Origin of the sequence: Thiofilum flexile DSM 14609 (assembly GCF_000380185.1) — a bacterium.
Lineage (GTDB): Bacteria > Pseudomonadota > Gammaproteobacteria > Thiotrichales > Thiotrichaceae > Thiofilum > Thiofilum flexile.
This window is the reverse complement of the sequence record NZ_KB904766.1, coordinates 1-41,895: the sequence shown is the minus strand read 5'-3', so window position 1 is coordinate 41,895 and position 41,895 is coordinate 1. Positions and strand designations below refer to the sequence as shown.

Sequence of the window (41,895 nt, the reverse complement as noted above, 5' to 3'; positions counted from 1 at the left end):
ATGGACAAGTACGCTATGCGGGACACTTCTTTAAGGTATGGGATAGTTATAACCTAGCTCAATACGAGTTTCGTTCAGGCTCTTTCTCCCAAGAGGCACGAGGCCGTTGGTACTTCAATATTGTCGTAGAAGTACCCAATATTGAATTGACTGCTACGGGCGAAGTCGGCATCGATCTAGGTCTAAAAGACACTGCGACCTGTAGCAATGGGGATAAATTAGAGCGTGGTGATTTCTATCGAGAGCTAGAACCTAAACTAGGCAAAGCTCAAAAGGCTAAGCAAAAGAAACGGGTAAAGGCTATCCATGCTCAGATCAAAAATAGGCGCTTAGAGGTTATCCATCAATTTTCCAATAAAGTCGTGAAAGCAAACGGCTTAATCATCATTGGCAACGTGAGCAGCTCTGGCCTCGCTAAAACTAACATGGCNAANTCNGTTTTAGATGCGGGTTGGTTTATGCTCAAAACACAACTGAAATATAAAGCGAGTGCGCGGTCGGGTGTGTTTCTAGAAGTCAATGAAAAGTACACTACCCAGACTTGTTCGTGTTGCGGCTGTATCAGCCCTAATAGTCCGAAAGGTAGAGCGGGTCTTGGAATAAGAGAATGGTCTTGCCCTGAGTGTGGGGTGCTGCATGATAGAGATATTAATGCCGCAAAGAACATTCTTGCGCTCGGACATGAGCGTCTGGCAGCAGGAATCCCCGTCCTTTAGGTCGGGGAGGATGTCAATAGTTTGAATAGATTATTTATTCCGGTGGATGCTTACCTACTGAAAAAAGAATAGCTCTGAGATTCTGCAGGGCAATCCGATTTAATTGCAGCGCTTCTACAGTAGCTCGTCCGGTGGGTGTTAAACCTAAAATCAGCGTGTACTCTTCATTCCAAGCAAAATGCTCTGCCCAATTATGTTTTCTAGGATGGTACAGATCCACCATAGTATTAGTAGGAGGGTCAATAGCTTGAGTTTTATTGTATTTATGCCCATTACACCCAGCACAAGCGAGAGCTAAATTATCTAGTTCAGTTACACCACCTAGAGAGCGTGGATAAATATGTTCAACGCTAAAGGACTGCGGAGAAAACTGAGCTTGACTGAGACAATACTCACAACAACCCTTAGCTCTATCACCTACTAATTGACGGATTTGTTGTGTCACACGTTGATCAGGCATAGTCGGGTGTCCTAATGCCTAAGTTTTGCATCAGTGTGGTAATCGATATTTGGCGTATAAAAGCTAGTTTGGTCAGGGCCTGCATACGTACTACATTGAGCTGTTCTAGTTGGTCGTTTAATTTGAGTAGTTCCTGATGTTCTTCCGGTGTCAGGGTCTCTTCTTGGCGTTTTTGTTCTAGTTGCGTCCAGCGTTTTTGTTCTTGAGCGGGTAAGCCTTGATTAATGTGGGTTAGTAGTTGTACTTCAGTCGTGGGAATACTAGGCGCTTTGAGTTTGGCTCTGAGAGTGAGTACTTTAGCAACAAAGGCCTCTAGGTCATTAGCCGGTAGATTAGCGACACTGTGTAATAGTTGTTCAGTTGAAACCTCAGAGGTAATTTTAACAGTAGGCATAATCACGAACCTCATATGGATAATCGTTTGATTATAACACTCAAATGAGTGAGGGCGGATGTTTTAAAAGGGCGTTAGATAGGTTGAAAGCCCTTAGTAGAAGTGAGAGCTATCTGTTAAAGCATTAACCCTGGTCGTGACTTGACTAGGGCATTGCGCCATAATCGCCGCTTTTTATCCCATGAGGCGATGATATGTGGTTTAAAAATCTCTATCTCTATCGATTACCGGCTGAGTTCACCCTCAATGTGGAGGATTTACCTGATCAATTAGCAGGCCAAGCCTTTCAAGGCTGTGGTAGCGATCAACATGAAAGTACGGGCTGGGTGTCCCCGTTTGGGCGCGAATCTGAACAATTAGCCCTAGTGACTCAGGGCTATGTGCTGGTACGTATGGCGCATCAAGAGCGTATTTTGCCCTCCTCAGTGATTAAAGAAGAACTAGAGGAGCGAGTCCAAGCACTGGAGGAGAAAGATAATCGTAAGGTAGGCACCCGTGAGAAAAAGACCTTACGTGAGCAGATTGAATTTGAATTACTCCCCCGCGCCTTTACCCGTACCCGCCAATTAGATGCATGGATTGATCTGGCGAATGGTTGGATGGTGGTGAATACCTCTAGCCCTAATCAAGCCGAGCGCTTGACGAGTTTATTACGTAATACTATTGGTAGCTTACCCGTGACCTTGTGGTCGGCAGGTAATAAATTGCCCGTGTTAATGACGCAATGGATTAAAGATAATCAAGCACCTGCTCCGTTTTTATTAGGGGATGAGTGTGAGTTACGCGCACCTGGTGAGGCGGGGGCAGTTGCGGTGTTTAAAAAGCACGAACTTAATACCGAAGAGGTAATGAGTAATCTCAATGCGGGTAAGGTCGCGGCAAAACTCATGCTCACTTGGGCGGATAAAATGAGCTTTATTCTCACCGATACCCTGCAAATTAAGCGTGTGAAATTTCTTGATCTACTGACGGAGCGTCTGGACGACAGCAATGCTGAAACCTATGCCGAGCAATTAGATATTGAGTTTGCGCTTATGACGGGTGAGGTGAGTTTATTACTTCAGGATCTCGCGCAATGTTTAGGGAGCGAAACTCTGGCTCCATAGAGTTTCCTCTTCGCTAGTGGCTTGATAATCAGGTTTCCAACGATAAATCTTTAAATTAACCTTCCCATTATCTTGAAACACGATGCCTTCGGATTCTAATAATAAACGTTGATGATGGGCGCTATCCGACGAGAGCTTACCTAGACTCAGGCTACCTTGGGCATTGATCACTCGTTGCCAAGGTAGGTCTGAATCGTGGGGTAAGGCATGTAAAGCATTCCCCACCATTCGCGCATGGCGTGGTAGGCCTATCATGCGTGCAATATCTCCATAGGTCGCTACTTTACCTAGAGGAATATCCTGCACCTGGCGGTAAATTTGTTGATAATAATTAAGCGTTGTTTGAGCATTATGCGGCATATTGGGTATCGATTAACTGGTGAAGGGCTGCATTATAGTATGCTCTAACGCGTGTCATTTACAGCCAAACCGCTACTTACACTTGCCCAAAGTGAGTAGGCTCACCTAAGATAGCCATTCTTGCTATACAATACTTTAGGGGTTAACGGCGTGCGTTTATCGGTTGAAGAGTACCGTCATTGGTCACATAAAAAAGTTACGCTCTTAGGCATGTCAGGCGTGGGGAAAACTCACCTATCAGGTATGTTACGTCAGCATAACTGGTTTCATTATTCGGGGGATTATCGTATTGGGGCGCGTTATTTAGACGAAGCAATTCTCGATATGATTAAAGAGCAGGCCATGCAAGTACCCTTTTTGCGCGATCTGTTACGCAAAGATTGGATTTACATCCGCAATAATATCACCGTCGATGATTTAGGGCCGGTATTAGCCTTTGTGGGAAAACTCGGTAATCCTAGTCTAGGTGGTGTTGCCTTAAACGATTTTGTGCGACGTCAGGCACAATATCGTGAGGCCGAAATTAAGGCTATGCTAGATGTACCGGAGTTTATTCAAAAAGCTCATACCATCTATGGCTACGAGCATTTTGTCAATGATGTGGGGGGGAGTCTTTGCGAATTAGATCAGCCCGGTATTATTGAGTTATTAGCCGAGCACACCCTGATTCTGTATATTCAAGTGACCACTAAAGCTGAAGAGCAAAAGCTGATTGATCGCGCTAAAAGTGATCCTAAACCCTTGTATTATCGCCCCGACTTTTTACAGCAGCAATTGGCTATTTATTTACAAGAGCAAGGTTTGCCCCATGCTGAGGCTCTAGTGCCGGATGATTTTACTCGCTGGGTATTTCCGCGTTTATTCCATTCACGGCTGCCGCGTTATGAAGCGATTGCGCGGGATTATGGCTATACCGTCACCTCCGAAGAAGTGGCTGCGGTCAAAAATGAGGCCGATTTTAATAGATTAATTGAAAGCGCACTTGCGCGTAGTAAGAGTTAAACGATTCCATGCCTGTTGTTGCCCATTCTCAGTTGCCTGCCTTTGAGCGTTTACGTGAAGAAGGCCATGTGGTGCTCGATGAAAGTCGGGCGGCTCATCAAGATATTCGTGAACTGCATATTGGTTTATTGAATATGATGCCAGATGCTGCATTGATGGCAACCGAGCGGCAATTTATTCGTTTAATTAGTGCCTCTAACTTAATTGCTCAGTTTCATGTGCATGTATTTACTTTGCCTAGTATTGTGCGTGGTGAGAAGGCGCGGGCTTATATTGAGCAGTACTATGAAACCTTTGCCGACTTACGCCGCGAGGGTTTGGATGCTCTCATTCTAAGCGGTGCTGCACCAGTCGCTCCGAATCTTAATGAGGAGCCTTATTGGCAGGAGTTAGTGGAAGTCATTGAGTGGGCGAATGAGCATGTCACGACCACCCTATGCTCCTGTTTGGCAACGCATGCAGTAGTCGAGCATTTATATGGTTTAAAACGCCAGCGCTTACCAGAGGGGAAATGTTGGGGCGTATTCTCTCACACCCTAACAGCACCAGAGCATCCTTTGATATCGAATCTTAATACGCAGTTTGATACCCCGCATTCACGTTTTAATGATGTCAGTCGGGCAGCATTTGAGTCAAAAGGCTTAAAAGTATTGGTGGAGAGTCAAAAGGCGGGGGTGCATATTGCAGTCAGTCCTGATTTATTTCGCTGGATTTTTCTGCAAGGCCATCCTGAATACGATCGAGCGAGCCTATTAAAAGAATATAAGCGTGATATTACTCGTTGGCATGCAGGGCAATATAAAGTTTGCCCCCCCATTCCTTATCGCATGTTGGATGAGCGTTTAACTCCACTCTTAAATGATTTTGCACATCGGGTCGCAGACGCTAAAATTAATAATAGCCCTATGCCCGATTTGCCAGAGACGTTGCTTTGGGGAGGTATTCATAATACGTGGGGAGATACCGCCAAAGCTTTGTTTAGCAATTGGATCGGCAAAATGTATCAAGTCACGCATCATGAGCGTAATATTCCTTTTATGGCGGGTATAGACCCTCATGACCCCTTAGGATTGATAGGAAAGTAAGCATAATGCTACGCTGGCTATTAAGAATTACGACCTTAGTACTCTTTAGCATTAGTGCCTATACGGCACTGAGTTATTGGCGGTATGATGAGTATGCTATTGATGCGGCTCGATTATTTAGCCAGCAAATTACTCCTGAAATACTCAGAGAGAAGGTTGATGCGGCGATTGCGGCAAATCGACCGGATGAGGCACGTTTATATTTACAACTCGGTCAAACTTTTGGTGTATCCCTGAATCAATCGCGCTATGATGCTGCTTTGCAAGCCTTAGATTCGCCATTTAATCATGCTACGCGCACTGTGACCGAGTTCACGAATGGCTTTTTAGATGGCTCAGCAGAAACAGAGGCGGGGGTGATCGGGGCTATTGCATCCGATTTTACGGTGATTGGAGATGTGCGTGATTTGTGGGAGCAGTATAGTTTATACACTCAAAATCAGCCTACCAATGACTTAGTAGTGGCCTTAGCTGGTGTCGGTGTTGGGCTAACAGCCGCTACTGTGGTGAGTGTTGGTTCGTCCAGTCCTGTAAAGGCTGGTGTGTCTACCTTAAAAATAGCGACCCGTACCGGACGTTTAACCCCGCGCTTTCAAGCCTATTTGACGCGTCAGGCGAGTAATGTATTTGACACTAGGGCTTTTTTGCACAGTGCTAAACAGGAACAAAATTTTGAAGGGATTACCCGTGCTGTGCGTGATGCTTATCACCCCGCCGCCGTTGAAACCTTATCTGGACTCGCTACACGGGCTAATACCATACGCCAAGCGAGTTCATTACTAGATACTGTTCATTTATTGCAGTATGTTGAGAGTGCGGATGATTTGCGGCGCTTAGAAAAGCTCACCGTCAAATACGGCTCTAAAACTAAAGGTATTATGCTCTTACTAGGTAGGAGTGCCATAGGCACGATACGTGTGCTACGGCGTACTACAGAACTAGTAGTGAGTTTAATGTCTACTTTACTATCGTTTTTAGGTATGTTACTGGTCTGGCGCCGCTAACTTACATGTAATTCTACCGCAGGAATAAAAGGAGGATGGGCTATGCAAGAAGATAAAGATAACCCACGTTATGTCAGTCGTTTAACTCGTGATACTTTAGCACTCGTTTTAGCGGGTGGGCGTGGTTCGCGTCTGTATGAGATGACAGATCGCCGTGCTAAGCCCGCTGTTTATTTTGGTGGAAAATTCCGCATTATTGATTTCCCTCTCTCTAACTGTGTGAACTCCGGTATTCGCCGTATTGGTGTACTTACACAATATAAAGCCCACTCCTTGATTCGTCATATTATGCGCGGTTGGTCAAGCTTCCGTAGTGAGCTAGGTGAGTTCGTCGAAGTATTACCAGCCTCACAACGTACCGATGGTGATTGGTATCAAGGTACTGCCGATGCGATTTATCAAAATCTTGATATTGTTGCCACGCTACGTCCTAAGTATGTATTAGTCTTATCAGGCGATCATATTTACAAAATGGACTATGGGCAAATGCTGGCGTTTCACGTTGAAAAAGGGGCGGATATGACCGTTTCTTGTGTCGGCGTATCGCTCGAAGATGCTAAAGGCTTTGGGGTGATGAATGTCGATGAGAACCATCGTGTTGTAAGCTTTGATGAAAAGCCTGCTGAACCTAAACCAATGCCCGGCTCGGATAGTGTTGCGTTGGCGTCTATGGGTAACTATATTTTCAATACTGACTTCTTATTCGAGCAGTTGCAAAAAGATGCGGAAAATCCTAATTCTAGCCGTGATTTTGGCAAGGATATTATTCCCGGATTATTGGATAGCCATAAAGTCTATGCCTATCCGTTTAAAGATCCTGTCACAGGTGAACAACCTTATTGGCGCGATGTGGGAACGGTGGATGCATTCTGGGAAGCCAATATGGAATTGGTCTCTATCCAGCCCGAATTAAACTTATATGACGAGAGTTGGCCTATTTTGACTCATCATCGTCAGCTACCCTCGGCTAAATTCGTTTTCCATGAGCCAGGACGGGAAGGTAAGGCATTAAGCTCTATCGTATCAGCCGGTTGTGTGATTTCAGGGGCAGATGTACGCAATTCTTTATTGTTCTCGAATGTTAAAGTGCATTCTTATGCACAAGTGCGCGATTCGGTTATTTTACCTGAGGTAGATATTGGACGGCATTGCCGCATTTATCGTGCGATAATTGATCGTGGCTGTGTCATTCCAGAAGGTATGGTGATTGGTGAAAATCACGAGGAAGATGCAAAACGTTTCCGTGTGACCGCTAAAGGGATTACCTTGGTAACGCCCGATATGCTAGGTCAAAAAGGCCCTGCTAGCGTAGGTTAGCATAGGGTTTTTGCTAGAGAGCGTACTTGTACGCTCTCGATGACCGAAAGTGATCTGCTTTACCACAGTCTCTCTTCTGAGGCGTCTATGGCAATTGGAATGGGACAGCGGGAACAGGCGATAACGGACTATTTACGTGCTCTAACCAAACTGAGCTACAGACGTTTTCACATCTGGATGGACTCGAACCACCGACCACGCGATTATGAGTCGAAGTAACCGTCATCTACACCACGCTGATTAACCGGGAACTATCGCAAGCAGCACAGAAAGGTTATACCAAAAATAACGAAGTAACTGCTTACTAGACCACGGAAATATTTTTATACCATAAGTTTAATGTTATTAAAATAATAAATTTCAAACCTATTAATTGTCAGTCTGTCCCTCTAGCACAACGGTCAAGTAATAGATCCCTACGAAAAATATTCCATGCTATTATCAATCTGACGATTTTAACCTAAGGAGGCATCTCATCATGCCTATTATACAGCCACAGGTTTCTAGTACAGATTTATTACACAGTGCCGAGCATCTACCTCTAGAAGAACTAGAGCAATTCGTTGCTAAAGTTATTGCGTTACGCGCCCGCCGAGTGGCAAAAAGCTTAAGTACTCAAGAAAGCAAGTTATTGACTCTAATCAACCACCCTGTTCCTGTGAATCTACAACAGCGCTACGATGAGTTAACTATTAAACAAGGTCGAATAGGTTTAGATCAACAAGAAATATCTGAGCGTATACAAATAATTGAAAAAATTGAGAGTTTTGATGCAGAACGCTTGCAGCATTTAGCGACTTTAGCCCGGTTGCGTCAGATATCCCTGCCTCAGTTAATGCATGACTTAGGTATTCAGCAGCCCGATTATGTCTGAGTATATTGCTAAAGCCTTACGGCTTAAGGTGGCTGAACGAGCCAAAGGTTGTTGTGAGTATTGTTGGAGCCAAGCACTGTATGCGACACAATCCTTTTCAATTGATCATATATTTCCTGTAAGTTTAGGTGGTATAACGGAGGCAGATAATCTGGCGTTATCCTGCCAAGGTTGTAATAGCCATAAGTCTAATAAGCTTGAGGCCTATGATCCTATTACCCAACAAAGTACAGAGCTATATAATCCACGCAAGCATTTATGGAGTGAGCATTTTAGTTGGAGTGATGATTATCTATTGATTATTGGATTAACCCCTGTAGGGCGGGGGGCTGTAGAGGCGTTGCATTTAAACCGTGCTCCATTATTGAATTTACGTCGAGTACTTTATGCAATGGGTGAGCATCCGCCTGTCATTTCTTGATATTTATTAGTGCTGGCTATAGCTTTGAAGTATAGACTCTAAACCCATGCCCAAAACCGCCCACTTGCAATTACCCAATGGTCAGACTGTTGATATCCAATTACAGTTATCTGCCCGTAATCAGTACATACGTCTGAGCTTTAGCGCCCGCAACGTTTTGCGTGTTTCTGGTCCTAGCTATTGCACTCATCAGCAGCTATTGGAGTTTGCCCGCCAACAGGGTGAGCAAATTGTACAATGGTTACAGGTAGCGGAAGCTAGGCAGTTGCAAGACAGTACCTCTGAACTATTGCCGCAGCAACTGGAGTTACAGGCTATCAATAAGACTATACCCGTGGAATATCGAGCTAAAGCGGGCGATCGTCTGACCCTTACTCTTAAGGATGGCGGGCTATTGATAGAAGGCTCTATCGATGATCCGAAGTCATGCCAGACACTGTTACAGCGTTGGCTGCTGAAAATGGCACATCACCATTTGCCACAACAACTGGCTCAAGTGGCGGAGGAAATTGGCCTTCGTTATACCAAAGTGGCAGTTCGCAATCAGCGCGGACGTTGGGGGAGTTGTAACAGTTATCATTACATCAGTCTTAATGCCAAGCTGTTATTTCTACCACCGGAACTAGTGCATTATGTGTTGGTACATGAGCTTTGCCACACAGTACACCCCAATCATTCGCCTGCTTTTTGGGAGCTGGTCAGTCGTTTTGAGCCAAAGCTGAAACAGATACGACAGCAAATGAAACAAACTGCTCAATGGATACCAAGCTGGGTTTGAAGTAGCACCATAATACTTATTTCAATACTTTATTTACTGCACAAATCGTAAGTCGGTGATATCATTTTAATTAAATAAACTCTAGACAAATCAATATATTTTCGTCTTATTAAAAGGCGGCATAGATATATAAGAGCTACCTAATAAAAGAGTAAATAAAATTAGAGGATGTATTATGGCAAAAGTAAAAGTAGAAAAAGGACGAGCAACCATCAATAATTTACCACAAGGTATTGAAGTAATTATTCCGTCTAAAAAAAGATATTTCATGATTGTTTTCTTATCATTTTGGCTTTTTGGATGGTTCTTTGGTGAGCTGGGCGCAATCAAGAATCTCCTAGATTGGGAGGATAAATTACCCAATCTTTTTATGATTGTTTGGCTTTGTGGTTGGACAGTGGGTGGGGCATTTGCCATTGTGACATGGTTCTACAATGTAAAGGGTAAAGAAGTAGTAAGAATTGATGGGCAAGAATTAAAATATGTAAGGGATTTTTTTCTATTTAAACGCTCGAAAGAATATGATGTGATAAATATAAAAGATCTTCGAGTAAACCTTAATAGTTCAAATAATAATGGTATAGAATATTTGGGAATTAGTGGTGGAACTATTGCTTTTGATTATGGGCGTAGCACTCATGTATTTGGTACAGGTTTAGATGAAGCAGAGGCTAAGCATATTATCCAAACAATTAAAAATCGATATAAAAACCTCTAACAAAATACCTCAACTAGTATTCATTAGCCTAGACTAAAGCCTCCCCATAATCCTATTATGAAGGAGGCTTTGAAGCTAATTACACAATTTTCTTCATAGCGGTCATATAGCCGCGTAATTCCTCGCCTACAATCTCAACGGAGTGATTGCGGATGATAGAATTAATTTGTACTAATAATTGGTTATCAACACCATTATCTTTCACACTTAAACCCTTACCAATCACATCAGACTTAATGCCTTTCATGAAAGGAGCGAGTAATGGACGGGCGGCTTGGTCGAATAAATAGCAACCGTATTCCGCCGTGTCAGAGATAACCACATTCATTTCATACAACTTGCGACGTGCAATGGTATTCGCAATCAATGGGGTTTCATGGAGTGATTCGTAGTAAGCAGACTCTTCTACAATACCCGCATGAACCATGGTTTCATACGCGAGTTCTACCCCAGCACGTACCATAGCGACCATTAGAATACCTTTGTCAAAGTACTCTTGTTCGCTAATTGGCTCACTCGTAGCGGCTTGCTTTTCAAATGCTGTTTCAGCAGTAGCTGCACGCCAGCGGTGTAGATCGTAGTCATCCTTAGCCCAATCCGCCATCATGGTGCTAGAGAATTTACCGGACATAATATCGTCTTGATGCTTTTGGAACAGCGGACGCATAATGTCTTTTAATTGCTCAGACAATTCAAACGCTTTCACCTTAGCTGGATTGCTTAAGCGATCCATCATATTGGTAATACCACCGTGCTTTAAGGCTTCGGTGACGGTTTCCCAACCGTATTGTACCAATTTAGCGGCGTAAGCAGGCTCAATCCCTTCTTCGATCATTTTGTCATAGCAAAGAATCGAACCGGTTTGGAGCATGCCACAGAGAATAGTTTGCTCACCCATGAGGTCAGATTTTACTTCTGCGATAGGCGAGGATTCCAATACACCTGCACGATGTCCGCCAGTCGCTGCTGCTAAGGCTTTTGCAATGCGCAAACCATCGCCATTAGGATCATTTTCACGGTGTACTGCAATCAGGGTAGGGACACCAAAGCCGCGTACATATTCGGCACGTACTTCTGAACCTGGACATTTAGGGCACATTAAAGTGACAGTAATGTCTTTACGAATTTGCATGCCTTCTTCTACGAGATTGAAACCGTGTGCATAGTCAAGGCAAGCACCGGATTTCATTAAAGGCATAATGGCATTCACAACAGAGGTGTGTTGCTTATCAGGAGTCAGATTCATCACGATATCAGCACTGGGAATCAGCTCCTCGTAGGTGCCGACTTTAAAACCGTTTTCAGTGGCGTTTTTCCATGATTTGCGTTTTTCAGCGATGGCTTCAGGGCGTAGCGCGTAGCTCACATTCAGGCCGCTGTCACGCATATTTAAACCTTGATTCAGGCCTTGAGCACCACAGCCGACAATAACGATCTTTTTGTCACGGATGTAATCAATACCTTCTGCAAATTCCTCAGACTCCATAAAGCGGCACTTGCCTAGCTCTTCTAATTGAACACGCAATGGCAAGGTGTTGAAATAATTCTGACCCATGTCAGCTAACTCCCAATTCGGAATAGAATGATAGATTGAACAGCGCACTTTAATAGAACAGCAGCACTACGTAAACAGCTATCTACGTTTCAAGGATACTCGCTTAGGGTTGATCAATTTAGGATAGGCACTCACGAAGGTGTAAGGGATAGGGAGGGGATAGGAAACTGCTGACTACTGGGTTCTAGTTCAAAATAATTGCTTGGAATAGTAAATAACTGCGGGTCTAGGGGAGCTACTTTAATCTCAGCCAGTTCTTCTACCGTATTTTGTACCATATTATGACTACTCAACACTAAACTAGCCTCAAAAATTAGGCTACTGAGATTGACAGTAATTTTGGGTTGTTCTTGGATATAGGCAGCTTCTTCAGAGAGTTGATTCATAAAATCAAATAGGGCATGAAGCTGCTCAAAATCGTGGGTATTGATCACAGTGTGAGGTGCATAACAAAAGGTGCGTAGGAGTTGAGTACGTATTTTAAAATGAGCTATTTTACAAGGCTTGCCTAAGATCATGTCGGTGCGTTGTTCGTATTCAACGGTGATGGTGGGGCGCGGAATTTTGAGCATCTTCTCCGCTTGTTCGAGGCGCTTTAAGGCGATTACGCGCTGCGGTAGCGGTAATTCTTCAATTTGCTGCTTGAGCTGTTGAGTGAATTGTTGTTGCATGGTGGCTAAGTATTGAGTGCGAGAGCGTAGAGTTTCTAAGGTATTCACGACATAGGTCTGGGTTTTAGGATCAACCATCAGTAAGGTTTGAGTATCATGGTCATAAATGAGGTAAAGCTGACCTCCATTGCGTTCCATGCGAACCTTAGACCCCTGAATTTGAATAATGGTTGGATTGCCGAATACACTATTAGCCTGATGGGTATAGATTAATTCGGTATCAGCCAAGAGCGAGTCATGGTATAAACACAGGCTCATAACTGTAAGAAAACAGAACAGACGGTGGTACATCAGCACAATAGTAACTTCCGTAATGTATTGGGGGGGTGTGGCAGGCACTCATTAAGCGTGGCTGAGTATAAAATATACAATAAAATAGCTAATCTTGCTCAATAGATGCGTAAAATGCTTAGCAATAGGTATGCCGCTTAACATTAGTGTAAAATTTTTCTGGAGCCAGTTTGAAGTAGTTCATCAATAGGAGATATTTCACTGGTATGGCTAAAGATTTTTAAAGATAAAGATCGTTTTGACAACGAGTGAGATAAAACTTGACTCAACATTCAACACAACAACCACAAACCATTGAACATCAGTCGCGTCAATCGGTGTGGGTATACGGTTTTAAAGGAGTGATGTGGGTGTTCTCCTTAGTGAGTAAGATATTTCGGATTGGCTTTGTAGCAGCGCTAATTATTGGCTTATTGGCGCTGATCGTATACGCCATGCAATTAGATGAGCAGGTTAAAAACCAATTTGAGGGCAAACGTTGGGAGTTGCCAGCACGTGTTTTTGCGCGTCCCTTGGAGCTATTCAAAGGCCAAGTATTATATGCAGATCACCTAGAGCGTGAGCTTAAATTACTGGGTTATCGTCAAGTCGAAGAGGTCGCTGAAACGGGGCAATATTTACGTCAGAACAATACCTTTGATTTATATAGTCGAGGTTTTGAGTTTGCAGATGATCGTGAGGCCGGACGCCATATTAAACTGGTGATCAATAAGGGTAAAATCAGCGAGCTACAAGAAATAGGTAAGGGCGAAGTCGCACAAATGCGGGTGGAGCCACTATTAATTGGTAATTTTTATCCGCGCAAAAATGAAGACCGTATTCTAGTCCATCATAGAGATATGTCTCCGGTACTACTCAATGGCTTGATTGCCGTGGAGGATCGCCGTTTTTATGAGCATAAAGGGGTTAATCCACTGGCTATTGCGCGTGCCATGCTGGCGAATATGAGAGCCGGCGAAGCGGTGCAGGGCGGGAGTACGATTACCCAACAATTGGTGAAAAACTTTTATCTTAGTAATGAGCGCAAACTAGAACGTAAGCTTAAAGAAGCGCTGATGGCAGTATTACTAGAACTACATTACTCCAAAAACGAAATTCTCGAAGCCTACCTCAATGAAATTCACCTGGGTCAAGATGGGGGGCGGGCGATTCATGGCTTTGGTATGGCGGCGCAATTTTATTTTAACCGCCCAATCAAAGAGTTAAAGCCAGAGCAGATTGCCATGTTAATTGGTTTAGCTAAGGGTGCTATTTACTACAATCCCCGTAAATACCCTGAGCGTGCTTTAGAGCGTCGTAATTTAGTCTTGACGGTCATGGAGCAAGAAAAGGTGATTACGCCAGAGGCTGCCGCAGAAGCACGGGCTAGACCACTAGGTATTGCAGCACTTCAGCCGAGTTCAGGAGCAAGTCCCTTCCCAGCCTATCTTGATCTAGTGCGGGAACAATTAAAGCGTGATTATCGTGAAGAGGATGTGCGTAGTGAAGGTTTGCTAATTTTCACGTCCATGGATCCTATTGTGCAGCTCATGGCAGAAAATATTCTCATTAAGCGTGTTGAGCAATTAGAACGTGCGGGGCGTATTACTAAAGGTATGCTCAATGGGGTAATGCTGATTAGTACGGTACAAGGGGGGGAGGTCATAGCATTAGTCGGGGGGCGTAATGTGCGCTATCCAGGCTATAACCGCGCCTTAATGTCTAAGCGTCAGATTGGTTCCTTGGTAAAGCCAGCGATTTATCTAGCTGCCCTTGAAAACCCCGGTAAATATACCCTAGCTACCCGCATTAATGATGGCCCTGTGACGGTAAAATTAGGAAAAAGTAAATTCTGGGAGCCGGGCAATTACGATAAAAAGCATATGGGGTATGTAACCTTATTCAAAAGCCTGAGCTTATCCCGTAATACTCCTGCCGTGAGGGTAGGGGTGGATGTGGGTTTAGAGCGGGTGACTCAAGTCTTAAAAGGCTTAGGGATTACCACGCCCATTCCTCAATACCCCTCGATTTTATTAGGGGCGCTAGAGATGAGTCCTATGGATGTACAGCAAATGTACCATACCATAGCGGCGGGCGGCTCATACTCACCACTACGGGTTATTCGCGGTGTTATGAATGAGGGGTCTGGTCAAGTATTAACCCGTTATCCTTTAACCGTGCAGCAAGCAGCGAAACCAGAGTCGGTTGAATTACTCACCTTCGGTATGAATGGTGTCACCACTGTAGGTTCGGCTAGAGCTTTACAAAGCTATCTCCCTGCATGGAAACGAGTAGCCGGTAAAACGGGTACAACTAATGATAAAAAAGATAGCTGGTTTGCTGGTTTTTCAGGTGAACATGTCATCACCGTATGGGTGGGACGTGATGATAATAAGGAAACTAATTTAACTGGTAGCACGGGAGCCTTAAAGGTTTGGGGCGATATGATGAAAGTGCTCCCTAGTAACCCATTACGTCTAGCGCAATCTTCACGTTTGGTATGGGCGGATGTTGATTCAGATACCGGACAACGTTTTAATCCAGCTTGTGGTACAGCAGTGCGCATGCCTTTTGCTAAGGGTAGTGCACCTAACCAAACCAGAGCCTGTGATATACCTATACCTACTGTGCCTAGTGGCGAGGAGGATGCTCCTCAACCTGCTAGACCTGCTCCTGCTACACGTCAGGCACAATCTGCTGGGACTCGTCCCGCACAGCCAGTGACACGTCCTGCTGCTGCACAGCCTCCGGTGACACGACCCGCACCCGTGCAGCGTCCGGCGACTCCGCCACCTCAACCTCGTCGCCCGGCACCTGCTCCTAGCGAAGGTGGTTGGGTTGATGAATTAATGCAATAGGGATCACTATGAATAAGTTACAACCAAAGGATCATTTGCGTTTAGCCGCTGTTATTGTTGTAGCATTAGGCTTACAGGCCTGTGCTCCAGCACCTATGCCGCCTGTTGCTACCGATTCGGTAGCAATTGATGCCTATCCCGACTCGAATACTAATAGTAATTATGTCGAGCCAACTAATCAGACCTATTATGATGAAGAAACCGAGGAATATTATACCGAAACCCCTGTTCCGGATGATTACCAGCCACCTATACCAACACCTATTCCGGCACCAGTAGTTGCTCCAAGGCCACGACCTGTTCCTGCCCCTGTGGTGGTAGCCCCTAAGCCGGTTAAAAAGCCACCTGTGGTCAATACTATTATTGCCAAGTCCACTACCCGTCCTTTACAGGATTTGGGGAGCGTACAGGTAGAAACTTTGGATTTAAAACGTCCTATTACGGCTACACCAACTCCTAGCCCAGCACGTCCTGTACCCGCACCGGTTCCCCGTCCTGCTGCTACATCGACCCCGCCGCTAGTCACCGAGCGGACTACACGCACGGATACACCTCCTGCTCCGCGTCCTGCGATTGCGCCACGGGCTTATCCCTTATCACCTGCTGCTGGTAGCTTATTAGAGTCGGCACGTAATGAGGCCAGTCGGAATAATTTAGGTCGAGCCGGTGAGCTAATGGAACGCGCCCTAAGAATTGAGCCTAGTAACCCCACGCTCTGGATGCAACTTGCTCAGTTTAGAAAACAGCAGGGCGATATGGCTCAAGCAGTGGCTATGGCGAAAAAAGCGGCTCAAGTTCAACCCGATGATCCAGGTTTAGAGCGCCAAACGTGGTCATTTATTGCCGATATTTATCGTGCTACGGGTAATCAAGCCGGCTTAGCGGAGGCTATGTCATATCTGTGAGTGGCGTAAATAAGGCTAAAGAGACCCCAGCAGAGATAACCATTGACCTAGAGCAATGGTTATCCGATGAGGGCGTGTTTGCCAAAGCGATTACAGGTTTTCAAGTACGTCCGCAGCAAAAAGCCATGGCCTTGGCGATTCAAGAAGCGATTCAAACCACTCGCACCGCGATTATTGAAGCGGGTACGGGAGTGGGTAAGACCTTTGCCTATCTTTTGCCCGCGTTAGCCTCAGGGCAGCGGGTCATTATTTCTACCGGTAGCAAAACCCTACAAGATCAACTCTATTTAAAAGATTTGCCCTTAGTGCGTAAGGTACTGAATAAGGGGTTGAAAACCGCTTTATTAAAAGGACGTTCCAACTATTTATGCTTACAGCGCTTAGAGTTAACCGAACGCGAGGGGCTATTTAATGACCGCCGATCCGTAGGTCATTTAGCGCGGGTTAAAAATTGGTCTGGTATATCTAGGACAGGTGATATCGCAGAACTGACGACAGTACCGCGAGATGCCGAAATTTGGGGGCGAGTCACTTCAACGATTGATAGCTGTTTGGGAGCCGATTGTGAATATTATGAAGATTGTCACGTGGTCGTAGCACGGCGTACTGCACAAGAGGCGGATGTGGTGGTGGTAAACCACCATTTGTTTTTTGCAGATCTGGCTTTAAAAGATAAAGGCTTTGCTGAGCTATTGCCGCAGGCTAATGTGGTGATCTTAGATGAAGCACATCAATTGCCAGATATTGCTTCGGATTTCTTTAGTACTACGTTTAGTAGTCGGCAAGTCTTGGATTGGGTTAGAGATACACGGACTGAGGTGCTGTTGAATGCGGCTGATTTAGTTAAGGTACGCAATGAGTTACAAGCCTTAGAAAAGCAAGTGCAAGATTTACGTTTAGCCATGGATACACCCGGGCAAAGAGCACCTTGGGCTAAGCTGCGTGATGAGCCTAGCATTGCTCAGCAGATGGTATTACTCCAAACCACTATTGCAACATTACAAGCAGAGCTTGGAGTCGTGGCGGAGCGGAGTAAAGAGCTAGCGCTGAGTTTAGAGCGCCTGAATGAGTTCCAAGATACCTTAAACCTATTGCAAACGGAGCAGGATAATAGCGTTCAGTGGTATGAAACCTTTACCCGTGGCTTTAGTTTAACCGTGACCCCGCTGAATGTAGCAGCTCCCTTGCAGCAAGTGATGCAAGAATTGCCGTGTACGTGGGTGATGACTTCAGCCACTTTATCGGTGGGGGGAGGGTTTGAGCATTTTAGTCAACGGATGGGGCTAAGTGGTGAGGTGAGTACCTTACAACTCGATAGTCCTTTTGATTATTGGCATAACTCACTTTTGTACTTACCAGCAGGTTTACCAGAGCCGCAAGATGCCGACTTTATGGATTTAATGCTGGAGGCTGCTATTCCGGTAATTAATGCCTGTGGTGGGCGCACTTTTATGCTATTTACTAGTTATCGTGCTTTAAATGAGGCCGCTGAGCGACTCAAGGATAGAATTGAATTTCCAATTCTAATCCAAGGGCAGACGTCTCAGCGGGATTTGATTGAAAAGTTTCGAGAATTAGGTAATGCCGTATTATTAGGTACGGCTTCTTTTTGGGAAGGGGTTGATATTCGGGGTGAGGCACTGAGCTGTGTGATTATTGATAAATTACCTTTTGCCTCACCGAGTGATCCGGTGTTAGTGGCGCGTATGGATGCTATTCGCCAAGCCGGAGGTAGTCCTTTTGAAGAATATCAACTTCCACAAGCTGTGATTGCTTTAAAGCAAGGAGTAGGGCGCTTGATTCGAGATCAACACGATCGAGGGGTACTGATGCTGTGTGATACACGGCTACAGACTCGCCGTTATGGTCAAGTATTTTTAGATAGTTTACCGCGTATGCCGCGTACTCAAAGACTTGAGGTCGTACAACGCTTTTTTAGCAAATCATGATATTAGCGCTTGATACCTCTAGTGAGGCTTGTTCGGCTGCCGTTTGGACGCCGAATGGTTGCTTTAGTCGTTTTGAATTAACGCCTAAAGCTCATACCCAGTTGATTTTGCCTATGATTGAACAAGTACTCTTAGAGGCAAATGTAACCTTACAACAAATTGAGGCGATAGCCTTTGGTTGTGGCCCTGGGGCTTTTACTGGAGTAAGAATTGCCACGGGTGTGGCTCAAGGCTTAGCTTTAGCCGCCGATAAACGTCTTATTCCGGTATCGACCTTAGCTGCCATGGCTCAGCAGGCGTATCAAACGCAACAAGCTGAGCAGGTCTTAGTCGCCTTGGATGCCCGTATGGGAGAGGTTTATTGGGGTAGTTATGGCCTGATTGATGGCAGAATGCAGCCATTAATGGCGGAATGTGTGATTGCTCCTAATGATGCACCTTTACCTCCAGCAGTAGCCTCCTCTTGGGTGGGTGTTGGAAATGGTTGGCGTCAATACGAGGCGTTATTAATGCCGCGTTTTGTGAATTATTTAACAGACATACAAACGGATTGTTTGCCTAATGCGACCTATGTGGCACAACTCGCCGTTTATGCCTATCAACAAGGTGAATTAATAGACCCTGCTCTAGTAGAGCCGGTCTATTTGCGTAACAAAGTAGCATTGACCACTTTGGAACGTACTGCACTCAAACCATAGCAGTTCACCTAGCATGGAAAACCTATTAATGAAACGGATAACTACTTTATCCTACACCTTTGGAGCAGCCCTGACGGTTGCAACGACACAGACCGCTTTTGCCGATGCAGCGGTTGATTTTGATCAGTTCACGACTGCCCGTGCGACGAAAGCGGTACAATCTGCGCCTCAATTTGCAGGGTCAAATGGGGCAACAACCTCTCGTAGAGGGTGTTTAGGCTATGATGCAGCGCGTTTACGTGAGAAAGCAGCGCCTTTTCATGACACCATTATGTTGTATGCTAATCGTTATGGTGTGGATCATAATCTAATCAAATCCGTGATTGCAGTAGAGTCTTGTTACAATATTACTGCGAGGTCGCCTAAAAGCGCTCAAGGTCTGATGCAGCTTATTCCGGCAACAGCCGAGCGTTTTGGAATCAGTAATCCTAATGATAGTACCCAAAATATTCGTGGGGGCGCACGCTATTTGGCATGGCTGATTGCACGCTTTAAGGGTGATGTGAGTAAAGCATTAGCCGGCTACAATGCGGGGGAAGGTTCGGTAGATAAATACGGTGGTATCCCTCCGTACCGCGAAACCCAAAATTATGTGGTTAATGTCTTAGGGCTATATCAGCGCTTAAGCAATAAAACCACGCCTACGGTCATGGCTTCCGCTACTCAAGCGTTACAGCAAGATCTAGAGGGGATTTCTGCGGAGTTGACCGCTGTGCTGCGAGGTGATGCTACTTTACCTAGTATGCCGCCTGCTGATGTCGCTACGGCCTCTAATGTCACTGTACCTGAACCTGATGCGCCGCGTGATTCCACGGCTGAGATTGAGCAAGCGGCGGCTAAAGCGGCTGCCTTAGCGGCAAGTCCTACCCTTGATTCACCCCTATTACAGCGCAATTTAGCTCAAGCTGAGCCTGCTCCACAGCCGCGTCGTGCGCCAGCACCCGCCGCCAATCGCCAAGCGAGAGTGATTCCAGTAGTGGCACATAATACTTTAAATCCAACGCGAGTTGATGCAGCGAATGAATTAGCCGCACGAGTCATTGATGGATTGATTCAAGGCGGGCCACCGATCCGTCATGGGCAGGCCGTTATTCAAGCCCAAACGACTCAGCAGCGCAATAATAATAATCGTAATAACCCTAAAGCGGTGCCGGTGCAAGCCAATAGAGCTAATCAGCGCTCTGTGAATCCTAATGTGGCAAGAGCACAAGCTCAACAAAGAGCCCAGCAAGCCAGACGCGCTAATGTGGCTCCTGTGCGAGTTAATATGCCACCGCAACGAGTTTCTCATACCTATGTCACTGCTTTATCTAAGCCCGGACGAGGTGGGTGGAATGTGAATCGAGCGCGTGCTCCGGGTTTATATAAACAATAAGAATAGGTATGATAGCTATATAGGCGTAGCGAGGCTGTATATTTCAATGGTTTATTTATCTTAAAAGCAAGACAATCTATCATGGCAGCTTGGGCTAACTCGAAAAATAAAATGAGGCTGACGTATAATGTTTGAGTTTTTTAAAGCGGGCGGTATGGTCATGTGGCCTTTATTGCTTTGTTCTATAGTCGCCATGGCTATCATTATTGAGCGTTTCTGGGCTTTACGCTCCTCGAAAATTATTTCAGTTGAAGATATCGATCGTGCTCGTAAGATGGCCGCTAGTGGCAAAATTACCGAGCCTATGCTGGAAGCTTTAAATAATAGTTCGATTATGAGCAAGGTGCTAGCTACAGGTTTAGCTAGTAGTAGTGCGCCGCGCCATATTATGAAGGAAAATATTGAAGAAGCCGGCAGGCACGCCGTACACGGTATGGAGCGCTATCTCAATGCACTAGGTACGATTGCGACTGTTTCGCCGTTATTAGGCCTATTAGGCACGGTATTGGGCATGATTGGTGTGTTTGGCGCGATTAATAAGGCCGGTTTGGGGAATCCAGCCTTATTAGCCGGGGGAATTTCAGAGGCCTTGATTACTACGGTAGCGGGCTTAGTCGTGGCGATTCCCGCCTTGATCTTCTACCGCTATTTCAAAAGCCGGGTGGATGGCTATGTGGTGCGTATGGAGCAAGAGGCGCTGAAATTAGTAGAAATTACTAATAATAATCGCACAGCTAATAGCACAGCACCTAAAGCCGCTGGATCCGCTCCTGCATCGGCGGTGAGTGCGGCAGAAAGTGCTCTACAAGCAGCGCGTGCAGCACGTTTAAGGGGGCAAGAGGCATGAACTTTAGAAACCGCTCTAAAGAAGATTTAGGCATTGATCTAACACCTTTAGTCGATGTGGTGTTTATGCTTTTGATCTTTTTTATGGTCACCTCTACCTTTGATCGCACCTCGAATCTTAAAATCGAATTACCCACCACGAATGTTAATGCTACAGCACCGATTAAAGATAAGCTGGAGTTATTAATCGATGGACAGGGACGCTATTATGTCAATGGGCGTGAGGTATTGAATAATCAGCCTGAAACCTTATTTCAGGCGATGACTCAGGCATTAAATGAAATGCCCGAAGTACCTGCTTTGGTGATTTCAGCCGATGCTAATGCGACCCATCAATCCGTCGTCACTGCGATGGAAATTGCCGGGCGCTTGGGGTTGACTAACTTTTCCATCGCCACCTCACAATCGGCGCGTAAAACACCAGCACAATAAAGGATAACCATGCCACAGGCCAGTATGACTGGGCTATCAGTTTATAAGCGCTTAGCAAAATACTCCCTTCCTTATTGGCGTTACTTATTACTGGCGGTGGTAGGGTTAATTATTAGTGCGAGTACCCAACCGCTATTCGCCGCTATTATGGGACCTTTATTAGATAAGGCTATTTTACAGCGTGATCCTGCTGTGATTAGCTGGCTGCCGTTTGGGATTATGGGGATTTTTCTCCTGCGTGGTGTGACTATGTTTATGTCTAGTTACTACATGGGGCTAGTAGGGCGTTTAATTACCCAAACCATTCGCAATCAAGTGTTTAATCAGGTATTAGCTTTACCCATTCGCTATTTCGAGCAAACCACTAGCGGAAAGCTAATGTCCCATATTTTGTATTATACTGATCAAGTGGCATCCGCCGGAACGCGTGGAATAGCCAGTCTTATTCAAGATTCCGCTACGGTTATTGGTTTATTAGCGTTAATGTTTTATCGCAGTTGGCAATTAACCCTAGGGGTATTGCTCATTGTGCCTTTAATTGCCCTCATTGTTATGTATGCCACGAAACGGTTACGCCGTATTAGCCATGCCGTACAAGACTCCATGAGTGATGTAACGCAGATTACCCATGAAGTATTAAATGGACATAAAGTGATTCGTCTGTTTAATGGTGAGTCATTTGAATCTGAGCGTTTTGCTAAAGCGAATCAGCGTAATATGCAATTGCAAATGAAGCGCATGGTGACGGAGCTATTAAGTACCCCGCTTGTACAGTTTCTAGTGGCAACGGCTTTGGCGGCGATTGTATTTCTCGCCACTCGTGAAAGTACCTTAGAAACCTTATCACCCGGTACTTTTATGTCATTTGTTATGGCGATGATTTTAATTTTAGCCCCTTTGCGCAGTCTCACTCAATTAGGCGCACAATTACAAACCGCTATTGCAGCAGGTGAAAGTTTATTTAAATTATTAGATAGCCCCACTGAACCTGATAACGGTACACAAACACTTGAAAAATGTGCGGGTAAAGTAGTATTTGATCAAGTCAGTTTTATTTATCCCGATACCGAAAAAAAGGTATTAAATACTATTAGCTTTAGTGTTGATGCGGGTAAGAAAATCGCATTAGTAGGGCGTTCGGGTAGTGGTAAAACTACATTAGTGAGTTTAATTCCACGCTTTTATCCAGAGTATAGTGGTGATATTTATTTAGATGATATTAATCTCAAGGATTTAACGCTACATAGTTTACGTAGCCAAATTGCTTATGTCGGGCAAGAGATAGTCCTATTTAATGATACGGTGCGGAATAATATTGCTTACGGCACGATGCAAAGTGCGAGTGATGAGGCTATTTGGGCTGCAGCTGAGGCAGCTTATGCTAGTGATTTTATTAAACAATTGCCGCAAGGTTTGAATACGATTATTGGTGATAATGGGGTATTGCTCTCCGGTGGTCAGCGCCAGCGTTTATCCATTGCGCGTGCGATTTTAGCCAATGCACCGATTCTAATTTTAGATGAAGCCACCTCCGCATTAGATACCGAATCAGAGCGCCATATTCAAGCGGCTTTAGAGCAATTACTTGAAAATCGTACCACTTTTATGATTGCCCATCGTTTATCGACGATTGAAAATGCCGATCATATTTTAGTATTACAAGACGGTAATATTATTGAGCAAGGTACACATACGGAGTTACTAAAACAACAAGGTGCCTATAGTCGTTTGCATAGTTTGCAATTTAAGGATGAGCTATTAGCTCATGGCTAGTATTAAATTACTCACTACCCAATTTTTTGAGTCCATTTGGTATCAACCTAAAGCACCTTTTTGGGCTAAATTAATCTTTAAGCCCTTAGAGTTAATATATTGCTATTTAAGTACCCATCAGCGCTTACATACTATCCCGACTAAGCATCCTATACCGATTATAGTGATTGGTAATTTAACCGTAGGTGGTACAGGGAAAACTCCACTATTAATTCATTTAGTCCAGCTATTACAAAAACAGGGTTTTCAGCCAGCGGTAATTAGTCGCGGCTATGCTGTCACAAAGCCCTTAGTTGAGCCTCTTATTATAAAAAGCACTACTTTACCCATAGAGGCGGGGGACGAGCCGGTATTAATTTATCAACGTACTCAAATACCCGTTTGTGTTTTTCCTAAACGGAATGCAGCTATTAAAAAGCTATTAGAACACTATCCGAGCTGTAATGTTATTTTAAGTGATGATGGTTTGCAGCACACTAGTATGGGGCGTGATATTGAAATAGTGGTAATTGATGGTGAGCGTTTATTAGGGAATCAGCATTGTTTACCCTTAGGGCCTTTACGTGAATCCGTAGAGCGTCTTAATCAAATTGATTTTAAAGTGGTGAATGGTGGTAGCAGTAATTTAGGTTTTAAGATGCACATAGTGGGTAAAACACTTTACTCGCTAAAGGATAAAAGCATTTGTCCTTTAGCTGATTTTGCCCCTAAAACGGTTAATGTGGTGACAGGTATTGGTAATCCAGAGCGTTTTTTAATGACCTTGCGCCAAGCCGGTTTACAGCCTATTTTAAAGCGTTTTCCGGATCATCATGCTTTTGAGGCCAATGATTTTTTATTAGATAATGACTATCCCATACTAATGACGGAAAAAGATGCCGTTAAATGCCATCATTTAGCGCTGAGTAATGCGTGGTATTTGCCTATTACCCTAGCAATTGATCCTGTGTTTGAAGAGTTATTATTGCAACGTTTACAGGAGGTTAGTACACAATGCAAAAGCAATTATTAGCGATTTTAGTCTGCCCCGTCACTAAAGGGCCATTGGTCTATAATAAGGACGCGCAAGAATTAATTTCTTATTCGGCTCGTTTGGCTTATCCCATTAAGGACGGGGTGCCGATGCTATTAGAGGAAGAGGCGCGTGCTTTGACGAGTGATGAATTAGAGCAGCGTTTATCATGAGTCATGGCGTTGTTGTGGTCATTCCGGCTCGTTTTGCCTCTACACGCTTTCCGGGCAAACCTTTGCATGTATTAGCCGGAAAGCCCTTAATTCAACATGTGTATGAGCGGGCTAAAGCACTCGAAAATCAGGTGGATGCGATTATAGTCGCTACCGACCACGCGGGCATACGTGCGACTTGTGAAGGTTTTGGTGCGACGGTGTGCATGACAGCCACTACCCATGCGACAGGCAGTGATCGCCTTGCGGAGGTGGCGGCTCACTATCAATGGTCGGATCAGACGATTGTGGTGAATTTACAAGGGGATGAGCCACTGACGCCCTTGGTCAATTTAGAGCAGCTTATTGCGAATATGCAGCGTTATCCAGAGGTGGCTATCGCGACTTTAGCGACACCGATTCAGTCCTTAGAGGAGTTTAATAATCCTAATTGTGTTAAGGTAGTGCGCGATAATGCTGGCAAAGCACTTTATTTTAGTCGCGCATCTATTCCGCATCAGCGCGATGGTTGGGATTTGGCCTTATCTGATTATGCCTTGCGCCATATTGGTATGTATGCCTATCGAGTCAGCTTTCTCAAAGCCTATCCTCAGCTACAACCTGTGATCTTAGAGTCATTGGAAAAACTAGAGCAGCTACGTGCTTTAGCCAATGGTTTTAGTATTCATGTCGACATAGCGCAAGAAAATCCCGGTATGGGTGTGGATACCCCGGCGGATGCTCTAACTATAGAAAATCTATTAAATTGTTAACAATTTTGATGATTTATCGAGTGACTACAGGATTAAGGTATTATCCTGCCGAATCTTTAGAGTTTTGATGGTATTTTTAGAAAATTTTGTTTACATTAGCCACATTGTTGCAATGCCACATTTTAAGGTTATTGCAGACTTGCCGAGGTCGAGATTGTCGACAATTTTCAAAAATACGAGCCTGAGTGGTAGTAATACAGTGCGTGTCACTTTATTATCAGGGCTTTTGTAAATGTTGGGTGTTAGAATTTATGATCACTAAGCATGTTGACGTATTACTAGTTGGTGCCGGAGCGATGAGCTCAACATTGGGCATATTACTCAAGCAATTAGATCCGTCTTTAACTATCGCTATGATAGAGCGCTTAGACGATGTGGCCAAAGAAAGCACTAGCGGTTGGAATAATGCCGGCACGGGGCATGCTGCTTATTGTGAGCTAAATTACACACCTGAAAAAGCGGATGGTAGCATCAATACTACCAAAGCCTTTGATATTAATGCCTCCTTTGAGCTTTCTTTGCAATTATGGGCTTACTTAGTCGATCAAGGTGCCTTACCTGATCCGCAGTCTTTTTTAAGTCCTACCCCGCATGTCAGTTTTGTTTGGGGTGAGGATAATGTCGAATACCTACGTAAGCGTTTTGAAACCTTAAGTAGTCATGCGCAGTTTGCAGGGATGGAATATAGCGCAGACCCTGAGGTGCTAAAGCAATGGATGCCCTTAGTGATGGAAGGACGCGATCCTAATGAAAAAGTAGCCGCTACCCGTGTGACATGGGGGACAGATGTCGACTTTGGTTCTTTAGCGCATCATATGATTGAGCACTGTAAGCAGGCAGGTAACTTTGACTTATATGTAAGCCATGAAGTAACTGCGATTCAGCGTCAAGGTATCGACTGGCTAGTACGCGCTAAAAACACCCACACCGGAGCCGATTTAGCGATAGGGGCCAAGTTTGTATTCTTGGGTGCGGGTGGGGCGGCACTGTTATTATTACAAAAATCAGGGATTGACGAGTCCTTAGGCTATGGTGGTTTCCCCGTGAGTGGGCAATGGTTAGTGTGTAAAAATCAGGCCATTGTGAAACAGCATTTAGCCAAGGTCTATGGCAAAGCGGCTATTGGTGCGCCACCGATGTCCGTACCACATTTAGATACCCGTATTATTGATGGCGAACATGCTTTATTGTTTGGGCCATTTGCAGGTTTTACTACCAAGTTTTTGAAAGAAGGTTCGTTCTTAAACTTATTTGCTTCTCTCCGGCCTAGTAATTTACTGCCTATGCTTAAAGTAGGGTTTACTAGCTTTGACTTAATTAAGTATCTGATTACCGAGGTATTACAGACACGTAAATCGCGTATGGTTGCTTTGCGTGCATATTATCCTAAGGCACAAGACGACGATTGGTCGTTAGCGATTGCAGGACAGCGGGTGCAGATTATTAAAAAAGATCCTAAGACCGGGGGTAAGTTAGAGTTCGGAACAGAAGTGGTCGCCGCCAAAGATGGTAGTTTAGCCGCCTTATTAGGTGCCTCACCGGGAGCATCGGTCGCAGTAACAGCGATGTTAGAAGTGATTGAAAAATGCTTTGCCGATCGACTCAAGACTCCAGAATGGCAGGCACGGATTAAAACCATGATTCCGTCTTATGGTCAGTCATTAATTAAAGATACCGAATTACTTCAACGGGTACGTCACCATAGTTTGACAACTCTCAAGATTATCCCACCTTCGACCTGATATCTTTTCTTGTTTAGACACAATGACTTAGTGCTAGCTTTGCTAGAGCTAAGTCATATTTGAGCTAGTTACTTAAAAAAAGCCGCTATGGTTGGAGCAATCTTTGGCGCTAGGAGTAGTGCTGGAGGGGGATATTTTTTTGCCTATTAATCTGACAGTTAAGAGATCTAAACGGATTATGTCAACATAGTTTAGTAGGAGAATATCTATGTTGAATCGTGTTTTATCAATAAGTCTATATTTTTATATTTAAAAACAATGAATTATAATAATATTATTTTTTTAATACTTACTATTGAAAAAATTTTATTGTCGACATAATAGGACTGAAATACTATCAAACCTGCTCTACCCATCGATATAAAGCGGGTGGCTGATGCTGGGAGATTCGCACAAGCGAACTGCAACGGAGGAGAAGACCAAGGTCGAGATATCATTATAAGACTGGTCTGTGAGGAGATTTTGAGTTAGTTCACTTTTTTATGAATCTGAGGAGATACGCATGAGTACACGTGCAGAGCAAATTGCAGCTTTAAAACAGGATTGGGCTACTAATCCACGTTGGAAAAATGTAAAGCGTGGCTATAGTGCTGAAGATGTGGTGCGCCTACGGGGTTCATTACCGATTGAGTATACCTTAGCCAAACGGGGTGCTGAGAAGCTGTGGGAAAAGGTTAATGGGGGCGCAAAAAAGGGCTATGTGAATGCCTTTGGTGCGATCACCGCCGGTCAAGCCATGCAACAGGCTAAAGCAGGTCTAGAGGCTGTTTATCTATCCGGTTGGCAAGTAGCCGCCGATGGTAATACCTCAGAAACCATGTACCCAGACCAGTCATTATATGCGTATGATTCTGTTCCTACTATGGTACGTCGCATTAATAATACCTTTAAACGCGCTGATGAAATTCAATGGTCACGCGGTATTGAGCCTGGTTCTAAAGAATTCGTAGATTACTTCCTACCTATTGTCGCTGATGCTGAAGCGGGCTTTGGTGGGGTATTAAACGCCTTTGAACTCATGAAAAACATGATCGCAGCCGGAGCGGCAGGTGTTCACTTTGAAGACCAGTTAGCAGCGGTAAAAAAATGCGGTCACATGGGCGGTAAAGTACTCGTTCCTACCTCAGAAGCGGTTGAAAAGCTGATTGCAGCACGTTTTGCGGCGGATGTAATGGGCGTTTCTACCATTGTATTAGCTCGTACTGATGCAGAAGCTGCTAATCTATTAACCTCTGACCATGACGCTAATGATAAACCTTTCCTCACGGGTGAGCGTACTCAAGAAGGTTTCTATCGTGTCAGAAATGGTTTAGAGCAAGCAATTAGTCGTGGTATTGCCTATGCACCTTATGCAGACTTGGTATGGTGTGAGACTGGTACACCTGATTTAGGTTTTGCGCGTGAATTTGCTCAAGCGGTACAAGCAGCTTGCCCTGGTAAGTTACTGTCTTATAACTGCTCACCTTCCTTCAATTGGAAGAAAAACTTAGACGATGTAACTATCGCTAAATTCCAAGATGAATTGGCAGCAATGGGTTATAAATATCAATTCATTACCTTAGCAGGTATTCATATTAACTGGTTCAATACCTTCCAATTTGCGCATAACTATGCACGTGGTGAAGGCATGAAGCATTATGTCAATATGGTACAAGAGCAAGAATTTGCCGCTCGTGATAAAGGTTATACTTTCGTATCCCATCAACAAGAAGTCGGCGCTGGCTACTTTGATGATGTAACAACCGTTATCCAAGGTGGTTCTTCCAGTGTTAAAGCGTTAACTGGCTCTACCGAAGAAGAGCAATTCCACTAAAATAAATGCATTCAAGCCCGCCGGTTTGAATAAGCACTACTGTGAAAAAGCCCGGCCTGTGTCGGGCTTTTTTATTATCGACCCTAACATTTAAAAAGGATTTGATGATGACAGATTTTAAAACGGCTGATTTATTAGACGACCATGAGGATAAACCTTTACAAGTGGTTCAGCCCGGTTTTTATAACTTTGGAGGGCGTCCTAAGTTTGGTGGCGAAATCGTTACCATTAAAATCCACGAAGATAATTCATTAGTACGTGAATTTGTTGCGCTAGAAGGTAAGGGCAAGGTGCTAGTAGTGGATGGTGGCGGCTCAACACGTTGCGCGTTATTAGGGGATATGTTAGCCGAAAAAGCTGCTAAAAATGGCTGGGAAGGCATCATTATCTATGGCCTGATTCGTGATTCTGTTGATATTGGTAAAATGGATATTGGTGTAAAAGCCTTAGGCACTATTCCACTCAAAAGTGTGAAGCGTGGTTTTGGAGTAAAAGGGGAGCCTGTCCATTTTCATGATGTAACCTTTACCCAAGGGCATTATGTGTATTCTGATGAGGATGGCATTATTGTGTCGCCTGTGAAGTTGGTCGGATAATCAATAGCACACCTGCGCCTCCATTTTTTAATGGGGGCGTATTTACATATAAGTTTTAATTGAGCAATGTTAAGCCGCTAATGCTTCAGTGGGCGCTTTAGCCTGTACATTGTTCTGAGCAACCAAATTGAGTTGATTACTTTCCACAAACCAGCAGACATATTTAAAGGTCTCTGGTTGGTACTGAGCTAGCGCATCAAAATTTACATGAACGCAATAGCCGTGGTCATTATCAAGGGCGATATTAAGATGCGGAGAGTAACGCATAATGCCCTTAATCGGGTCACGGGTTGCGCCTACTTCACACATCCGCTCTGGCCAATTAGAAGGGCGGAATTTTTGTCCATTCACTAGACCAGAAATCAGCATTCTACCTGCGAAATGGTAACTCATAGGGGACTCTTTTAGTGTTGGGTCACAAATAAAAACACTAGCCTAACACTACCCGCATTTAGCAATCATTATTTGATAAAAAGCGGGTAGGCTAGCAATAGGTCAACGGTTCTTGAATTGCTGATGACCAGCAATGAGCATTTGCTCGGTGCTACTCCAATCAATGCAAGCATCAGTAATTGAAACACCGTATTGTAAGTCTTGTAAATTAGGCGGAATCTTTTGATTACCCGCACCTAAATTACTCTCGATCATCACGCCCATAATGCTTTTCGATCCGGCTAGGATTTGCTGTACTGCATCATTAAACACAATGGGTTGACGATTATGATCTTTACTCGAATTAGCATGACTACAGTCAATCATAATGCGCGGGGTAATCCCGGCCGCTTTTAAACGTTGCTCTGCATCGGCAATCGCTTCGCTATGGTAATTCGGGCCTTTTTCACCACCACGTAATACCACATGAGCATAGGCATTGCCTTGGGTATTCACAATGGCGACTTGACCGTTGGCATCAATACCTAAAAAGCGATGTGGTGATGAGGCTGATTTTAGAGCATTAATCGCTACGGTTAAACCACCATCGGTGCCATTTTTAAATCCCACTGGGCAGGATAAGCCGCTGGCGAGTTCACGATGGGTTTGGGATTCGGTGGTGCGAGCACCTATGGCTGACCAACTGATTAAATCTTGTAAGTATTGCGGAGAAATGGGGTCTAGTGCTTCGGTAGCCGTGGGCAAGCCAATTTCGGCAATATCAATTAATAAGCGTCTAGCAATGAATAACCCTTGTTCGATTTCAAAGGTATCATTCAAAAATGGGTCATTAATTAAGCCCTTCCAGCCCGTTGTGGTGCGTGGTTTTTCAAAATAAACCCGCATCACAATATATAAGGTATCTTTGACTTGATCAGCAAGGGTGCGTAAACGCCGAGCATAATCAAGCGCTTGTTCGGGATCATGGATGGAGCAAGGGCCTACCACTACTAATAAACGTGAATCTTTACCGTCTAAAATATTACGAATGGCTTCGCGACCATCCACAATAGTCTGTTTGGCACGTTCGCTGACAGGGAGTTCACGATGTAAATCAGCGGGGGTCACTAGGCTAGTGAAGGAACCCACATTCACATTTTCTAAGACAACATTTTCAGTATTCATGAAGCTGGAAAACCTAATTTAGTCAAGTCGTCATCTTAGCATAGCTCTCTTAAGGCAGACATAAGACATTGCATAGTATTCTTAACTATTGGGGAGGGGGGCTAGCTTTTAAGCTATTTCTTCTATGGGTCGGTGTATTTTATGGGTTGCTAATTTATGTCAAATCGTCTGGGTCAAACGTTGGAAGGGTCATTTTTTATCCTTCAACTCAAGGGGCTGTTAGTACTGGCCTTATTGCTAGTCATATCCGATTGGGGGTTTGAGGATCGCTTAGATATTTGGTTAGCGGATCAAATGTTTGACTTTACTACCGCTCAATTCCCGCTCAAAGAAAGCTGGTTTGCCGCGACTGTGATGCATGTTTGGCTTAAACACCTGATGCTGGCCTTTGTTTTGTGTTTAGTCGGTTTGTTGGCCTATGAGTTATTGAGTAGTAAGCCTAAACTAAACCCCACACAACTCGCTAATTTAAAAATTATAGTCAGTGCCGCCATTATTCTGCCGCTTTTGGTGGGAGTCTTGAAGGCGATTAGCCCCATTCACTGCCCTTGGGATCTGGCTCGTTATGGTGGGCATGCAGTAGAGTTTAGTTTTGGTCACATTATACCAGAGGGAAAATGCTTTCCAGCAGGGCATGTGACCTCGACCTCTTGGCTCATGGCTTTGGTCTTTATTTACTTACCCTTTAATACCACAAAAGCGCGTTGGGTTTGGGCGTTAACCTTTGGCATAGCTTTTACGACAGGTTGGGTACAGCAATTGCGGGGAGCGCACTTTTTATGCCATACCCTGTGGTCACTATGGCTAAGCTGGGCAGTGATCGTAGGCTTAGCTTATTATTTTCGCGGGAAGCGCTATGCTCCATCCAGCACACTCCTATCCAAGCAGGCGGCGGCTCGTTTATGATGACTTTAACCGCCTCCATGCCTGAGTATAATGACTGAAGGACGTACTCCTAAACTTAATTAATCCCAACGATCAATCACATAAGTTTGTACGCCTAATTCAGTAGTTACGCGCAGTTGATGATTCAGTACACTATTGGAGCTTAAAAACAAACCACAGGCTGAGGATTCTGCAAAACCTTGTAAGCGCCCAGTTTTAGAAAACGCTTCAATGGTTTTGCGAATCGGGTGAAACTTGCTTTTTAGTGTCTCAGGGAATAGGGCTAAGCCCGCCGTTTGGTGGCGGCGATCACGCGCATTTTTCAAAAATAAAACCGCGCTTTTAGGGTGGTGGTTTTGCTCTCTACGCCAATGCGGAGGATTGAGGCAAAGCCCCGTAATTTCAACATAACCTCCGGATAAATACCAGTCGTGGGCTAGAGAGCCACCATGATACATATAGATCGCAAAGGGATTGCGTCGCTTGACATGATCCCATTGTAAAATCGGGGGTGCGTCGTCATTCGCCGCCGTAGTCAAGGCACAAATACTTAGGTATTTATCTTTCGGCACTAATACCTCTATTTTTAGCGCATCAGGCAACACATTGCGCTCAAATTTCCCCCACGTTAGGGTTTGGCTGGGGATTGGTAAACGAGTTTTTGCAGCCTTAAACTTGGGTGCTAAATGCCCAAATGCCTCCGAGTTTGCTGTTTTAGATTTAGCGGCTTTTTTCCTGTGTGAGGCTTGGGGTTGCCAGAATAACGGCACTTCGTCTAAACGGGCATAACGGCGTTCTAAAGCATCGGCAGCTTGCACAGCCTCTAGGATTTTCTCGGCTTGTTTAATGCTCTCAGTGCTCGGTGGAATTTGTGGAAGCTGATATTGTAGAGGGTGTGTTTTTTCAGCAAAACGCATACGAATCTTCTCATATTCAACCCCTAACTCAATATCCTCTAATAAGGAGCCAATCATAGAGCTACGCCTACGCACATGGCAAAAACCTTCGGGTGCATTGGCAACCGCCAACCATTTTTTATGCGCTTTGAGTTGTAGGTGGGGTGTTGCGTTTAAATCCGCATATAAGGCCTTTAACCATTCCGCCATACCTAAGACTTTTTCTGAGCGATATAGTTGATCCGAACGTAATAAACGTACAGCCGTATCGACCGTTTCTGCCGAAAACTCATTCAAAGCACGGCTCAGCATTTTGAAGGCTTCTAGCTTTTGAGCACGATACTGACCCGCATCAAGGAGAGGCGATTGCCATACCTTATCAGCCGGTGGCGTGATAGCCATATGCCGCCAAGACCCCGTATATGGCTTACCATAAACCGTCAAGGAGGACACAAATAGCCCTTTAATAGGGGCTTGCTCGACGGCTTGTTGTAAAGCTTCTACAGCAGGCTGGAAAAAGGCAGGCACGGCTTTGGGTGCCCATAACGCGGAGGTTACGCTGCCATTTTTTTCAATTCGCACCAGGCTACCAAATTGCTTCATGAACTGACGGCAAGCCGAGCAAGTATATTTTTGGCGTACGTCTTCGGGCAGATTATTTAAAAACAGCGGCCATAGTTCGGGCGCATCGGTGATAAATAAACGCTCTTGCGCAGCGGTTTTAAAGGTTTTTTGAATTGCATGCAGAAAGTTAGGATAACGGTGTATTTCACCATCAAGTGCTTTTGTGGTGGATTCAGTCGCCATGATAAGCCTCCTTACGTTTGGGCTTGTTATTCATGACTAAGGTATTGCAGTTGCTGTGCCAAACTTATTTTTGTTTTAAATTCAATGATTTATGGTTTTGCTCTATTGAGTGTCTTATATAAAGTTAACTTTAAAGATAGACTCATATTTTAAAAGTTAGAATAAATGTGTTGTTATTTTAGGCTCATTCATGGCAGCATTTGCCCAATCCACGCTCAGAGCGTGATGCCTTGATTGCCGCCACAGCTATTACCCACGGTCTAATGATGGTGACTCGAAATGTCAGTGATTTTGAGCCAACCGGTGTTGAAATCATTAATCCGTGGGTGAGCTAAACTATCGATTAAGTTACAGGGTTTCAAAACGGCCTAGTACCTTATTTTTAACCACATTATCCGCATTAAAAATACGCCCATTCATGGCGACATAAACCCCATTAGGTAGGCATTGCACCACCCCTAGTGCAAAACCAAGATTAAACAGCGCATCGGAATTGCGGATGGTATAAGGAATCATGGCACCTGTGAGCACAATCGTTTTAGCTAGTTGGCGTTGTTGCAGGGCTTGTGCTGTGAGCACCATCGTATCAGTCCCATGAGTGAGCACGATATGCTGATGAGTGCTTTGTACACAGGTATTAATAATCTGGGTGCGCTCAGTATCGGTAATATCGAGGCTATCCACTTGCATTAATACCTCTAGATAGAGTTCGGCCTCACAATTACCTTGTGCGAGCATTTCAGGAATATGGCTCCCCTCAAAGGTCAGTTTGCCTTGCGTGGGGTTGTAGTATTTATCAATGGTGCCGCCAGTGGCGATTAAATGAATAGTCATAATGTTTGCCTGTGATTGATCTAATGTAGTGGTTGGTTAATGATTAGCCAGTAATGGGAGTAGCTCAGTACTAGAGGGCGCTAAGTTATGTTGTTTTTGGGCTAATTGTAAAGCAATTTGCCCCAAGCTTTGATAAAGCTCGGCATAGCGCCTATTCCAGTTTTGAAGGGCATGGATTTGTTTAGCCACGGTTTGCACATCTCCACGTGCAATAGGGCCGGTGAGTGCTTGGGTAGTATCGAGTTGAAAAATGTTTTCAACCGTAGTCGTTACAATCGGTTGTAAAATGGCTAAAGCCTGATCACGCTCAACCCCCGCCTGCGCATAGGTTTGAAGGGCAAGTTCTTGCAGCGCCACCAAATAATTACAGGCAATCACACTAGCAGCATGATAAAGCGTTTTAGCTTCGGCCTTTATACCCACACAATGAGTGCCTAATGTGTCAAATAAAGGGATTAAGGTTTGCAAGGCGGCTGAATCACCCTCGACACCACAATAAGTCCCTGAAAAGGTTTGTATGGCTAAGCTCGGTTGAGCAAAGCTTTTAATCGGGTGAATACTCGCAACTCCAGCACCTTGTTGTTGAGCACTCGCTAAGACGGCTTGCGCAGTTAAGGCACCACTACAATGAAAGACTAGGCAATTTGTTAAATCGTGAGTGGCAGCTAACTGTTCGCAATAGGTTTGAATGTGATCATCGGGGCAGGCTAGTAACCATAAGTCAGCCTTTGGCATAGCGGCAATGTGATCTAGGGTGAAGCATTGACCGGCACCGATAAATTGCTGTGCTGTTTGCGTGCTCGCTAGGGTGCGATTGGCTAGAGCCTGAAGGGTCAAAGCCGAATGGTGATGCCATAAGTAGCCTAGTGTTTGCCCTAAACGTCCCGCTCCCAAAATATTCAGTGTTTTCATCATGTCATAAACCAGAGGCTAGGGCTTTTAAAGTTCTAGAGTGATATTCACGGCGATAGAGTACTGCGATGACCCAGGTGGTGGCTAACATAAATAATAGCGGGTGAATAAACCAAGTGAGTAAGGCTAAGCTGTAATAATAAGCTCTCAGCCCCACATTAAAATGATAAACCGCGAGGCTAATAAGCCGCTCTAAGGATTCTGCTAGGCGTGCATTAGGAGGCTGACTATGGTGCGTTACACTACCAATTAAAATCGAGGCAAATCCCCATTGCCGAATACACCAAGTAAAGGTAAAAAAAGCATAGGCAAACACGACCGTCATCATAATCAAGCCAATTTCCCAAGTCTGAGGGTCAAAGCGTACAAAGGGTAGCTGAGTAAAGAGAGCTAGAGCCTTATCCGTTGAACCAATAGCGGTGACTAGACCGGCAATAATGAGCAAACTACTCGACGCCATAAAGGTCGCATTACGCTCAATATTAGCAATAATCGCCGTATCAACCATGCGATTATCACGCTTCTCTATTTGCACAATCCATTGTCGAATATGGAGTTGTAATGCATCTTGTAAGCGCTGACCATGTGTGGATTTTAAGCCGGAGTAGCGCCCATAACCGACCCAGCACGTTAAAAACCATAGTAACGATGCCCATTCTAAACTACCCAAATGCACAACATTACCTCTTTTGGAGTAGCGATAAAGAGTAAAGTATAGCGTGAAGGTTTAGTCCTATACATCTCTCACGGAGTCCTTTAAGCTGCTAGTTCTAGCTATTGTGATCGAGAGAAGAGGCTATTGCATGAGTGAGCAGATTAAGTATGTATTAGATGAGTCCGCTATGCCTAAAGATTGGTATAATCTAGCGGCTGATTTACCCGTACCCTTAGCACCCGTACTCCATCCTGGAACCTTGCAGCCCATTACTGGCGCGGATTTAGCACCGTTATTTCCGATGGCAGTGATTCAGCAAGAGGTGAGTACCGAGCGCTATATTGAAATTCCCGATGAGGTGAATCAGATCCTCAGGCAATGGCGTCCTAGCCCGCTATTTCGGGCGCGTAATTTAGAAAAAGCACTCGATACACCGGCTAAGATTTATTACAAATATGAAGGAGTCAGCCCCGCCGGAAGCCATAAGCCGAATACGGCTATACCCCAAGCCTTCTACAATAAAATTGAAGGGGTTAAACGTTTAACCACAGAAACCGGCGCGGGACAATGGGGTACTTCCTTATCCTATGCGGGGGCGCTATTTGGTTTAGAGGTACAGGTTTTTCAAGTGCGTATTTCGTATGATCAAAAACCCTATCGTCGCGCCGTGATGGAAACCTATGGAGCTACCTGTGTGGCTTCACCTTCGACCTTAACCGAATCTGGGCGGGCGATTTTAGCGAAAAATCCCAATCATCCGGGTAGTTTAGGGATTGCGATTTCTGAGGCAGTCGAGTTAGCCGTACAACGCGATGACACCAAATACGCGCTAGGCTCCGTACTTAACCATGTCCTCTTGCATCAAACCATTACCGGACAAGAAACTCAGTTACAAATGGCAATGGCAGGGGATGACCCCGATATTATTATTGGCTGTACCGGCGGTGGGTCTAATTTTGCTGGCATTGCTTTCCCGTTTTTAGGTGAACAATTACGTGGTGGACGCAAACGTCGCATTATTGCGGTAGAGCCAGCCTCTTGCCCATCACTCACTAAAGGTCAGTATGCCTATGATTTTGGTGATACCGCGCACTTAACCCCGCTGACTAAAATGCATACCTTAGGCTCAACCTTTACCCCTCCCGGCTTCCATGCCGGTGGCTTGCGTTATCACGGTATGGCACCGATGGTGTCGCATATTAAAGAATTGGGTTTAATTGAAGCCGTGGCCTACCACCAAACGGCCTGTTTTGAGGCGGGTGTTACCTTTGCGCGAGCCGAGGGAATTGTGCCTGCACCCGAATCAACCCATGCGGTAAAGGGGGCGATTGAAGAAGCATTACGCTGCAAACAGGAAGGTAAGTCTGAGACGATTGTGTTCTTATTAAGTGGTCACGGTCATTTTGATATGGCGGCTTATAGTGATTACTTTGCCGGAAAGTTAGTCGACCAGTCTTATGATGAAAAAGAGTTGGGTATGGCTTTGTCAGGCTTGCCTGTTGTGCCGGATAATATTGCTTAGTGCAGTTGAGTATAGACCTCAGTATGAGTATTGAGGTCTATAGCGAATTTACAATAAGGCTAGGAGGTTTTCGTAACTAAGAGCAATTTCCCAATTACGCTCAAATAGCCGCTGATAGGATTCAACGTATTCCGTTGCTTCATGCAAAACGGATTTTTGGCTATCCGATTTTTTTACATAGACAAATGAGCTATCTACGATAGCAAAGCATTCTGGTACGGTATTATCACTCCTACCCACCCATTTTTCTTCAGTTAGAAACTTTACTTGTCCCTGTTGAGCTAAAATTCTTTTAGCTTGGGTAAGCGTTTCTTGTAGTTTTTCTTGATGGATTACGGGGTTTAATAAATGTTGTGGTAGAATAAAAATTCGTTTAGTAATAACCCCCTCCGATATTTTTTTAGCCTCCTCTTGTAGATACTCTTCATACTGATCAATTTTTTCTTGATACTCACGCACGGCAAAAAAACTCTTTTTAGTCCATTGCATGATTTCTAATAGGCTGATTTTTAAGGAGCTACGTTCGGAAGCAACAATTTTTCCTCTTTCTATATCATGAATTTGTTTAGTCAACTCATTAAGACAAGCATGCTTATAATGCTCAACAAAGTTATTAATATTTCTAGGATTTTTAACGGAGTAATAGTCAATTTGGCTGCGTTGCCAGCGTAATGAGTCGACTGAGGCAAACGTTTGGGTTCTAACTACTTTAGGCAGACGTGAGAGACGGGTGAAGAAACGCTCAAGGTAATGAAAGTTTGGTACTTCGATTTTCAGAATAATATCGAACTGACCTAAGATAGCCGAGCAATCCATGACCTCAGGGGCATTATCATAAAGCCATTCAATAATTTCATAAGTTTCACTGTCATTAACAGATAGCGTGACATAATAGATATTTTTGTCACCATGGCTTTCTGAGTCTAGGTAGCCGATTTGCAACTCCAAGCTTTTTTCAAATTCCCGCGCTGTTTTGCTAGAGATGGGACGATCGGAGTTCTTAACGAGGTATTTGCGGATAGTAGATTCTGCTTTCTCGGTAATAGCAGCAACTTGTTCATAATCCCCTCTATAGTTCTGCTCTATGAGTTTTTTGAGATTTGCACGACGTATTTCATATGTCTCTTGGCTGTCTCTAGACATGAGGCTCACCTCCTACACAATGTCCCATTTTGTCATCTTATATCAGTTGATTAAGTTTTGTTTAGCTAAAGTGTCACTATTTAATGACGGATCAAATTTATTTTTGTAAGGATTTCTGTCTCATAATGTCTAAAAAAGAGATTTTTTTGAGACACTTTTTTTGTAACTATTTAATTATTAAGAGTATTTTTAGATAAGTGTGTTGATTGTTTTTTGAATAATTGCTAGATTTACAAACAGATTATGATACTGATGATAAGGAGTAATGTTACTACATAGCCAATCTGGTTTTTCATTGGTTCTTTTTAGATTCAGAGCTGAATAGTTATTTTAGCAAGGAGCATTGTTATGAATATGAAACCTGATATGAGTCTTTTTGAGCTTGTAGTAATTTGGCTTTGTAAAGTGGCTGGTTGGGGACTAATAGGATTTTTGAGTATGAGTTCACTCTTATTTGTAGCCTTCTTCGTTTTACATGTAGTCATTCCTGCAATTCGTAGTATCTTTACATAAATGAGTGCCTCTCATCTATGTCTGACCTTTAATTTAATACGAGTAATAGAAAAACCCACTACCAATGGAGTAGGGGGTTTTTAAGGGAGGAGTTGTCATTTATTATTTCTAATGCTAATTAACGGCAAGTACGATATTTTAAATGATAAACCACACCTGCTTTAAAGTCGGCAGAATCAACTGTAGCTAAGGCTTCAGAACTACCACGGGCGCGTACCATCATGCCACTATTCACCCGTAAATTCACCGATGCACCACAAGCTGACCAAATATTGCTGGTTGCAATTAAATTATGGCTTTTAGTGTAGGAGTTGCTATAGGGGCCGGTGAAAGTAGTAGTAAATTTAGGGCCTTGAGTGCCTGCGAAAAAGTATTCGGTATCCAGACGAGCCATACTGCCGCGTGGTACATCCACAAAACCACGATAATCTGCATCGATCAATGACACACTAAAGCCATTAGGTACTCGAACCGGAATAGACAGATTACAGCTTTTGCGTCCTACTCTAGCGTTTGAGCCGCCTGCTTCTACGGTGAAGGAATCAAACAGGATACTTAAAGCACTACCATCAGGGCTGATGCTAGCAGAAGCAGAGCCTGCAGGGCAGCCACTTCCACCATAACTAGGATTGCCTAAAGTGATAGCGGCGGCTTGAGCCGAAGTAGTCGCAAGACCTAAGGTTAGAGCAACTAAGGCAGAACTAAGAGCGGTTGTTAATTTCATGATCGTATCCTCGCTGTATTAGGGGGGAGAGACGTCAGTCTCGAATTTATTGCGGTGTTTCAGTAAGGTTAGTTTGCAATAATAAAAACTTTAATGCGGTGATTTATGTACATTAAAGTTGTGATTTTTTTAACCATTTCACAGATTTAGCGCGATACTAGGGATTTGGATATAGCAGCGGTATTGGTGATGCGCAAAAAACTAGATTATCCCAATAACAAAAACCCACTACCGATCAAGAATAGTGGGTTTATAAGAATCCATTAGGACTAATAAATTCTAGAGCTAATTAACGGCAAGCGCGATATTGTAGGTGATAAACGACACCAGATTTAAAGTCGGCAGAGTCAACAGTCGCTAATGCTTCAGCTCCACGACCCGCACGTACCATCATGCCACTATTAACCCGTAAATTTACTGATGCACCGCAAGCTGACCAAATATTGCTAGTGGCGGCTAAACGATGGCTTTTAGTGTAAGAGTTACTATAGGGGCCGGTGAAAGTGGTAGTAAATTTAGGGCCTTGAGTACCTGCGAAGAAGTATTCAGTATCCAGACGCGCCATACTACCGCGTGGTGCATCCACAAAGCCGCGATAATCTGCATCGATCAATGATACGCTAAAGCCATTAGGTACTTGAACCGGAATAGACAGATTACAGCTTTTGCGTCCTACACTAGAGTTAGCACCACCGGCTTCTACCGTGAAGGAGTCAAATAAGATACTTAAGGCAGTACCATCAGGGCTGATGCTAGCAGAAGCAGATCCTGCAGGGCAGCCACTTCCACCATAACTAGGATCGCCTAAGGTGACAGCGGCGGCTTGAGCCGAAGTAGTAGCAAGACTTAAGGTTAAAGCAACTAAGGCAGAGCTAAGAGCGGTTGTTAATTTCATGATAATATCCTCACGGTGTTAAAGGGGGAGATCGTTGTCTCAGATTCATTGCTGCTGTGTTTCAGTAAGGTTAGTTTGCGTTAATCAAGGTATTAAAACAGTGATTCATGCACATTAAAGTTGTGACTTTTTTAACCTTAAGCTGACTGCGATAAGTTAGCTACCCTCTTGTTATAAAAAGTATTTTTGGCTTCAAATCCACTATGGGGACTGGAGTTAGGTACGGGCATTCACTAAAACTAAGTGGGGAGGCATAGGCTCATATGTTGAGTTGGATTATCACTAAATACGCCTTAACAGCCGGAATCGTTGTTGTGGTGTCAGAGATAGCAAAACGCAGTGATAAATTCGGAGGGTTTATAGCGGCTTTGCCACTCATTACAGTCTTGACCTTGATCTGGCTCTATCTGGAAAAACAACCCATGGAGAAGATCGCCAATCATGCTTGGTACACTTTTTGGTATGTTCTGCCGACCTTGCCTATGTTTCTGATATTTCCCTACTTGCTCCCCCGTCTGGGTTTTTGGCCTACGCTGATGATTGGTATGGTTTTGAGTATTATTTTGCTGGGGGTATGTGCCGTTGTTGTGCGGCGTTTTGGTATTAATTTGCTGTAAGACACAAGATAAAAACCCACTACCGCTTGAGCAGTAGTGGGTTTGAGCCTATTAGAGTTAATTATTATTATTTAACCCAAGTTGCGCGAGCTAAAGAAAAATCCATGAGGATCGTTTAAAGTCTATCGACGAAAACAAACCCTTTAAACGAGAACGCCTCATGGAAGAAACGATCATAGCGCTCTATTGTGTCTGTGACGACCTTTTAAAGAGCCTAAAGCGCTGCGAAGAACCCAGCCGTATGAGTGATGCAGAGGTCATCACGAGTGTAGTCGTCAGT

The 41,895-nt window shown here is 44.3% G+C and carries 43 protein-coding genes; 29 read left to right on the top strand and 14 right to left on the bottom strand.

The window, feature by feature from the left end; all coding sequences use genetic code 11:
* Positions 1 to 716, top strand: a 716-nt coding sequence (locus A3IK_RS0109380; protein WP_020559730.1) for an RNA-guided endonuclease InsQ/TnpB family protein, incomplete at its 5' end; no start/stop codon positions are given.
* Positions 717 to 750: 34 nt separating this feature from the next.
* On the opposite strand, the gene A3IK_RS0109375 is transcribed toward A3IK_RS0109380, so the two are convergent.
* Positions 751 to 1,176, bottom strand: coding sequence for an HNH endonuclease (locus A3IK_RS0109375; protein WP_020559729.1), 426 nt, complete (start codon positions 1,174 to 1,176; stop codon positions 751 to 753).
* Entirely contained in the window at positions 1,169 to 1,570 is a 402-nt protein-coding gene (locus A3IK_RS0109370; protein ID WP_020559728.1) for a hypothetical protein, read from the bottom strand. Before A3IK_RS0109370 ends, A3IK_RS0109375 begins: the two co-directional genes overlap by 8 nt.
* A gap of 194 nt (positions 1,571 to 1,764) precedes the next feature.
* On the opposite strand from A3IK_RS0109370, the gene A3IK_RS0109365 reads away from it, so the two are divergent.
* Positions 1,765 to 2,676, top strand: coding sequence for a recombination-associated protein RdgC (locus tag A3IK_RS0109365; protein ID WP_020559727.1), 912 nt, complete (start codon positions 1,765 to 1,767; stop codon positions 2,674 to 2,676).
* On the opposite strand, the gene A3IK_RS19040 is transcribed toward A3IK_RS0109365, so the two are convergent.
* The gene (locus A3IK_RS19040) at positions 2,650 to 3,036 is read right to left on the bottom strand and encodes an MGMT family protein (RefSeq protein WP_020559726.1); all 387 of its coding nucleotides are present in this window, start codon (positions 3,034 to 3,036) and stop codon (positions 2,650 to 2,652) included. The genes A3IK_RS0109365 and A3IK_RS19040 overlap by 27 nt on opposite strands.
* Positions 3,037 to 3,186: 150 nt before the next feature.
* Here A3IK_RS19040 and A3IK_RS0109355 point away from each other — a divergent pair, with 150 nt between their 5' ends.
* From A3IK_RS0109355 to A3IK_RS0109320, 8 genes are all read left to right on the top strand, one after another.
* Entirely contained in the window at positions 3,187 to 4,038 is an 852-nt protein-coding gene (locus A3IK_RS0109355; RefSeq protein WP_020559725.1) for a hypothetical protein, read from the top strand.
* An 8-nt stretch (positions 4,039 to 4,046) separates the two neighbouring features.
* Positions 4,047 to 5,123 (top strand): homoserine O-succinyltransferase MetA, encoded by a 1,077-nt coding sequence (gene metA / locus A3IK_RS0109350; RefSeq protein WP_020559724.1) that lies wholly within the window; start codon positions 4,047 to 4,049, stop codon positions 5,121 to 5,123.
* Positions 5,124 to 5,128: 5 nt separating this feature from the next.
* Positions 5,129 to 6,127, top strand: coding sequence for a hypothetical protein (locus A3IK_RS0109345; RefSeq protein ID WP_020559723.1), 999 nt, complete (start codon positions 5,129 to 5,131; stop codon positions 6,125 to 6,127).
* Between the two features lie 42 nt (positions 6,128 to 6,169).
* Positions 6,170 to 7,444, top strand: a complete 1,275-nt coding sequence (gene glgC / locus A3IK_RS0109340) for a glucose-1-phosphate adenylyltransferase (RefSeq protein ID WP_020559722.1) — start codon at positions 6,170 to 6,172, stop codon at positions 7,442 to 7,444.
* A 478-nt stretch (positions 7,445 to 7,922) separates the two neighbouring features.
* A complete protein-coding gene (locus A3IK_RS0109335; protein ID WP_020559721.1) occupies positions 7,923 to 8,318 on the top strand; it encodes a hypothetical protein in 396 nt (131 codons plus the stop codon).
* On the top strand, positions 8,311 to 8,739 hold the full coding sequence (locus tag A3IK_RS0109330) for an HNH endonuclease (RefSeq protein ID WP_020559720.1): 429 nt from the start codon (positions 8,311 to 8,313) through the stop codon (positions 8,737 to 8,739). Before A3IK_RS0109335 ends, A3IK_RS0109330 begins: the two co-directional genes overlap by 8 nt.
* Before the next feature lie 46 nt (positions 8,740 to 8,785).
* A complete protein-coding gene (locus tag A3IK_RS19035; protein ID WP_020559719.1) occupies positions 8,786 to 9,517 on the top strand; it encodes a M48 family metallopeptidase in 732 nt (243 codons plus the stop codon).
* A 175-nt stretch (positions 9,518 to 9,692) separates the two neighbouring features.
* A complete protein-coding gene (locus A3IK_RS0109320) occupies positions 9,693 to 10,235 on the top strand; it encodes a hypothetical protein (protein ID WP_020559718.1) in 543 nt (180 codons plus the stop codon).
* Between the two features lie 79 nt (positions 10,236 to 10,314).
* Here the strand turns inward: A3IK_RS0109320 and ilvC are convergent, their stop codons facing one another.
* The gene (gene ilvC / locus A3IK_RS0109315; RefSeq protein ID WP_020559717.1) at positions 10,315 to 11,790 is read right to left on the bottom strand and encodes a ketol-acid reductoisomerase; all 1,476 of its coding nucleotides are present in this window, start codon (positions 11,788 to 11,790) and stop codon (positions 10,315 to 10,317) included.
* 131 nt (positions 11,791 to 11,921) lie between these two features.
* Complete coding sequence (locus A3IK_RS0109310; RefSeq protein WP_162596632.1) at positions 11,922 to 12,719, bottom strand: hypothetical protein; 798 nt, start codon at positions 12,717 to 12,719, stop codon at positions 11,922 to 11,924.
* Positions 12,720 to 13,012: 293 nt separating this feature from the next.
* Here A3IK_RS0109310 and mrcB point away from each other — a divergent pair, with 293 nt between their 5' ends.
* From mrcB to rraA, 14 genes are all read left to right on the top strand, one after another.
* Complete coding sequence (mrcB, locus tag A3IK_RS0109305; RefSeq protein WP_281167271.1) at positions 13,013 to 15,589, top strand: penicillin-binding protein 1B; 2,577 nt, start codon at positions 13,013 to 13,015, stop codon at positions 15,587 to 15,589.
* A gap of 8 nt (positions 15,590 to 15,597) precedes the next feature.
* On the top strand, positions 15,598 to 16,494 hold the full coding sequence (locus A3IK_RS20295; protein ID WP_020559714.1) for a tetratricopeptide repeat protein: 897 nt from the start codon (positions 15,598 to 15,600) through the stop codon (positions 16,492 to 16,494).
* Positions 16,491 to 18,443, top strand: a complete 1,953-nt coding sequence (gene yoaA, locus A3IK_RS0109295; protein ID WP_020559713.1) for a DNA repair helicase YoaA — start codon at positions 16,491 to 16,493, stop codon at positions 18,441 to 18,443. Before A3IK_RS20295 ends, yoaA begins: the two co-directional genes overlap by 4 nt.
* Positions 18,440 to 19,141 (top strand): tRNA (adenosine(37)-N6)-threonylcarbamoyltransferase complex dimerization subunit type 1 TsaB, encoded by a 702-nt coding sequence (gene tsaB, locus A3IK_RS0109290; protein WP_020559712.1) that lies wholly within the window; start codon positions 18,440 to 18,442, stop codon positions 19,139 to 19,141. Before yoaA ends, tsaB begins: the two co-directional genes overlap by 4 nt.
* A gap of 28 nt (positions 19,142 to 19,169) precedes the next feature.
* Positions 19,170 to 20,516, top strand: a complete 1,347-nt coding sequence (locus A3IK_RS20290) for a lytic transglycosylase domain-containing protein (protein ID WP_211209430.1) — start codon at positions 19,170 to 19,172, stop codon at positions 20,514 to 20,516.
* A gap of 127 nt (positions 20,517 to 20,643) precedes the next feature.
* Complete coding sequence (locus A3IK_RS0109280) at positions 20,644 to 21,363, top strand: MotA/TolQ/ExbB proton channel family protein (RefSeq protein WP_020559710.1); 720 nt, start codon at positions 20,644 to 20,646, stop codon at positions 21,361 to 21,363.
* The gene (locus A3IK_RS0109275) at positions 21,360 to 21,794 is read left to right on the top strand and encodes an ExbD/TolR family protein (protein ID WP_020559709.1); all 435 of its coding nucleotides are present in this window, start codon (positions 21,360 to 21,362) and stop codon (positions 21,792 to 21,794) included. Before A3IK_RS0109280 ends, A3IK_RS0109275 begins: the two co-directional genes overlap by 4 nt.
* 9 nt (positions 21,795 to 21,803) lie before the next feature.
* Positions 21,804 to 23,567 carry a lipid A export permease/ATP-binding protein MsbA gene (gene msbA / locus A3IK_RS0109270; RefSeq protein ID WP_020559708.1) on the top strand — a complete coding sequence of 588 codons (1,764 nt, stop codon included), beginning with the start codon at positions 21,804 to 21,806 and terminating at the stop codon, positions 23,565 to 23,567.
* Complete coding sequence (lpxK, locus tag A3IK_RS19020) at positions 23,560 to 24,579, top strand: tetraacyldisaccharide 4'-kinase (protein ID WP_020559707.1); 1,020 nt, start codon at positions 23,560 to 23,562, stop codon at positions 24,577 to 24,579. The genes msbA and lpxK overlap by 8 nt, the downstream gene beginning before the upstream one ends.
* Positions 24,561 to 24,752, top strand: a complete 192-nt coding sequence (locus A3IK_RS0109260; protein WP_020559706.1) for a Trm112 family protein — start codon at positions 24,561 to 24,563, stop codon at positions 24,750 to 24,752. Before lpxK ends, A3IK_RS0109260 begins: the two co-directional genes overlap by 19 nt.
* Positions 24,749 to 25,504 (top strand): 3-deoxy-manno-octulosonate cytidylyltransferase, encoded by a 756-nt coding sequence (kdsB, locus tag A3IK_RS0109255; protein ID WP_020559705.1) that lies wholly within the window; start codon positions 24,749 to 24,751, stop codon positions 25,502 to 25,504. The genes A3IK_RS0109260 and kdsB overlap by 4 nt, the downstream gene beginning before the upstream one ends.
* Positions 25,505 to 25,755: 251 nt before the next feature.
* Positions 25,756 to 27,246, top strand: a complete 1,491-nt coding sequence (gene mqo, locus A3IK_RS0109250) for a malate dehydrogenase (quinone) (protein WP_020559704.1) — start codon at positions 25,756 to 25,758, stop codon at positions 27,244 to 27,246.
* A gap of 502 nt (positions 27,247 to 27,748) precedes the next feature.
* Complete coding sequence (aceA, locus tag A3IK_RS0109245; RefSeq protein WP_020559703.1) at positions 27,749 to 29,059, top strand: isocitrate lyase; 1,311 nt, start codon at positions 27,749 to 27,751, stop codon at positions 29,057 to 29,059.
* A gap of 104 nt (positions 29,060 to 29,163) precedes the next feature.
* Entirely contained in the window at positions 29,164 to 29,655 is a 492-nt protein-coding gene (gene rraA / locus A3IK_RS0109240; protein ID WP_483855275.1) for a ribonuclease E activity regulator RraA, read from the top strand.
* Positions 29,656 to 29,724: 69 nt separating this feature from the next.
* Here rraA and A3IK_RS19015 read toward each other — a convergent pair whose 3' ends face one another.
* Both A3IK_RS19015 and A3IK_RS0109230 read right to left on the bottom strand, forming a co-directional pair.
* Positions 29,725 to 30,048: a DUF3579 domain-containing protein gene (locus A3IK_RS19015; protein ID WP_083915707.1), complete on the bottom strand. Its 324-nt coding sequence runs from the start codon at positions 30,046 to 30,048 to the stop codon at positions 29,725 to 29,727.
* Between the two features lie 102 nt (positions 30,049 to 30,150).
* On the bottom strand, positions 30,151 to 31,212 hold the full coding sequence (locus A3IK_RS0109230) for a 3-deoxy-7-phosphoheptulonate synthase (protein WP_020559700.1): 1,062 nt from the start codon (positions 31,210 to 31,212) through the stop codon (positions 30,151 to 30,153).
* A 156-nt stretch (positions 31,213 to 31,368) separates the two neighbouring features.
* Here A3IK_RS0109230 and A3IK_RS19010 point away from each other — a divergent pair, with 156 nt between their 5' ends.
* Positions 31,369 to 32,118: a phosphatase PAP2 family protein gene (locus A3IK_RS19010; RefSeq protein WP_020559699.1), complete on the top strand. Its 750-nt coding sequence runs from the start codon at positions 31,369 to 31,371 to the stop codon at positions 32,116 to 32,118.
* Positions 32,119 to 32,177: 59 nt separating this feature from the next.
* Here the strand turns inward: A3IK_RS19010 and A3IK_RS21310 are convergent, their stop codons facing one another.
* On the bottom strand, positions 32,178 to 33,800 hold the full coding sequence (locus A3IK_RS21310) for a hypothetical protein (protein WP_020559698.1): 1,623 nt from the start codon (positions 33,798 to 33,800) through the stop codon (positions 32,178 to 32,180).
* A 200-nt stretch (positions 33,801 to 34,000) separates the two neighbouring features.
* On the opposite strand from A3IK_RS21310, the gene A3IK_RS20805 reads away from it, so the two are divergent.
* Positions 34,001 to 34,135 carry a PIN domain-containing protein gene (locus A3IK_RS20805; RefSeq protein WP_020559697.1) on the top strand — a complete coding sequence of 45 codons (135 nt, stop codon included), beginning with the start codon at positions 34,001 to 34,003 and terminating at the stop codon, positions 34,133 to 34,135.
* A 13-nt stretch (positions 34,136 to 34,148) separates the two neighbouring features.
* On the opposite strand, the gene A3IK_RS0109210 is transcribed toward A3IK_RS20805, so the two are convergent.
* From A3IK_RS0109210 to A3IK_RS0109200, 3 genes are read right to left on the bottom strand one after another with little or no spacing between them, the layout of a single operon-like run.
* Positions 34,149 to 34,634, bottom strand: a complete 486-nt coding sequence (locus A3IK_RS0109210) for an asparaginase domain-containing protein (RefSeq protein WP_020559696.1) — start codon at positions 34,632 to 34,634, stop codon at positions 34,149 to 34,151.
* 36 nt (positions 34,635 to 34,670) lie between these two features.
* The gene (locus A3IK_RS19005) at positions 34,671 to 35,549 is read right to left on the bottom strand and encodes a Rossmann-like and DUF2520 domain-containing protein (RefSeq protein WP_020559695.1); all 879 of its coding nucleotides are present in this window, start codon (positions 35,547 to 35,549) and stop codon (positions 34,671 to 34,673) included.
* 1 nt (position 35,550) lies between these two features.
* Positions 35,551 to 36,222, bottom strand: coding sequence for a DUF599 domain-containing protein (locus A3IK_RS0109200; RefSeq protein WP_020559694.1), 672 nt, complete (start codon positions 36,220 to 36,222; stop codon positions 35,551 to 35,553).
* A gap of 127 nt (positions 36,223 to 36,349) precedes the next feature.
* Here A3IK_RS0109200 and A3IK_RS0109195 point away from each other — a divergent pair, with 127 nt between their 5' ends.
* Positions 36,350 to 37,723 (top strand): TrpB-like pyridoxal phosphate-dependent enzyme, encoded by a 1,374-nt coding sequence (locus tag A3IK_RS0109195; protein WP_020559693.1) that lies wholly within the window; start codon positions 36,350 to 36,352, stop codon positions 37,721 to 37,723.
* A gap of 48 nt (positions 37,724 to 37,771) precedes the next feature.
* On the opposite strand, the gene A3IK_RS0109190 is transcribed toward A3IK_RS0109195, so the two are convergent.
* A complete protein-coding gene (locus A3IK_RS0109190; protein WP_020559692.1) occupies positions 37,772 to 38,866 on the bottom strand; it encodes an Lrp/AsnC ligand binding domain-containing protein in 1,095 nt (364 codons plus the stop codon).
* A 348-nt stretch (positions 38,867 to 39,214) separates the two neighbouring features.
* Between A3IK_RS0109190 and A3IK_RS21305 the strand changes: the two genes are divergently transcribed.
* Positions 39,215 to 39,379 carry a hypothetical protein gene (locus tag A3IK_RS21305; RefSeq protein ID WP_020559691.1) on the top strand — a complete coding sequence of 55 codons (165 nt, stop codon included), beginning with the start codon at positions 39,215 to 39,217 and terminating at the stop codon, positions 39,377 to 39,379.
* A gap of 118 nt (positions 39,380 to 39,497) precedes the next feature.
* Here A3IK_RS21305 and A3IK_RS0109180 read toward each other — a convergent pair whose 3' ends face one another.
* A complete protein-coding gene (locus A3IK_RS0109180) occupies positions 39,498 to 40,103 on the bottom strand; it encodes a DUF4360 domain-containing protein (RefSeq protein ID WP_020559690.1) in 606 nt (201 codons plus the stop codon).
* A 289-nt stretch (positions 40,104 to 40,392) separates the two neighbouring features.
* Positions 40,393 to 40,998, bottom strand: a complete 606-nt coding sequence (locus A3IK_RS0109175) for a DUF4360 domain-containing protein (protein WP_020559689.1) — start codon at positions 40,996 to 40,998, stop codon at positions 40,393 to 40,395.
* Between the two features lie 263 nt (positions 40,999 to 41,261).
* Between A3IK_RS0109175 and A3IK_RS0109170 the strand changes: the two genes are divergently transcribed.
* Positions 41,262 to 41,615, top strand: a complete 354-nt coding sequence (locus A3IK_RS0109170; RefSeq protein WP_020559688.1) for a DUF3147 family protein — start codon at positions 41,262 to 41,264, stop codon at positions 41,613 to 41,615.
* Positions 41,616 to 41,895: the final 280 nt, after the last annotated feature.

What these genes read in the sequence shown, in the direction of transcription:
- A3IK_RS0109230 (WP_020559700.1), bottom strand. Translation starts at nt 31,212, where the DNA reads ATGAATACTGAAAATGTTGTCTTAGAAAATGTGAATGTGGGTTCCTTC.
- A3IK_RS0109280 (WP_020559710.1), top strand. Translation starts at nt 20,644, where the DNA reads ATGTTTGAGTTTTTTAAAGCGGGCGGTATGGTCATGTGGCCTTTATTG.
- A3IK_RS0109310 (WP_162596632.1), bottom strand. Translation starts at nt 12,719, where the DNA reads ATGAGCCTGTGTTTATACCATGACTCGCTCTTGGCTGATACCGAATTA.
- A3IK_RS0109260 (WP_020559706.1), top strand. Translation starts at nt 24,561, where the DNA reads ATGCAAAAGCAATTATTAGCGATTTTAGTCTGCCCCGTCACTAAAGGG.
- A3IK_RS19010 (WP_020559699.1), top strand. Translation starts at nt 31,369, where the DNA reads ATGTCAAATCGTCTGGGTCAAACGTTGGAAGGGTCATTTTTTATCCTT.
- A3IK_RS0109195 (WP_020559693.1), top strand. Translation starts at nt 36,350, where the DNA reads ATGAGTGAGCAGATTAAGTATGTATTAGATGAGTCCGCTATGCCTAAA.
- A3IK_RS0109170 (WP_020559688.1), top strand. Translation starts at nt 41,262, where the DNA reads ATGTTGAGTTGGATTATCACTAAATACGCCTTAACAGCCGGAATCGTT.
- mqo (WP_020559704.1), top strand. Translation starts at nt 25,756, where the DNA reads ATGATCACTAAGCATGTTGACGTATTACTAGTTGGTGCCGGAGCGATG.
- A3IK_RS0109345 (WP_020559723.1), top strand. Translation starts at nt 5,129, where the DNA reads ATGCTACGCTGGCTATTAAGAATTACGACCTTAGTACTCTTTAGCATT.
- A3IK_RS0109180 (WP_020559690.1), bottom strand. Translation starts at nt 40,103, where the DNA reads ATGAAATTAACAACCGCTCTTAGTTCTGCCTTAGTTGCTCTAACCTTA.
- metA (WP_020559724.1), top strand. Translation starts at nt 4,047, where the DNA reads ATGCCTGTTGTTGCCCATTCTCAGTTGCCTGCCTTTGAGCGTTTACGT.
- A3IK_RS0109375 (WP_020559729.1), bottom strand. Translation starts at nt 1,176, where the DNA reads ATGCCTGATCAACGTGTGACACAACAAATCCGTCAATTAGTAGGTGAT.
- rraA (WP_483855275.1), top strand. Translation starts at nt 29,164, where the DNA reads ATGATGACAGATTTTAAAACGGCTGATTTATTAGACGACCATGAGGAT.
- A3IK_RS0109190 (WP_020559692.1), bottom strand. Translation starts at nt 38,866, where the DNA reads ATGTCTAGAGACAGCCAAGAGACATATGAAATACGTCGTGCAAATCTC.
- A3IK_RS21305 (WP_020559691.1), top strand. Translation starts at nt 39,215, where the DNA reads ATGAATATGAAACCTGATATGAGTCTTTTTGAGCTTGTAGTAATTTGG.
- A3IK_RS19040 (WP_020559726.1), bottom strand. Translation starts at nt 3,036, where the DNA reads ATGCCGCATAATGCTCAAACAACGCTTAATTATTATCAACAAATTTAC.
- ilvC (WP_020559717.1), bottom strand. Translation starts at nt 11,790, where the DNA reads ATGGGTCAGAATTATTTCAACACCTTGCCATTGCGTGTTCAATTAGAA.
- A3IK_RS0109210 (WP_020559696.1), bottom strand. Translation starts at nt 34,634, where the DNA reads ATGACTATTCATTTAATCGCCACTGGCGGCACCATTGATAAATACTAC.
- tsaB (WP_020559712.1), top strand. Translation starts at nt 18,440, where the DNA reads ATGATATTAGCGCTTGATACCTCTAGTGAGGCTTGTTCGGCTGCCGTT.
- A3IK_RS0109370 (WP_020559728.1), bottom strand. Translation starts at nt 1,570, where the DNA reads ATGCCTACTGTTAAAATTACCTCTGAGGTTTCAACTGAACAACTATTA.
- A3IK_RS20290 (WP_211209430.1), top strand. Translation starts at nt 19,170, where the DNA reads ATGAAACGGATAACTACTTTATCCTACACCTTTGGAGCAGCCCTGACG.
- glgC (WP_020559722.1), top strand. Translation starts at nt 6,170, where the DNA reads ATGCAAGAAGATAAAGATAACCCACGTTATGTCAGTCGTTTAACTCGT.
- A3IK_RS21310 (WP_020559698.1), bottom strand. Translation starts at nt 33,800, where the DNA reads ATGGCGACTGAATCCACCACAAAAGCACTTGATGGTGAAATACACCGT.
- aceA (WP_020559703.1), top strand. Translation starts at nt 27,749, where the DNA reads ATGAGTACACGTGCAGAGCAAATTGCAGCTTTAAAACAGGATTGGGCT.
- A3IK_RS0109335 (WP_020559721.1), top strand. Translation starts at nt 7,923, where the DNA reads ATGCCTATTATACAGCCACAGGTTTCTAGTACAGATTTATTACACAGT.
- msbA (WP_020559708.1), top strand. Translation starts at nt 21,804, where the DNA reads ATGCCACAGGCCAGTATGACTGGGCTATCAGTTTATAAGCGCTTAGCA.
- A3IK_RS19015 (WP_083915707.1), bottom strand. Translation starts at nt 30,048, where the DNA reads ATGAGTTACCATTTCGCAGGTAGAATGCTGATTTCTGGTCTAGTGAAT.
- A3IK_RS0109330 (WP_020559720.1), top strand. Translation starts at nt 8,311, where the DNA reads ATGTCTGAGTATATTGCTAAAGCCTTACGGCTTAAGGTGGCTGAACGA.
- A3IK_RS0109175 (WP_020559689.1), bottom strand. Translation starts at nt 40,998, where the DNA reads ATGAAATTAACAACCGCTCTTAGCTCTGCCTTAGTTGCTTTAACCTTA.
- A3IK_RS19035 (WP_020559719.1), top strand. Translation starts at nt 8,786, where the DNA reads ATGCCCAAAACCGCCCACTTGCAATTACCCAATGGTCAGACTGTTGAT.
- kdsB (WP_020559705.1), top strand. Translation starts at nt 24,749, where the DNA reads ATGAGTCATGGCGTTGTTGTGGTCATTCCGGCTCGTTTTGCCTCTACA.
- A3IK_RS0109320 (WP_020559718.1), top strand. Translation starts at nt 9,693, where the DNA reads ATGGCAAAAGTAAAAGTAGAAAAAGGACGAGCAACCATCAATAATTTA.
- lpxK (WP_020559707.1), top strand. Translation starts at nt 23,560, where the DNA reads ATGGCTAGTATTAAATTACTCACTACCCAATTTTTTGAGTCCATTTGG.
- A3IK_RS0109365 (WP_020559727.1), top strand. Translation starts at nt 1,765, where the DNA reads ATGTGGTTTAAAAATCTCTATCTCTATCGATTACCGGCTGAGTTCACC.
- A3IK_RS19005 (WP_020559695.1), bottom strand. Translation starts at nt 35,549, where the DNA reads ATGATGAAAACACTGAATATTTTGGGAGCGGGACGTTTAGGGCAAACA.
- A3IK_RS0109275 (WP_020559709.1), top strand. Translation starts at nt 21,360, where the DNA reads ATGAACTTTAGAAACCGCTCTAAAGAAGATTTAGGCATTGATCTAACA.
- A3IK_RS20295 (WP_020559714.1), top strand. Translation starts at nt 15,598, where the DNA reads ATGAATAAGTTACAACCAAAGGATCATTTGCGTTTAGCCGCTGTTATT.